Source organism: Citrobacter sp. BIDMC107, from assembly GCF_001037575.1.
Classification (GTDB): Bacteria; Pseudomonadota; Gammaproteobacteria; order Enterobacterales; family Enterobacteriaceae; genus Citrobacter; species Citrobacter freundii.
In genome coordinates this window covers 57672-115003 of sequence record NZ_KQ089850.1, presented here as the reverse complement: position 1 = coordinate 115003, position 57332 = coordinate 57672, and the positions used below count along the sequence as shown (strand labels likewise).

Here is a 57332-nt window from a genome sequence, read left to right as displayed (position 1 = left end):
GTTCGCATCGACGGCGTGCCGGTGGCCGCCGCCCTGCCTGCCGACCGGCAGGGCCGACCGCTGCCATCCTTGCAGCTTTGCCGCCGTCTCGAACCGGGCGAACTGTTCCTCTTGAGCGTGACCAACCCAGCGTCGTTCGACAGCCGCTATTTCGGGCCGGTCAGTGCATCCACCGCGATCGGCGTTGCGCATCCGATCTGGCTGGAGACACGTCCATGATGGCCGCCGATTCGCTGCACTTTGCCGCGCCTCTCATCGTGCCATCGGGCATGTCGTTCTACTGTTCGTCGCCTTGTCATCGCACGTGCAGTGCGGGTGCATTCGCACCGCACTTCGCGCTGCCTTCGGCGCAGCCGTCCAACGTGCAGGCGTCTTGCCTCGAACGCGCCTGGCCTGCGGCCATTGGCGTGTTCGCCGGCGGGCTGGCTGCTGGTGCAGCAGCGCCGCCGGGCCGCCGATGCCCGGAGCGGGAGCGAGGGGCAAAGGCGGAAGGCAAGACAAAAGGACGCGGCACCGGGCCGCGTCGAAGGCCTGTCTGCACATGGGGGTGGCGCGGCACGGAGCGGCTTTGCCGCCGTGCCGCGTGGGGCGCGAGGCCCGCGCCAATGCAGGCATGTCCGCGTGCTTCGCACGCCCGGAGACGCCGGAGCTTGCCAGGGGCGCTGCCATGACCGACCGCCGCGACGACGATTTCCGGGTGCGCCCTGGCGCGCCGAAGAACCGAGGCAAAGGCCAGGGCCAGAGCTTCGTTTCCAAGGTGCTCAAGCGGGCTGGCAAAGCCAGCGGCGGCAAGTCGGCGGTGCGCCGTCCTGTCGCTGGCGGGAGCGGCCAGCACGCGGGCCAGCGGCCCGGCTCACGGCTTGGGCGCGGCCATACGGCAGCGCGCTTCGCAGGTGCAAAGCTGACACCCATGTCACGGCGCGTGACCGTCAAGACGCTGCTGGTCAACCAGCGCAACGCCAGCCCGCAGTCGCTCGCCAAGCACCTGCGCTACATCGAGCGCGACGGTGCCGGCCGGGACGGCGAGCCGGGCCGTGCCTACGGGCCGCAGACCGACCATGCCGACCTCGATGCCTTCAAGGAACGCTGCCAGGACGACCGACACCATTTCCGTTTCATTGTTTCCCCGGAAGACGGAGCCGAGCTGGACGACCTGCGCACCTACACCCGGCACCTGATGAACCGCATGGAGGCCGACCTGGGAACGCGGCTGGATTGGGTGGCGGTCGATCACTGGAACACCGACAACCCGCACACGCACCTGATCGTGCGCGGACGCGACGATACCGGCAGAGACCTCGTCATCGCGGGCGACTACATCGCCCACGGCTTCCGCCATCGCGCCGCCGAGCTGGCGACGGAATGGCTGGGGCCGCGCACCGAACTGGAGATCCAGCAGACCTGGCAGCGCGAGGTGAAGCAAGAGCGGTGGACGAGCCTCGACCGCACGTTGCAGCGCGAGGTCGGCGAGGATGACCGGGTGCGGATCGAACGCTTCAACGAACCGACGTTGCAACGCCAGCGCCTGCTACTGATCGGCCGGCTGCAACGCTTGCAGCGGCTCGGCCTGGCCGACGAGGTGCAGCCCAGCACCTGGGCCATCCATGCCGACGCTGAGAAGACCCTGCGTGCCCTGGGCGAGCGTGGCGACATCATCCGCACCATGCAGCGCGCCATGAGCGGCCAGCCGCGCGAGCTGGCGGTATTCGAGCCGGCCGACGACGGCCGTACCCTCGTCGGCCGCGTGGCCGCCAAGGGGCTGGCCGACGAGCTGCACGACCGCGGCTATCTGGTCATCGACGGCGTGGACGGCAAGGCCCACTACGTCGCTTTGAACGCCCGCGACGAACTGGCGAGCTACCCCACCGGCGCGGTGGTGGAGGTGCGTGGTTCCGCCGAGGTACGGGCGGCGGACAAGAACATCGCCGCACTGGCGAGCGATGGCCTGTACCGTACCGATCATCACCTGGCGATCGAGCAAGGCCGAGCCAAGCCCGGCCGCGACCCGCAGGAAGTCGTCGCGGCCCACGTCCGACGGCTGGAAGCCCTGCGCCGGGCCGGCATCGTGGAGCGCGTGGCGGAAGGGCTATGGAAAGTGCCGGACGACCTATCCGAGCGTGGGCGCCAGTACGATGCGCAGCGACTGGGCGGCGTGGCCGTGGACCTGAAATCTCACCTGCCGATCGAGCGGCAGGCCCGCGTGATCGGCGCCACCTGGCTCGACCAGCAACTGATCGGCGGCGGCCGGGGATTGGGCGACCTGGGCTTTGGTGGCGATGCCAAGCAAGCCTTGCAGCAGCGCGCCGACTTCCTCGAAGAACAGGGGCTGGCCCAGCGGCGTGGGCAGCGGGTGATTCTCTCCCGGAATCTGCTGGAAACGCTGCGCAATCGGGAGCTGGCGCAGGCCGCCCAGCACATTGCCGCCGATAGTGGGTTGGAGCATCGGCACGTCACAGACGGGCAGCGCGTAGCCGGCATCTACCGGCGCTCGGTCATTCTCGCCAGCGGTCGCTATGCGCTGCTCGATGACGGCATGGGGTTCAGTCTGGTGCCTTGGCGGCCGATAATCGAGCCACGACTGGGGCAGCAGATCGCCGCGACTGTACGCGGCGGCGGTGTGTCATGGGAGGTTGGACGGCAACGAGGTCCTGGGATTGGATAGGGGCCGTAGGCTGTCGTACCGAGTTAAGGTGTCGAGCAGCGTTCTGGCCCTAGCTTCTGTGCTCCGTTAAGGCGACTAGTCTGTGCTTATCGCCGACGCTGTGGGTGCATGGTTGCTTGCCGATTCCGGTGCAACTCGCAAACGCGCTGCCCCGACCTGAACTGCCCATTCAACGATCTGCCCGGCCAACACGTCCGTCGCGACACCGAACGCGCTCACCACATCTGCCTCTCGCTTGCTGCCTGTAGCTTGGATTGCTTCGAAGCGTCTACTGGCAATAGCAGTCCGTTTGGCCGGATCGACCAGTTGCACATCGAGCCGAACCCGAACCGCGGCGATCGCTTCAGTGCCGCGGTATTCGAGCTGGAACGCCCGTAGCGTACTGCGCAACTCCATATCGGCGCTCATTGGCGTGCTATCGGTAATCACCGAAGTCGACCGCCCATCGCGCATGAAGGCTTCGACGATTCGGTCGCGTAGCAGCACCGGTGCGGGGTCGGCCCAACGCACTCCTTGCCAAGCCGACAAGCGACCATCGGGCTGCGCAATGAAAAGCCGCTCCGAATCCAGGACGCGACTACTCTCAGGGGCGTAGACGCGCAGCGCCCCAGGTCCAGGAACGGCGCGTGGCGTACTCTCCGCCTGGGCGATGTGATAGTCGGGCAGTTTGTAGGTGACCATTGGAGCTGTTTTGGGAAGCACACTGCACGCGGACAAGCCGAGTACTAGCGTCATAGTCGCGGCAGCGACGGGAATCATCCTGGCGGAAGTGTTCACGGCTTGGTTTCCTCAATGTTCTCTCCACCGAGCAGGTATTGCGCCGGATTGCGATCCAGTCGGCGCAGCACGGTGTTTAGATTGGCCAGCGCCTGCTGGAGTTCGTGCATGGCAGGGCCTGTGGCGGCCATGCCTTGGTTCAGCGATTCCTGATTGTTTTGCAGTAGCGTCTCAACCCTGAAAGCGGCGCGTTCGAGGGATGCCGTTGCATCACGCGTGTTCACCATGATTTGCTTACCATCGTTATTTAGTAGCAGGTTGGCATCGCGAAGAGTGCTATTTGCTTGGCGCACGGCAGCTGTCGATTCTCTGCTTGCTTCGGTCAGATTGCTGATTAACGTCGCGATCTCGGCCCTCTGGTCAGCGACCGCGCCCGTAGTCTGTTCGAGATTCACTAGACTGCGGTGCACAAGAGCCAAATTCTCCTTCGACAGTAACTCCTGCGTGCGCAGCAAGATGCCGTTGAGTGTCGTCATGCTGTTACCCTCGCCGGAGACCAGGGATGCCATCGCCGAACGTGGCGCGAGGATCAACGGTTCCTCGTCCTCTTTCCGATCCAGCAATGGCACGTTTGGCCCACCGTCGCTCAACTCGATCACCGCGTTGCCGGTAATTCCCGTGATGACCAATTCAGCGCGGGTATCCTGCCGGACCGGGATGGTGGCATTGATACGCACGCGCGCTATCGCCCGCCTTGGGTCAGGCGGCGAAAGAGAAAGTGCAACGACTTCGCCAATCGTGATTCCGCTGTACTGAACCTGGCTGCCGGGCGTAAGCCCGGTCACTGGCTCATCGAACATGATCCGGTAATACTGGTAATCGTGGTCGGAACGTGTGTCGCTGAGCCAGAGCGCGAAGCCGATACCAATCGCACCGAGCAGCACGACGAACAGACCAATGAATACATGATGGGCACGTGGCTCCATGATCAGACCACCTCGTTTTCAGAGTGTAAATATTGCGTGCGCCCAGCCCAATGCGTGCGCGACGGAAGAATGATGCAGATGCGGAAGGGTTTCATGGCTGCGTCTCTTGGCTGGAAGCACCAGTGGCCTGTGCGGCCGCACGGCCACGGGGGCCGTGAAAGTATTCCTGTATCCACGGGTGCTTGAATCGCTCGACTGCCTCGATGCCGTCGTTGATGAGTACCTTCTGGTTCGCCAGGACCGCGACACGGTCGCATATGGTGTACAGCGTATCGAGGTCGTGGGTTACCAGAAACACCGTGAGACCCAGTGCATTGCGCAGGGTCAGAATCAATTGGTCGAAAGATGCAGCCCCGATTGGATCCAGTCCTGCGGTGGGTTCGTCAAGAAACAGGATGTTCGCATCAAGCGCCAAGGCTCTCGCCAGTGCTGCTCGTTTCACCATGCCTCCGGACAACGAGGCCGGATATTTGTCTCCCGCTCCGGCAGGCAACCCCACCAAGCCCAGCTTGCTTCTTGCCAAACGCTCGGCAAGAGGCCGCGCCAGACCGACATGCTCGATTAAAGGAAGAGCGACGTTCTCCAAGACGGTCAGCGATGAATACAACGCGCCCTTCTGGAACAGAATGCCGAACCTTCGCTCCATACGCGCGCGTGCAAGCCATTGGGCTCGCAGTAGGTCGCGCCCCCCGATACGGACCACGCCCGAATGCGGCTTCTGCAGCCCGACGATGCTACGCAAGAGCACGGATTTCCCGGTGCCTGATCCTCCCACCACGCCAAGGATTTCCCCGCGTCGCACGTCCAGGTCCAGGTCCTGATGGACCTGCTGGGTTCCAAACCTGTTGTCTAGGCCGCGCACTTCAATAGCGTGTCGCACACCGTTGTCGGTGTCTTCCTTCACCGCGCTCACCAGCCCATCTCCATGAAGAACAGTGCAGCGATGGCATCGATCAGGATCACCATGAAGATTGATTGCACAACACTAGAAGTCGTGTGGTCGCCTACCGACTCAGCGCTACCGGCGACCTTGAACCCTTCATGGCAGCCGATAGCGGCGATCATCACCGCGAAGAGCGGGGACTTGCTCATTCCGACAAGAAAATGGCGCACCTCGATTTTTTCCTGCACGATGGCAAGGAACTGTGCAGGAGGAATCTCCAAGCTCAGTGCGCATACAGTGGCGCCGCCCACAATGCCAGCCAAGATGCCTACTAATGTGAGCAGTGGCAAGGACACAAGAAGCGCCAGCACGCGTGGCAGCACCAGCAACTCGATGGGGTCGAGCGCGTTGGAGCGAAGCGCATCGATCTCTTCATTTGCCTTCATCGAACCGATTTGGGCGGTATACGCGCTTGCGGTACGGCCTGCAATCAATATGGCCGGGAGCAGCACTCCGAACTCGCGCATGAACGAGAAGGCGACCAGATGCACCGAGAAGATGCTCGCACCGAAGTTGGCCAGCACCGTTGCGCCCAGGAACGCCACCACCATTCCTACCATGAAGCTCAGTAGCGCCACGATGGGAATGGCGTCCACCGCTGACCGCTGGATTTGAGCGATCACCGAGGTCGTGCGCCAGCGACGCGGGTGACGAACGGTACGGCTCCATGTTTCGATGATCTGACCCACGAACCCGGCCAGACCAAGACACGCACGACAGCCCTGTTCCACGGTCAGGCCTATGCGTCCCAGACCGCGGAGCAGAGGATTCCCGCTCACCGCTGCTTTGTCCGTCTTCTGCTGAGCGGTAGCAGCGGCGGCAAGCGCTTTCATTAGGGCGAGGCGATCCGGGGACAGATTTGGAGCTGCCTCCGGCCGGTCGAGTATCGAGTCTGGCCCGAGAATTTCCACCAGCAGAGCCGCGCCGGCGGTGTCCAGTCTCTGGACTTGCGTCCAGTCGAGCAAGGGAGTGGCGTACCCCTCGGCATGGCTGATGCGGGCGGCGGACACGGATTTTGCCAGACTGGCGTAGTGCTCTATCGTCCAGTCGCCACCCGCCAGCCATTTGTGATCACCGCCGACCATGGCATCCTGCCGGAGCCAAGCCTGTGAAGCGTTGCTCATGGCTGCGTGTCCCGCCAAGCGCTGTCGATGCGCTCGATGCAGTTCGTGATCGCCGCTTTGGCATGACCCAGCAATGTGTACGAACCGGCGAACTCTTTAATGACGTTGCCGCGCTCGAAGCAACTGGCGGCAGCAACGCGTCGTCCCGTACTTACATCGACTGCTTCGAACTCTAGGCTGGCACCGCCCGTCGTCACGGGTCCAACCAGCAGGGTCGTCATTGCATTGACTGCCCGATTCGGTGTCTGCAGTTCGGTGACCGCTACACGCACCCGAACCTGTCCCGTGCCACCTGGGGTGGCGGGACTTTTGCCTTCCTGGCGTTTCAGTTCGCTCGTCACATGGTCTAGCACTTCACGCTGCTGCGCGTCATCGAGCCCATCGATGCGACCCGAGGCGGTCTTGATCTGCGCATCTTCCACCACGACAGCGGCATAACGCTTGGGCTCGAATCCCGCTGCGCGGTACATCAGTACGTTCTCGTATCGTGTCGGCGATAACTTCTCGTAGTCGCCGAGAAATCCGGAGCGCGTCATGCTGTTGGTCGCGCATCCAGAGAGCGCGGCTGCTACGCAAAAAAAAATGCCGCCGCGGATCAATGCAGTTTTGCTCTTCATAATGGGTCTCCTTGATCAAACGAAACTAAGACAGGCAATGCCTGCTGCGATGAGGGCGGTGCCAGACCAGCGCGTCACTGATGCGAGATCGCCTAGCAAGAGGGCGCCGATACCCAAGTTTCCAAGTAGCCCGATTCCTGCCCAGGCTGCAGAGGCCGCGCTGATCGGAATCCGCTTGAGCGCGAGCCACAAATCTCCGGCAAACCTGCGCTCGTGATTGGCTTGTACCGCGTCGAACGCCCGGATCATCTCGTCGATCAGTGTCACGAACAAATCGCGTTTGGTCTTGAAATGATAGAGAAACGCCCCTTTGCTCAACCCGGCCCGCACGACGACGGCGTCCAGCGTCAGACGACTGGCGCCTTCCTCCAGCACCAGTTCGCGAGCGGCCTGCAGGATGCGCTCGCGAGTTAGCTGGGCTCCTTGCTGGAGAACGGGCTGCGCATCGGTGCTGCTATGGGCGGTGGACGGGGGGGGCAACTTTGTTTTCGCGCGAGGCGGCATGGTCGTGCTCCAAAAAAAGCTTGAGTCATATACAGTCCAGACGGTATAGTAGAAGGCGTAAAACAGTCCGTCAAGACTTTTTCGGAATGCAAGGACCTGCCATGTCTCAAATTCTTGAACGCTATCGCCTCATGGCCATGATTTCGCCGCTAATGCTTCTTGCGGCTTGCAGCCATGCTCCGCACTCTGCCGATCCGCCTCGCCTGGATGTACCGGCCCATTTCTCAAATGAAGAGGGAGGTGAAGGCATCCTGGACAAATCATCCCGCCGTACTCTTCCCGTCGACTGGTGGACGGCCTACGGCGATCCACAGCTCAATGTCCTAGTCCGGGCGGCGCTGGAGCGCAACACCGAACTGTCGATTGCGCGCGCGCGCGTCGACGAGGCCTCGGCCGCCACGCGGCGAGCACGGGCCTCCCTGCTCCCCTCGTTGTCCGCGGGCACGCAGGCAACTCGAGGACGCGACTATTCAGAGAACGTTGCGATCGGCAATGATGGCCGCGCCACGTTGTCTGCATCGTGGGAGGCAGACCTGTCGGGGCGGCTTTCGCAGGCAGCAGAAGGTGCGCGCCTGGATGCGGTGGCAGCCGAACAAGCGTGGGTTGCCACGCGTTGGCAGGTCGCGTTTGAAACAGTGTCGGCGGCTGTGCAGCAGCGCCAAGCCAGTGAACTCGAAGCGCTCGCCACGGCGCGGCTGGCATCCGCCGAGCGACTCGTCTTGCTGACACAACGGAAGTTCGAGGCCGGACAAGCTACCGGCTTCGACATCGAGCGAACCCGCTCCGGCGTCGTCGCACTGCGTGTGGAGCAAGAGCAACTTCGGCGTGCGCGCGGCGAGGCGACGCATGCACTTGATGTACTAGCGGGACAAACGCCCGGAGCGTCTGCAGCTTCTCCGACTCTTGCTTCACTCGCCGCCCCCAATTGGACACCGACACGCATACCTGCGGACCTGCTGAGTGAGCGGCCCGACGTGCGCGCCGCCGAAGCGAAGTTCGCAGCCGAAACCGCGCGCTGGAACGCAGCCGAAGGCGAACGCTTCCCTAAGCTGGTGTTGGACCTGAGCGGCGGACGGCAGCGCGTTGAGAGTGCGGGGACGCGCATTACCGGCAACATTTTTTCACTTGGGGCCGGGGTTTCGTTGCCGATCTTCGATGGTGGCGCGATCCGTGCCGGCATCGAGACCGGAGAGGCGCGCAGCCGAGCTGCGCGCGCGGAGTTCGAGCGCACTTTGTTGAGTGCATTGCAGGACGTAGAGAACGCATACCTCGGTTGGCATACGCAGCACGCCGCACTGGAGCATCAGACCGAGGGGGTCGCAGTCGCGGAGCGTCAGCTCGATCGCAGCCGCCGTCTGTTTGAGGCGGGACAAGTGGACGCCACGGTGGTGGCCGAGGCTGAGGCGGGGGTGATGTCAGCGCAGGCTTCGCTGATCCGCACGCGGGCCGAGACAGCCGTGCAATGGGGTGTGCTGGCAAAAGCACTATCCGGCCCACCTGTTTGATCGGGGAAGCTTGCTGGAGCAGCTTGCGAAGGCTAGATAGCGTGGCGCAAGGCGAAGGTGGTGAGGCCTAAGTGAGGAGGAATGCGAACATGGAAATTCGGCATCTGCGCTACTTTCTAGCGGTGGCAGAGGAACTGCACTTTGCCCGAGCCGCAGAGCGCCTCCACATCGAGACATCGCCGCTGTCGCGCGCCATCAAAGAGCTTGAAGAGGAGTTGGGCGTAGCGCTATTTGCGAGAACCACTCGGAGCACCCGCTTGACTCGTGCAGGCAGACTCTTCTTTGAGAGCGTACCCCGTGTCTTCGCAGCTTTGCAGCAGGCGCGCGACAGTGTGAACGCCGCAGCCAATGGCTTTCATTGCCAGCTCCGTATTGCATTGTCTGATGGAATCACGCCATCGCGCCTGCCTGCGTTGTTGGCGCTCTGCCGGCAGGAAGAGCCGGAAGTGGAAGTTCGCTTCTTCGAAGTGCCTTTGTCACAGCAAATCAAGGGATTGTGTGGCGAACTGTACGATCTCGGCTTCGCTCAATCGGATGAAGTCGGCGAAGGCATCATCGCCGTGCCGGTGTGGAGTGACCCTCTGATGGTAGCTGTGCCCGCACGGCACCCCTTGCTATCCCACAAACAGATTCCCCTGGAAGAGCTGTTGCGGTATCCGCTGGTGCTCTGCGACGCGGTGGCGTGTGAGGGCCATGCTCGGCAAGTTGAACGGGTGCTACGTCGCGTGGACATTGAGCCTCTAATTGCCGAACGCGTGACTTCCAGCGATCTAATGATGGTCCTGGTTTCGGCGGGACTTGCACTAGGCCTCACAGGAGGTGCGCATATTACTGCCAGCAGGGAACAGGGTGTGGTCGCACGGCCGCTGACTGGAGGTTCGCCCATGCTCACGACCTATCTGCTACGACCGGCCAGCGAGCCGTCAGAAATACTGACTCGCTTCATGGAACGCGTTCATTCGATCAAATCTCCAGACGCCAAAAGTCGGCGGTAAACCATCACACAATCTCCCAAGGAAACTTAACCATGAAGAAGATTGCTCTCATATTGCTTTCCTCGACACTGGCAGCCTGCAGCCCATCCGGGAAACCAGATAAAGGCAACCTTCCGACGGTCGATGAATTAGCGCTCAATCCTGAGCGGCTGAAAAAGTTGCGCCAGCAATGCAAGTTGGATCGTCCTATGCTGGGCGACCAACTATGTAACCGGGTTGCCGAGGCTACGCGAAAGCGCTTTTACGAAGATGGCGATGTGCCCTACACCACACCTAAAGAGCCGCCGAAGTTCTAAGCTGGTGGTCACGCTGGAGTATGTATGCCGGATATGAAAAACTTGAAGGAGAATTGCAATGGGCTGGATCTATCTTGTTTTGGCTGGATTGTTTGAAATCGGATGGCCGGTCGGGCTGAAAATGGCGCAAGAGCCAACATCGCGTTGGAGTGGGGTCGCAGTAGCCGTCTCTTTCATGACAATTAGCGGCGCCTTCCTATGGCTTGCTCAGCGTCAGATACCGATTGGGACTGCTTATGCGGTGTGGACGGGTATCGGAGCGGCGGGAACGTTCTTAGTCGGAATTCATTTCTATGGCGACCCAACCTCCCTGATGCGATACCTTGGCGTGGCGCTGATCATCCTGGGCGTTATCACGCTCAAGTTATCGAGTTGAGTACTAGCTCCTTTGATAGCGTAGTCACTGGGACACCCTGCGACACAGACTGGATCGGGTTCTGGGAACTCGCACGGTCACCTCCTCCTAGTCGTTATATGTGGTGAGCTTGCCGCAGCCTCGGGAGAGTTCGAGCCAGTGCGCGTAAGGCGGTGGAGCAGCCATTCCGGGTGCTCCACCTTCAGCTCCTGCAAAGGTGGAGAAAGAGTGTGGGTTGGCTAGCATGGCGCGGCCAAGAATCACCAAACCCATCTACCTGCCAGCGATCACGTGCTCGGCCATTCGCGGATCGTCGATGCCCCAACTCACTGCCACAGGTAGCCCAGTCTCGCGGCTCATGCGTTTGGCAAAGGGGCTGACGCGACGGCCGGCAACCAGCGGCTGGCCATTCGCTTCCTTGACATTAACCAGTCCGGCTCGGCCGTGGCAGGCCGCCGCGACCACCCTGCCGTCAGCCCAAGCGCCCGACAGCAGATTGACGAGCGCCCCGCTCCGGGTAAGTCCCACATGGTGCCATGGCCGCCGGGCAGGAACATCACCGCACCCCCTTCCGGGGCGATGCTGTCGATCTTCAGCGAGCCTTCGAGCTTGTCCATCGACACCTTGTCATCGAGGAAGCATTCCACGCTCGGCGGGTTCATGCCTTCGCTCGCTATGGAATGAGGATCCACCGGAATCTCGCCGCCGGCGATTGACGCAATATCCACATTGGCACCTGCATCGACCAAGGCGTAGTACGGGGTGGACTGTTCCTCGAACCACACGCCGGTCAGGCGCGGGTCGTCGCCCATCGTTGCCTGCGAAGTCAAAACCAGCAGAATCTCGAGGGGAGTTCCCATCATGGTTTTCTCAGTTCAGACGCTTGGGATCAAGCGGCCAGCGACCATTACGCCTGCTTGGCTTTGCGCGCTGTCTCGACCAAGCTGTCGAGCCAGTCCTGATGGCCGTTGATCATCGGGTTGGGTTTGGCGTTGTGCAGCTCCTCGGCCGGCTTGCCCTTCTGCGTTTCCTGCGTGAGGATGCGCACGCGCCCGCCGTCCAGGTTCTCGACCAGCCAGGCGTGATGCACATCCAGGCGCGTATCTGTGCCTTCCTCGCCGGACCAGCCGTGCCAGGCCACGCGGCCGGGTTGCCCATCCGCAGGTGCCACGTACTCGTTGCACTGCCCCTCTACCGGGAAGCCGAAGGTCTCGAAATAAAATCGATCGCCGTCGGCCAGTACCGGGCCTTTGCCGCCATGAAAGCGCACGTTAGCCGAGTTGGCGTAGTAGCTTGGCCACAGCGATGGTGTGACGAGTAGCGGCCATACGTCGGCCGCGCTCAAGCCGGCGGCGATGATCTCATTAGAGGCGAAATTCTCAGTAAAGCCCGGCGTGTAGCCTTCGGGCCAGAGGATGGCGTTCTGTTGCTTGCTCATATCGAAGCTCCTTCACAAAATGTCAATGACGCAACAGGGGTGGCTGCGTCATTCAAGTGGTCATAGAGCAATCATGAGCCTCCCTGTGAAATAAGTGAAATCCTAATTTTTTATTTTTGAAATCATATAATTTGATATCAGCGTCTAGGTTCTGCCATCCGCCGACAAGGCTATCTCGCAGCGGTGCTACGAAAGGGTCCGTCTCCAATTGAGCCGGCTGATTGCATATTTGTAGTGCGAGGCAGAGTTGTGCTGAGCATGACGATGAGAGCCATCTTGCCTACTTGTTGTTAGCACAGGAAGTGAACAGCAGTGCTCGTATCCAGCGATGTGCTGGATCGTGATGGGTGCGTTCGTGCCAAGCAGCCGTCTTGGTGAACCCCGGTATCTTCATCGGCGGCAGGGAGATAGCCAGCTTGTCCATACCGGCGACCAAGCGGCTCGGCAAGATCGCGACCATGTCACTGGCACGCAGGATGTCTGGCAAGATCAGAAAGCTCTTGACCGACAGTGTGACGCTTCGTTGTTTGCCCAACTGTTCTAGCGCATCGTCGGTGACGCCGCGGAAACCTCCACCATCGTAGGAAACAAGCGCATGGTCGAGAGCACAGAACTGCTTAACTGTCAGCTTGCGCCCCATAGCCGCTGGATGGTCTTCCCGCAGGACACACACGTAGTGCTCCTTGAATAGCTCTCGGGCATGCAGATTTGGCGGAGTGATCTCTGGCGTCAGGAGGGCTAGATCGATTTGACCGCGCTCAAGCTGGTTCTGTAGCAGTCCGCTCTCGACTGGCACTAATGAGACTCGAACGCGCGGTGCGTGCTGTTTGAGTGCCGATAGAAATGGGACAGCAATGGCACGCAGCGCATAGTCCGTCGCGGCGATGGAGAAGGTCAGTTGTGCGGTGGCCGGGTCGAAAGAAGGTGGCTGGAGCAGCGCGTCGATTTCCGCTAGCACCTGTTTGACAGATATCCCTATGTCTAGCGCCCGCTGCGTCGGAACGATGCCCCGCTGCGCACGCGCGAACAGCGGGTCGCCGAAGCTTTCACGCAGCCGCGCAAGCATGCCGCTCAAGGCCGGTTGGGTTAGTCCAAGACGTGCTGCCGCCCGTGTCACGTTGCGTTCGTCCAACAATACGTCCAGCGCCTTGAGTAAGTTGAGATCCATGCTCTTGATATCTTTCATTCTTATCCAGATTTCAATAAATAATTCTTTCCCATGATATCTAGATTCTGCTCATGAGGGGAGCGAGACCCAGCGAGAATTTTTTTCTGGGCAACCTCTTGGAAACTCCAAATGCGCCATAGGGTGCTTTAGTTTGCGGCGTTTGTCTTCGACTCGCCCCGCCGCTCATTCTTTCTTTTCCCTCGACCGTTGTGCTCAAAACGGTCTTTGACGGGCACCCACGCGGCACCGATCCTCGCTCTATGCGGCACGTTCCTGTGCCGCTTTTGAACGAGGAATCAGTGCAGGGAAATCGGAGGCCAGTCAATGCAAGCTCAGGGCGTACTGTTCGGGCAGATCGCCGCCGTATTCGGCATCGTGATCGCCGGCGTGTGGGGTGCAACGCAATGGACAGCCGCCGCCCTGGGCTATCAACTACGCCTTGGCTCGCCATGGTTCGACTTCTTTGGAACCCCGGTCTATCACCCTTGGCGGCTGTTCGAGTGGTGGTTCTTCTTTGATGCCTACGCGCCGCACGTCTTCGATATCGGCGGGGCCATCGCGGGTGGAAGTGGTCTGGTGGCCGTGGTGGTCGCCATCGCCATGTCGGTGTGGCGCTCGCGGCAAGCGCGCCTTGTCACCACCTACGGTTCGGCACGCTGGGCCGATGCGGAAGACATACGCAAAGCTGGGCTGATCCAGCCCGACGGGGTTTTCCTCGGGCTGCATCGCGGCCAGTACCTCCGCCATGAAGGCCCGGAACACGTCCTGACCTTCGCACCAACGCGCTCGGGCAAGGGTGTGGGCCTGGTCGTTCCCACCTTGTTGAGTTGGCCCGCATCCGTCGTCGTTCACGACATCAAAGGCGAGAACTGGACGCTCACCGCAGGCTGGCGTTCGCGGTTTAGCCACTGCCTCCTGTTCAACCCCACGGATGCGCAGTCGGCAGCCTACAACCCGCTGCTGGAAGTGAGGCGCGGCGCGCACGAAGTGCGCGACGTGCAGAACGTGGCCGACATTCTTGTCGATCCCGATGGCGCACTCGAACGCCGGAACCATTGGGAAAAGACCAGTCACGCGCTGTTGGTCGGCGCCATCCTGCATGTGCTGTACGCAGGCGAGGACAAGACGCTGCGCGGCGTCGCCAACTTCCTCAGCGACCCGGCGTGTCCGTTCGAGCTGACGCTGCACCGGATGATGACGACGAAGCACCTGGGCGATGCGCCTCACCCGGTTGTCGCATCCGCTGCCCGCGAAGTGCTTAACAAGTCGGACAACGAGCGATCGGGCGTGCTCTCCACCGCCATGTCGTTTCTCGGCCTGTACCGCGACCCGACCGTGGCCGAAGTCACATCGCGCTGCGATTGGCGCATCGCCGACCTGATTTCCGCCGAGCACCCGGTATCGCTCTATCTGGTGGTGCCGCCCTCCGACATAAGCCGCACCAAGCCGCTGATCCGGCTCATCTTGAACCAGATCGGGCGGCGGCTGACCGAATCGCTCGACGGCAGCGATGGCATCGCGCGCCGGCACAAGCTGCTGCTGATGCTGGACGAGTTTCCGGCGCTGGGCCGCCTCGATTTTTTCGAGTCCGCGCTTGCCTTCATGGCCGGGTACGGCATCCGCAGCTTTCTCATCGCTCAAAGCCTGAACCAGATCGACAAGGCGTATGGGCAGAACCATTCCATCCTCGACAACTGCCATGTCCGGGTGACTTTCGCCACCAACGACGAAAGGACGGCGAAAAGGATTTCAGAAACCCTCGGCACCGCCACCGAGCTTCGCGCGCAGCGCAACTACGCCGGCCACCGGCTCGCTCCGTGGCTGGGGCACCTGATGGTGTCGCGTCAGGAAACTGCACGGCCGCTGTTGACGCCCGGCGAGGTGATGCAGCTTCCACCTGATGACGCCGTGGTCATGGTGTCCAGCGTCGCCCCGATCCGCGCGAAGAAGCTGCGCTACTACGCCGACGCCAATTTCAAGAATCGCGTCCTGCCACCGCCCGCGCTCGTAGCCGGGAGGTACGCCGACGCGCCGCCAGCCCGCCCCGACGACTGGAGCGGCTTGGCGATCCCGGCCGTACCTGCGGCGCCGGCCTCGGCATCCGCCGATGGCCTGGGCGGCACCGATGACGGCGGCCCACGCCGCCAGCCCGAACTCTCCGAAACCGTCGCCTACGACCCCGAGCCGGACGCACATGCGAACGACCTGGCGCTGCTCGATGACGACGACCTGGCGCTGCCGCTTCCCGGCCAGCTCGACCCGGCCATGCAGCGCACGGCCCGGCTGGCTTCCCTCGACCCCAACGACGGAATCGACCTATGAGCCAATACCGCCTCAATCTTTTCATCCAGCCCGAGCACGCCCAGCGCCTGGACGAACTGGCCGCCAAGAAAGGCGTGTCCAAGTCGTCCATCGTCGCAGCGGCCTTGGCGTCCTGGCTGTCGCCCGATGCTGGCGACCAGCGCGAGGCCGCCATTGCCAAGCGGTTGGATCGACTGTCGCGGCAGACCGAACGCCTGGAGCGCGACCAGAACATCCAGATCGAAACGCTGGCGCTGTTCATCCGCTACTTCCTGACCGTCAGCACGCCGGTGCCCGAAGCCCATCAGGATGCGGCACGCGCCCAGGGCAAGGTGCGCTTCGAGCAGTTCGTCGAACAGTTGGGTCGCCACCTTCTGCGTGGCCGCAGTCTGGTGCGCGACGTGGTGGAGGAACTGCACCCCGATCCGATGCAGATGGATGACGCAGCAGCGATGGCCTCCGCCCATGAACGAACTGCGGAGCGTGCGTCATGAGTGCCGTTCCACAGATCCAGCCCGAACCTCGCTCATCCGCAGCAGCGTCCCAGGATCGCCGCATCCAGATGCTGCGCACTGCAATGGGGCCGCTGATCGCCGCTGCGCTCGAAGACCCGGATGTGGTGGAAATCATGCTCAACCCCGATCGCACCCTGTGGGTGGATCGGCTGTCGTCGGGTCGCTCGCCGCTGGGCGTGGAGATGCCCGAGGCCGATGGTGAACGCATCATCCGCCTGGTCGCCGCGCATGTCGGCGCGGAGGTGCATCGCGGCCAGCCGCTCTTGACCGCCGAGTTGCCGGAAACCGGCGAGCGTTTCGAGGGCATCCTGCCTCCGGCCGCCCCGGGGCCAGCCTTCGCGCTACGCAAGCGGGCCGTGAGCATCATCGGCCTGGATCGCTACGTGGCCGACGGCATCCTGACCGCCGGGCAGGCCGAGTTCCTGCGCCGCGCCGTGCGCGAGCGGCAGAACATCCTAATCGCCGGCGGCACCAGCACCGGCAAGACCACGCTGGCGAACGCGCTGCTGGCCGAGATCGCCGCCACAGGCGACCGCGTGCTGGTGCTCGAAGACACCATCGAGCTGCAATGCGCGGCCCGCGACCATGTGCCGCTGCGCACCCGCGCCGGCGTCGTCACCATGACCGAGCTGGTGCGGGCCACGATGCGCCTGCGGCCTGACCGCGTGATCGTCGGCGAGGTGCGCGGCGGCGAAGCCCTCGACCTCATCAAAGTGTGGGGCACCGGCCACCCCGGCGGCATTGCGACCATCCATGCCGGCTCCGCGCTGGGCGCGTTGCTGCGCCTCGAACAGTTGATTCTCGAAGTCGCTGTGAATCCGCCGCGGGCGCTGATCGCCGAGGCGGTCAACGTCGTCATCAACATCGCCGGACGCGGCCGCAAGCGCCACGTCGAAACCATCGCCCGTGTCGTCGGCTTCGACGGCACCGGCTATCGCCTGGCGGACGCACTGGAAACGCCGTTTCCCGAGCTGACGCCGGTTCCTCTCGCAGCCGACGCCGCTGCACATTCCCGTCCCCCAACCAACTTGGAGAACTGCCATGACGCACGTTGATTCTTTCCGCTTTTCCGTAAATCCGCTTCCTCGCCTGTCCGGCCTGGCGCGGCTGCGCAGCCTCACCCGCCCTGCGAGGCAGGGGCTGCTGCTGGCCGCGCTGCTGCTGTTGCTGGCCGGAACGGCGCAAGCCGCCGGTTCCTCGATGCCGTGGGAGGGGCCCTTGCAGTCGATTCTGGAGTCGATCCAGGGGCCGGTGGCACGCATCGTCGCGGTCATCATCATCATCGCCACGGGCCTGGCGCTGGCCTTCGGCGACACCAGCGGCGGCTTTCGCAAGCTGATCCAGATCGTGTTCGGGTTGAGCATCGCGTTCGCCGCTTCCTCGTTCTTCCTGTCGTTCTTCTCGTTCTCCGGCGGGGCCGTCGTATGAGTACGGCCAGCGACCTTCCAGGCTTCGAGGTGCCGCTGCATCGCTCGCTGACCGAGCCAATCCTGCTGGGCGGCGCGCCGCGCACCGTGGCAATTGCCAACGGCACGCTGGCCGCCGCCGTCGGGCTGGGCCTGCAACTGTGGATTCCCGGCGTGGTGCTCTGGATCGTCGGCCACTCGCTGGCCGTATGGGGTGCGCGCGTCGATCCGCAGTTCATGCAGGTCTTCGCGCGGCATATCAAACACCGCCCGCTTCTGGACGTGTGAGGGGAGGACGCCATGCTGAACCTTGCCGAATATCGTCAGCGCCCGGCCTTGCTTGCCGACTGGCTGCCCTGGGCCGGGCTGGTCGCGCCGGGCGTTGTGCTGAACAAAGATGGTTCGTTTCAACGCACGTTCCAGTTTCGCGGCCCCGACTTGGACAGTGCGACACAGGGCGAGCTGATTGCCACGTCGGCGCGGCAGAACAACGCGCTTCGCCGTACCGGGTCTGGCTGGGCCTTCTATATCGAGGCCGAGCGGATGCGGGCATCGAGCTATCCGCAATCCTCCTTTCCCGAACCACTGTCCTGGCTGGTGGATGAGGAGCGACGCGCGGCGTTCGAGGAGTCGGATGGCCATTTCGAGAGCGTCTATCACTTCACGTTGCAACACCTACCGCCGCAAGAGTCTCGCGCCCGTGCGGCTGGGATGCTGTACGAGAACCGGCCCACTGAGGGTGTGGACTGGCGTGGTCGGCTTGATTCCTTCGTGGCAGAGACCGATCGCGTGTTCGACCTGCTCGATGGTGTGATGCCGGAGATTGCCTGGCTGGACGATAGCCAGACGCTGACCTACCTGCATGCCACAGTCTCCACCCGGCGCTATCGCGTCGGCGTGCCCGACGTGCCGTTCCATATCGACGCACTGCTTGCCGATGCCGCGCTGGTCGGCGGCCTGGCGCCCATGCTGGGCGATCAGCACCTGCGCGTGGTGTCGGTACGAGGCTTCCCGACCTCGACCTGGCCGGGGATCTTGGACGACCTCAACCGCCTGGGCTTTGCGTATCGCTGGAGTACGCGCTTCCTGTGCCTGGACAAAGCCGAGGCGGAACGGGAATTGGGGCGCTTGCGGCGCCAATGGTTCGCCAAGCGCAAGAACGTCATCGCGCTGCTGCGCGAAACGATCTTTCAGCAGGAAAGCCCGCTGGTCGATACCGATGCCAGCAACAAGGCCGCCGACGCCGATGCCGCCTTGCAGGAGCTGGGCAGCGATCAAGTCGCCTTCGGCTACCTCACCGCCACGGTGACGGTGCTCGACGCCGACCCGGCCGTGGCCGACGAGAAGCTGCGCATGGTGGAGCGCGTCATCCAGGGCCGGGGTTTCGTGACCATCCCCGAAACCCTCAACGCAGTCGATGCCTGGCTGTCGTCCGTCCCCGGCAACGCATACGCGAACGTGCGTCAGCCCATCGTTTCGACGCTGAACCTGGCGCACATGATGCCGATGTCAGCGGTATGGGCTGGGCCGGAGAAGAACGAACACCTCGATGGCCCGCCGCTGATCGTCACCCGCACCGATGGCGCGACGCCGTTCCGGCTGGTGACGCACATCGGCGACGTGGGGCACACCCTTGTCGCCGGGCCGACCGGCATGGGCAAGTCGGTGCTGCTCGCCATCTTGGCCATGCAGTTCCGGCGCTACTTCGGCTCGCGGATCTTCGCCTTCGACATGGGCCGCTCGATGCGCGCCACCATCTTCGGCCTTGGCGGTGAGCACTATGACCTCGGCGCCGATGGCGGCATCGCCTTCCAGCCACTCGCGCGAATTGCCCACGAGGGCTACCGCACCTGGGCCGCCGAATGGGTGGAGGGCCGGCTGCTGCACGAAGGCGTGACGGTCGGCCCGGACGAGAAGGCTGCCATCTGGTCGGCGCTGAGAAGCCTTGCCGGTGCGCCGGTGGAGCAGCGCACCATGACCGGCTTGTCGGTGTTATTGCAGTTTAACGCGCTGCGCCAAGCGCTCGCGCCCTATGTGCTGGGCGGCGCACACGGCAAGCTGCTGGACGCTGACCACGACCGGCTGGGCATGGCCGACGTGCAGGGCTTCGAGATGGAAGAACTGATGCACAGCCCGGCCGCCGTGCAAGCGGTGCTGCGCTACCTGTTCGCCCGCTTCGACGAACGTTTCGACGGCGCGCCCACGCTGTTGATCCTCGATGAAGCGTGGCTGTTCCTCAATGAGCCGTCCTTCGCGGCCCGCATCCGGCAATGGCTCAAGACGCTCAGAAAAAAGAACGTCAGCGTCATCTTCGCCACGCAGTCGCTGGCCGACATCAAGGACTCGACCATCGCGCCAGCCATCATCGAAAGCTGCGCGAGCAGGATCTTCTTACCTAACCCGCAGGCCACCGAGCCGCAGATTCGCACGATCTACGAAGGCTTCGGCTTGAGCAGCCGCCAGATTGAGATCGTGGCGACCGCCCAGCCCAAGCGCGATTACTACTACCAGTCGCGCCTCGGCAATCGCCTGTTCGACCTCGACCTGGGGCCTGTCGCGCTCGCATTCGCGAGCGCATCCACCCCTCAAGACCAACGCGACATTGACCGCGTGCTGACGCAGGCCGGCGCTCCCGGCTTCGCCGGCGCGTGGCTGCGCCATCGCGGCCTCGGCTGGGCCGCCGACCTGCTGCCGTCCGCTCCGGCGGCAGCTTCCTTTCTCGCTTCTCAACCGCTGGAGGTTTCGCCATGATGACCAAGCCCCGTTTGCTCTCTGTCTCACTCGCTGCTGTGCTGTCGGTATCGCTGTTGGCCGTGCAGCCCGCATCCGCGCTGACGGTGTTCGACCCGTCCAACTTCGTGCAGAACACGCTGACCGCCGTGCGCACGCTGGAACAGATCAACAACCAGATCAACCAGCTCCAGAACGAGGCGCAGATGTTGATGAACCAGGCCAGGAACCTGGCAAATCTCGACTTCAACATCGTCAACCGCCTGCGCTCGACGCTCGCCACCACCGAGCGCCTGATCGCCGAGGCGCGCGGCTTGGCCTACGACGTGCAGAGCATGGATGCCACGTTCGCCCGCCTGTACCCGGAACAGTACGCCTCCACCATCAGCGGCGACCGCATGGCACAGGATGCCCGCGAACGCTGGCAGAACACCTTGAACGGCCTGCACACCGCGATGCGGATGCAGGCGCAGGTGTCGCAGAACCTCGCCCAAGACGAAAGCGCGCTGGCCGACCTCGTGAGCCAGAGCCAGTCGGCCACCGGCGCGCTGCAAGCGATGCAGGCGACGAACCAGCTCCTGGCTTTGCAGGCCAAGCAGTCGATCCAGGCGCAGCAGCTCCAGATCACGCAAGACCGGGCCGCTTCGCTGGAACTGGCGCGGCAAGCGGCGGCTATGGAGCGCGCCCGCGAAGTGCGGCGGCGCTTCCTCGGCACCGGCACGCCGTACACGCCGCAGTCCGTCAACTTCTACAACAACTGACCGGAGGCGGCCATGCGATGCGCTTCCGTCCTGCTGGCCGTGCTGCTGACCGCGTGCGGCCAGCAGCCGGCCGAGAACCTGGCCGACGCCCTGGCCGCAGATCCGGTGCGGCTCAAGGCGTTGCGCGGGCAATGCGCGGTCGACCGGCAGGCCATGGGCGAGGATGCCTGCCGCGCCGCCGCCGAAGCCTTCCGGCGGCGCTTCTTCGCCGGCCATACCGGGCCGGATGAATACAACTCGCTGGCTGAACTCCCGCCGATTCCGCCGAGCTTCGATACGCCCGCAGATGAATTGCCAGAGGGCGCCGTTCCGCTCACTCCGCCCGAGGATTCGCCATGAACGACGTGACCATCATCGACCGTTTCCTCGATACGTTCTCGCGCTACATCGACTCGGGCTTCGGCTTATTGCAGGGCGAAGTGGCATTTCTCACCGCCACGCTCATCGTCATCGACATGACGATCGCTGGCCTGTATTGGGCCATGAGCCACGCCACCGGCCAGGGCGACGACGTGATCGCCAAGCTGCTGCGCAAGGTGCTCTATGTCGGCGCGTTCGCCTACATCATCGGCAACTTCAACTGGCTGGCGAGCATCGTGTTCCGCTCGTTCGCCGGCTTGGGAATCACCGCTACCGGCTCGGCCATCACGATGGAGAACTTTCTTCAGCCGGGCCGGCTGGCGAAGACCGGCATCGACGCAGCCGCGCCGATTCTGGAACAGATCGGGGACATGGCTGGGTTCCCCGAGGTGTTCGTGAACATCGACCCTATCGTGGTTCTGTTCATCGCCTGGCTGGTGGTGATCCTCTGCTTCTTCGTGCTGGCCGTACAGCTTTTCATCACGCTGATCGAGTTCAAACTGACTACGCTCGCCGGCTTCGTCTTGATCCCGTTTGCACTCTGGAACAAGACCTCGTTCCTCGCGGAAAAGGTGCTAGGCAACGTGGTGTCGTCAGGCATCAAGGTCTTGGTGCTGGCCGTCATCGTCGGCATTGGTTCCGGGCTGTTTGCCGAGTTCCAGGTACATCCCGACGAACCATCAATCGACCACGCGCTGGTCGTGATGCTGGCCTCGCTCGCGCTGCTGGCGCTGGGCATTTTCGGCCCCGGTATCGCCACCGGCCTGGTGTCCGGTGCGCCACAGCTTGGTGCGGGCGCGATGGCTGGTGCTGCGGTCGGGGCTGTCGGCACCGGCGTTGCCATCGGAGCCGCCGCAACGGGAGTGGGCGGCGCCGTCATGGCTGGGGCACGAATGGCCCCGGCGGCCGCAAAGCTGGCCGGTGCCGGCGCGCGTGCCGCGACTTCGGCGGCCGGCAGTGCCCGATCGGCGTTCCAGGCCGGTTCCGCTGCGGCCGGCGGCGGTGCCAAGGGCGCGGCGGCTGGCCTCGGCAATGTCGCCAAGACCGGCGCACAAGCCGCAGGCCGCAGCGTCACCTCTGGTGCTTCCGCTGTTGGGCAGAAGGTGGCCGACTCCTTCCGCGCTGGCTGGAACGGCACAGAAGCCGGCAGCGACGGTGCTGGCCGCGGCCAGACCGCAGACGGCACCGCAGGCTCGCAGAAGCAAGAGCAACCGGCCTGGGCCAAGCGGATGCACCGCCGCCAGCAGGCTACCCATGCCGCGACCACTGCCGCCCACACGCTGCGCGGGGGCGACGGCGGCGGCTCCGGGCAAGGCCCGAGCCTGCGGGATTCCGATACCTAACCTTCAAGGAGAACACCCATGCGATTCAAACGACCGCAGGTGCGCTACGCCGATACGCCGCAGCCTGCCACCCCGTATCAAGCCGCCGCCCAGGTGTGGGACGACCGTATCGGCTCCGCCCGCGTGCAGGCGAAGAATTGGCGCCTGATGGCCTTCGGCTGTCTAGTGCTCGCGCTGTTGATGGCCGGCGGCCTGGTGTGGCGCTCGGCGCAGTCCATCGTGACGCCCTATGTCATCGAGGTCGATCAGGCCGGGCAGGTGCGCGCTGTAGGTAAGGCCGCTACGCCGTATCGGCCCGGCGACGCGCAGATCGCGCACCACCTGGCGCGCTTCGTGACGCTGGTTCGCTCGCTGTCCATCGACCCCATCGTGGTGCGGCAGAACTGGCTCGATGCCTACGACTACACCACCGACAAGGGCGCGGCGGTGCTCAACGACTACGCCCGCACCAATGACCCATTCGCCCGCATCGGCAAGGAATCGGTAACGGTGCAAATCACCAGCGTGGTTCGCGCCAGCGACACGTCTTTCAACGTGCGCTGGACAGAGCAGCGCTATGTCAACGGTGCGCCCGCCGGCACCGAACGCTGGAACGCCGTGCTTTCGACCGTCCTGCAAACCCCGCGTACTGAACAGCGCTTGCGCAAGAACCCATTGGGTATCTACGTCAACGGCCTGTCATGGAGCCGCGAACTGGATTCTTCCGAAGGAGCCAAACCATGAAACTTCGTTTCTGCCTTTACGTTTTTCCTTTGACGCTGCTGGCCCTCGCGGGCTGCGCCTCGCAGGGCAAGCCGCCGCCGTCCATCTCGCTCGACGAGCCGGTGCTGGCCCAGCCATTGCCCGAACCGCCCAAGCCCGTCGAAGTCGTCGCCGTCCCTGAACCGCTGGCGCTGCCGGCGCAGTTGAAGCCGCTGCCGGAACTCGATGAGGCCCCCGTTGCGCCGGAGCCGGCCGACGAAAAGGTGCGCGTTTCCCGTGCCAATGCAGAAGCGCGTATCGCGCCTACCCGTGAGGGCTACGTCAACGCGATTCAGGTGTGGCCGTTCACCGATGGCGCGCTTTATCAGGTCTATGCGTCGCCGGGGCGCGTGACGGTGGTTTCGCTTCAACCGGGCGAGGAACTGGTGACGGTCGCCGCCGGCGATACCGTGCGCTGGATCGTGGGCGACACGTCCAGCGGCGGCGGGGCCGATCTGCGCGTCAATGTGCTGGTCAAGCCCATCCGTTCCGGCCTGAAAACCAATCTCGTCATCACCACCAGTCGGCGCACCTACCTGCTGGAGCTGACCTCGACCGAGAAGGCATGGATGGCGTCGGTATCCTGGGACTACCCGAAAGACCGGATGCTCGCGTTGCAGCGCCAGGCGCAGGCTGCGCAGGCGACAACGCCTGTCGATACGGGCCTGTCGCTGGACAAGATCCGCTTCCGCTACGCGGTATCGGGCAGCAACCCGCCGTGGAAGCCGCTACGCGCCTTCGATGATGGAGAGAAGGTCTATATCCAGTTTCCGGCGGGCATCGCCCAGGGCGAGTTGCCGCCGCTGTTTGTCATCGGCGCGCAGGGCGACGGGCAATTGGTGAACTACCGTTTCCGCGCGCCGTACTACGTCGTGGATCGCCTGTTCGGCGCGGCCGAACTGCGGCTGGGCGGCGACGGCGGCGACGTGGTGCGGATCGAGCGCACCGATGGCGTTGCGCGGAGGAACTGACCATGAGCCAGGATGACACTCCCGACCTTGCCGCGCCGCAGGCGGCGGGCAAGATCGCTCCCGAGGCGGTCGCGCTTCGCGCCCAGCCGCGCCCGGTCACGCGCCTGAATCGGCGCACGCTGGCCATCCTCGCCGGCGTCCTGGCGGTGGCCGTGCTCGGCGCGGTGATGTGGTCGCTGCAACCTCAGCGGCGCGGTGCGGGCGAGCAGACCGAGCTTTACAACGTCGATCGTGTCTCGAAGTCTGAAGGACTGGATGCGCTGCCGACGGACTACTCCAAGCTGCCGCCGGCGTTGCCGCCTGCCGTTCCCGAACTGGGGCCGCCGCTGCCGGGCGATCTTGGCCCGGCCATCGTGAAGTCGCAGCAGCCGGCGACGGCCGCCTACGCGGCCCCCGGCCACGACCCGAACGATGCTCTGCGCAAAGAAGCCGAAGCGGCCGCGGCCTCGTCCGTGTTCTTCCGCTCGGGAGGGCAGAATGCGGCGCCGGTGGCGCAGACACAGGTGGCCGCTGCGCCGGGCTTCGCCGCCAATGCGGTGTTTGACCCGCTGGCGGCCGGGCCGGTCTCCACGGCGGCCCAGCCTGCTGACCCGACAGCGGTGCAAAACCGGCAAGACCATAAAGAGGCTTTCTTGAAAGGTGGCTCCACTGAAACCCGTAATTCCGGCAATCTGACCCTGCCAACTTCGCCGTATCAGGTCATGGCCGGAACGGTGGTCGCAGGTGCCTTGGTGACGGGGATTAAGTCGGACTTGCCCGGCGACGTGATCGCCACGGTGACGGAGCCGGTCTATGACACAGCCTCCGGGCGCTTCCTGCTGATTCCGCAGGGTTCGCGCATCCTGGGCAAATACAACAGCCAGGTCAGCTACGGGCAGAGCCGCGTTCAAGTCGTCTGGAACCGGATCATCCTGCCGGACACGTCTTCGCTCACGCTCGACAACCTGGCCGGCACCGACCCAGCCGGCTATGCCGGGCTGGAGGACGATGTGGACTACCACTGGGGCCGCATCTTTGCCGGTGCGGCACTCACCACGCTGCTGGGCGTCGGTGCCGAGCTGGCCGCGCCGGAGAACCGGCAGGATGGTGATCGCGTCATCATCGCTGGGCGCGACAGCGCGCAGGACAGCATCAATCAGGTCGGCCAGGAGATGACCCGGCGCAACCTCAACATCCAGCCGACCTTAACGCAACGGCCGGGCCTGCCGGTTCGCATCATCGTCAACCGGGATCTGGTGCTGCGGCGGTACCAGCCGCTGTTCTTCAACCGGGGGACTTCACGATGAGCACGACCAAGAAGCTGCGGCTCGGCCCGCTGCCGAAGACCGAGAGCACCAAGCTGACTTTCGTTTGCCCGACCAGCTTGAAAGCCGACCTCGACCGCTACGCCGCGCTACACGCGCAGGCGTATGGCGAGGCCGTTGATGCGGCGACGCTGATCCCGCATATGCTGGAAGCGTTCATGGCGGGGGATCGAGGATTCAGGAAGGGCACGGCGACCCGCAGCACACCACCGAAGCCGCCATGATTGCACCGCATGCTATTCAACGGCATCCATCGAACGCGCAGCCCAGGCTGCGCGTTCTTCATTCTGGATGCCGCCGAGCCTGTTGGGCTATGATGATGCGACAGGCCCGCCGTTCCTCGGCAATCCAGCACTACACAGTGCGATGCGGCTTTCTCTCCCAACGCTCCTATGTCGCTCCTAGCCGACAACGCCGCTCTTCTTCTAAGCGGCCCCGAAAGGAGCTAACCTACTGTCCCATATACGGTTTCAAGTCCTTCTTGATTTGCGCGAAAGACTTGACACCGGCACTTTTTTGTTGCCCGGAACCTGTTCATAAGCAGGTACCGCAATGCTAAAATGGCTGTAAATAAAAACAGTGTATTCAGGTGGACACAATGAATAGCCAGCCAGTAACCAGACGGTTTGCAGACAACGATCTCCATCAACAATTGTCTACGGTTAAAGTTAATGACAAGCAACTGATGCGCCTCATCCGCTATTTTTCTCACCTGAAATACCATACGGCTAAGACGTATCTCCATTGGCTGCGTTCCTGGAATGAGTGGTATCAGGCAAATGCAGGAAAGGAGGTGAACGAAGATTGGCCCGCCAGCTCTCTCCCGGTGACTGAAACTCCACTGCTGGCCTATTTAGACCATCTTCAGAAGTCACTGTCACGAAGCAGTATTAAAGGGTGCCTGCATGCCCTGAACAGTATCCAAAGGAAAGCACTCGATCAGCCTGGGATCATCACATCTGAAGTGGGTTATATTCTTGCGGCCCTCGAACAGGCTGAAGCCCGAAAGCAGAAAGTTACCCGCCAGGCTACGCCATTCATGGTGACGGATCTAAAGGCATTGATTAAAGCACACAGTACGACGCAGTCGGTGCGCAAACTCCGCGACCTTTGCCTAATTTGGACAGGGTTTGAAACACTGCTTCGCTCAGCGGAGATCAGGCGAATTCGGATGGAAGACCTTGTGCTGGATGAAAAGACCGGCAGCTTTACCTTGACGGTATACCGGACAAAATCCACTGTCAGTACCCTGCTCACCTATCATCTGACCCCTAACCTCACAGCCACACTGAGAAGGCTGATGGGTATGGTCGGAAGGGATCAATACAGCCATCCGAAGGACTATCTCTTTCAGGCCGTTAACTTTCAGGATAACGGATATATGCCACCTGAATGGGGTTTACGAAGCCAGGGTAACGAAATCAATGCGCTGCTGAGAAACCATAACATGCCCTATCTGCCTACCCGAACCCCGCTCGGGGGAAATGGCGAACCCATTCCCGTCGAGGATGAGGGTATGCTTAGTAAGAACACGCTACTCCGGGCCTTTGAAGCGCTTTGGGAAGAGCTTCATCCGCAGGAAACGGGCACCCGATGCTGGACCGGTCACAGCGTCCGCGTAGGCGGTGCCATCGAACTTGCTCATGCCGGGTATACGCTCTTGCAGATCATGGAGATGGGTAACTGGAGCAACGCGGAGATGGTTTCACGCTATATCCGTAACATTGAAGCTGGTAAAAAAGCGATGACGCAATTCATGCGCGGAGCGCTGGATGAGTAGCGCCCATGCGGGCGCTGCTGAGGGTTATTTCTTACGGAAAGGATTAAACCGGTTCAGATCCTGAAGGGCGTCTTTCGGCGGCAGCATACCTGTGCGTTTCATTTTATAAACGCCGTTAAGCTTCATAGTTTGCACACCCAAGTTTAACAGTGCCACCAGCTTAAGCGTATACAGAAACGTGAATGCCGGGGCCATCTGGATAAAAATAAACAACAAACCGGCACACATCACCCTCAGCCACGCCGCATATTCCATGCTCAGCGGTCGCTTAAAATAATGGATTTCCAGTAATCCCACCGCCTTGTTACTGATCCACACCGCTGCCAGTGAGAGTAACAACACGATGCACACCATAATGCCCAGTTCCATGATCCTCACTCCCCGTCGTTTTTATATTTTGTGTTTCTGATTTGCCTGCTTTGGTTTTGTTTTTCGCCTTCTTTTTGGGTTTGATATGGTGGAACAGGAAACAATCCACCAGCACCCAGCCATTGGCATACCGGGCCAACAGCAATTTCTGCCCCGGATAATGAGCATGAAAAAGCATTTTCACATCGGCGGTATTCATGATCTGTTGCTTACGCTTCAGCTCCTCCTCAGGCATCTCATATTCCTGAATAAATGGTGATGACAACCGCTGGCGAAGCATACGAATAGCGCTGGCATTTTCATCGTGTTTAGCCAGACGGCCAAAACGCACAAGCGCCTTATGAGACACCTGGACAGGTCCCAGATGGGAATCAACCAGTTCATACTGCCAGAAATATCGCAGATCCACTTTCACCCAGCTGATACTGTCTTCCTGTGCAGCTTTCATTATGGTTCCCGACATCGGGACCATTGTCAGTTTGGTCAGACGTATGTGAATATAATCAGCCAGGGTCCTGAGGGACTCCGGTACATTATTGTTCAGCAGAAGCTGCTGAAGCCCCGGGGTCGACGTCTGCCAACTCAGGTTGCGGCCGTCAGGTAAAAATTCAAAGTTTTGATCCGCTGGCGCCGATTTCGCATTGTTTTCCTTCCTCATGAGAAAGTAATGGCCACACAGTAACTCGGACCGTACCTTATCCTCTCCCGGGTCATGTCGGGCTTTACTGAGATCCACCGTCAATACAACACGGTTAATAGCGTCCTCGTGGTATTTTTTCACCCAGACACAGACACGATAAAGTCTCTCATCGAGCTTCTGGCTGGTAGTGGAGATCCATTGCATGCTTTTCTCCTCAGACCTTACTCATAATGAAAATGCCAAGATCCGCACCGGGTACAAGCTCCGTGTAGCTATGGTTGATCCTTCGTGCATTTGACGGTGCGTCATCCGACGCAGGCACCCAGTTCTGAAGACCTTTAAATGCTGGCTTTTGTCCAACAGCGAAAATGGGCAGTGAGGCTTTCACCACCTTGTAATCCGTCTCGGCGTATTTGCTACTTCCACGCTCCGTGCCTTCAGGACGGTATGAGAACAGATGCGCGATCGGAACCGGGAAGGTATTGGTCCGACAAAGACGTAACGCATCCCCGTCTTGTAGGACCTTTCTTTCAAGTAATGCCTTCGCCCTATCGATGTTCGCAACCACTGTCAGGTCAGTGGTCGCTGGCGATTTGACCGCTGCCGTACGACGCTTATCCAGCATCGCGATGAGCTCACTGGCGTTGGTTTTTACCTGGTTCCGGTTTAGTCGCCAGCAAAAAGTAACTTTTTTAAGCCGTGCCTCCACAAACATAATTTTGCGAGTAGACGCCACTGTCACAAGGCCGGGAAGTTTACGGTGAACTTCCTCAAAGCGGATGTGTTTCTGATCATTTACCCTTTTCATAGCTGAGGCAAAGTCAGTTTTGGCGTCGTTGATATCGCGAATAATTCTGCTCAGCAGTTCGGCACCCTCAGGAACAATAATCAGCCCCGGATATTTGGTCGTTACTTTCGTTGAATTCCTGCTGAGTACATCGATGTCATCGATACAAAAATCCTGAAATACACGGATAATGTCATCTACAGAGGCATCAGAAATAGTACTCACCTCAATTGGGGTAACCTCTTTCAGCCGCTCTTCGTGGCGCGTGACGGCCCCCACAGTCATCAGTTCCGCCATCACCGGCTGATGGTTATTCAGAAAGGCTCTGAGCTGTTCAATTCGCTCCAGAATCCGATCACGGTAGAAAGGTAAATTTTCACTGGACATTCATCACTCCGGTTTCAATAAAACAGCGCAACACCGTTACATCCTCAACCACTTCTGAAGATGCGATACGCAGCCGGTAGCTGTACTTTTCCAACACCTTCCGCAGTTCATCGGAATTGCCTGTTGTATAAAGGGGCAGAGGTTCAGCCTGCTGGCCGTCATGCCTGAAACAACGATTAAGGTCGGACAAAAGGCCAAAACTGACAGGCCTGTGTTGCAGATTGATACGCTGCCAGTCCAGCGGTACACCGAACTTCACCCACCAGCCCAGTCCAATAAGTTCATTTCGTATACTCTGCACATTACCCAAATCCGATACTGTAACATCCGGGATAACGCCATTACCTTCCACCAGCAAATGCATCACGCTCTTAAAATCAGGCTGACGACACTTTCTGGCTTGCTTCAGAATGGTTCGGATCGAACGCAAACACTGACGAGAATGCAAATTACGACGTTCAGCCGAACTAAGCCATCTGTTGATGAGTTCATTCGAATACGCCACCGGGCATTCCCCGAGGCCTGACCTTCCGTTTTCACGGACATACAACAGACAGGAGGTAGCTGCACTCACTACAGCGTCATATTTTTCATTCATGTTTACCCCCGTTAATATCAGAAATCTGGTTATCCGGAGTCAGGAACAAAGGCTGATAATGCAAGCGCCACGGATAATGTACCGTTAGGCCATCCGTGCCAATACGGTTCAGCCTGTAGCGGCCGTTCATTCGATCAACAGACCAAATGCCGGGAACTACAGGACGGCTCCACCGACAAACCGGTAAACCTCCGAGCTGAAGGGTATTCACCAGCCCTTTATCAATCTCGGTCACGCGTACCTTCAACAAGAAGCATAACCAGGGAGAGCACCAGATAAACAGCCAGACGGGCGCTAGGACAAACTTGTTTAGCAAATGCCCTGTCATCAACATCGCAGATAACAGCATAAAACTGATGATCAACCAAAAAACCATCCATCCTAACCAGGCTCGTGTCTCACAAAGTTTCCATTCCAACAGGTAAAGTCGCTTTTTCATCCAGAGCCCCCGGAACTCAGTGAATGACTGAGGTGTGCTGCATCAAAATAGGTGTGCGTGGCAAGATCTCGTTTCGCCACAGCTCTTGCGCTGACGTCCATCCATGGAGAATTCCGTTGCCACAGTGTGAATTGAACGCCATTACCTCATCATTTAGCTGATAGACAAGCCTGTCTGGCATCTCAAGGTACTCAGGCAGAGAAAGCAGTACGCCGTGGATCATTTCGCCAGTCAGCCTGGATAACGTCTCTTCTTCGTCGAGATTTACTGTTGGCATTGCAGATAGTGGGATAGAGAAACAGCAGAGATCCATACCCACAGCGTCATAACCAACATCAAAACCATCATCATTAAGCACAAATCGAAAGATAGCCTCAGGTGCCTGACCCAACTCGGGCATCGGTGCTTCAGGCACCTCTGTGCCGGTAAAATATTTTTCGGTCCAGTTGCTAAAGGGACTGGTAAACATCCAACAGAGCAGCGACAACGCAATGTCCGTTTTGAGTACTCGTTTCGTGCCAGACGCTCCAAAAGGATGAAGATTGCTTTTCATGATTTACCTGTAGATTGCTTTATTTACAGCTATTTAAACACATTCCGGATTTTCCCCAATAGGTTGCAAAACGCTAAAATTCGCAGATGCTGGTCCCCTTCTGTTTTAGTCGATGCTCAAGATAGATGCTGGCCAGATCGAGAGGATGATTTTCTTCGAGGCATGCCCGAACGAGATCTTCAGTTGATACAGATTCCAGTCCCCGGGTTTCAAGAATTTCTTTCGCCGTCGTCAGCGCCCGGGAGGCACTTCGACTTAACTGAATTTTCACCTGAGAACTGCTTTCACACAGGGTGTCAGCTGGTACGGTCTGTGAATCGGTATTGTACATAGGGGTATCACTCCATATCAGGGATCGAATGAAAATTGACTGCAAGAGACGTCTCTGGTTCACCGTTTTCCACAGTGCTTAGCCAGGTTCGGGCAGGAAGTTGTTGCTCACAGAGAAGCAGGTAACCTTCGCCCATAAGATGCTTTTGTCCCAATGCATGCAGTAGATCCCCTGAATATGGACCCAGAGCAGTTTGGGTATAAAACAACGCGCCTGCGGGTATTTTTTTAGACAACATGCTCATTAATACGATCTTCTCGTCCTCATTTTCGGGTAAAACGAGGATTATCCTGAACCCCTTGTTAACGTGTGATTGCAGACCTGCAACCAGCGACCGAAACCTGAGCGCATAAATGACCATCCTGAATCGGGTCATTAACAGTGTTGTAGCAGCAAAAATAACGACGACTGAGCCGAATTTTGACCGGTAAAACCACCAGTTCAGGCCACCGGCCACAATCAAAACAACCAGAAGCACAATGCTTCCGTAAAAAAATGCAGCCGGGAAACGGGTTCTTTTTCCTTCGAGGAGCGCCGACGCCATTATTACGCCCGTGATGCAGTACACAACCCAGTCATAGAACGATTCAGTCATCATTAGGTGCTTGTGTCTCGTATTGTTATAAAATCGGACGCCTGCCTTTATAAAGCCCTCAGCAATCGTGTCCCATACAGCCATAGACTTCGCTAAAATTGTCGCAACTGTCTGTTGTCACAAAGAGTTCCCCACGGCCTAAACGACGCTGTAGATCGGCCTTTACTTCAGCTGCCGGTTTGAGAAAAAGATACTCCAGCTGTGAGTCACTTCCCGAAGAAAGCAGCAACTCAATACTGAAATCAACATGCCGATAAGAGAACTGGCTTTGGTCGTGGGAAAAGACCGAGTTCACAGGGATATTGCTCAGACTTATGGTGGCAGGCATAGTCACTCCTTTGTTTTAAACAGTATACAAATCTCTATCGTTCCATTTTTCGGATAAGAGACCTATTTTCGCGAAACTAAAACAAAGTAAGTAAATTTTATTTATGCAGTCTCCAGCATGTAGACTGATTGCGGCCGGAAACGGAAACACGTGTCAAAAAATTGAAACTAACCGGAGCAGGAAAGGAAGCAGCAGAAAGAGTGTCATTTTGGATTGGAGTTGATGCGGAAGGTAACGGATGGTTTATGAAGAGCTGTGACCGGAGAGCAATGCAGTTAATCATATCGGTCAATGAGTACGTTGAAATATAGCGGATTAAAGAACAGATTTGAGGAATAAAAAAAGGCACGGATAACCGTGCCTTCTTGGGAGTATAAAAAACTGAAGATATAAAACTATCTTCAGCACTCATGCCGCAACGGAGACTTTAACCTCTGTAGCGGGGATGAGTTTACGTAATGTGGAGAATACTTCATAAATTAGATCCTGACGGTCATGGATTTTAACCCGGCCACCAGTCAATTCAGATACATTCACCCCTTGGTAAAGTTCATTAACGACTTCACCATCTTGATCAAGGACTCGAACATGAGCAACCATATGAAAGTAAGATTTTGCAGCATAACTTTCATAAATATCAATAATCGATTCATTATTACGACGTAAAACTACTTTGCCGGACGGCAGCGTTGTTTCATCCATATAACAATCGGTTAATTGATCGTCGAAATCGTCCTCTTGAAGTGAAATATGCAGACTCAGTTCGTCGGTAATTCGACGTGAATATGAATACTCACTAAATGTATAAGCGGCCATGCTTATATCACTGAAAGTGCGATAAGCATCATGAAGACCGGATGTTATTTCATCTGATACATAGTTGATAAGCCCAATAAAATGCGTATTCCAGAATTGTTCCAGTGCAAAACGGGCGATTAAAACCTGTCCATCAACTTCCATCAGTTTTTTGTATTCTTCACGATCATAGCCACCAGGTTGTGTGCTATCCGCAGAAAGACTTAGGATATCACAACAGACATCATCGTATTCAAAGCGGCTAGTCGCGTAGTGTTTACCAGAGATATCCAGATACTGACCGGAAACTTGGTCGAAGACCTCAAGGAAGTAAACCAGGCGCTTCTTGAGGGTATTAGCATCCAGTCCATCCAGTTGAGTAGCATTAAGCGTTTCCGCATAATGGTCCACAGACTGTCTTAATTCACTGGCTGATATACTGCAAGAAAAAGAAACCTCGTCGCCCTGGCAGTGAGAGACATTGATATGAATCTCTGTCTCATCAAAATCAATGCCAATGTCTGCCAGTACTGCACGAACGTAGTTTTGATTATCAGTATAATTAGTCATTTTCACTTCCTCAGGAAAATTGAAAGGAAGTGCCCCATAGGGGAGCAACTTCCCCAGTGGGTGGATAAAAATATGTTTTTCTAAATCATTCTATCCTGCCAGTTAAACAGGAAAGTGAACGCAATCATTTAGTCGAACAAAGTTACTTTTTACGATGAGGTGAGAATGAGGACCGGTTAAACACCGTCCCGAAACTCTTCAATCGCTTCATGGATCAACGCTGCTCTGTCACAGATTTGTACTCGGCCACAAGGTCCCACAGAAGAGAAGGTTCCGTGCGAGGATTCACACTTAACACTCCCATCACTGCCAGTGAAACGAACGTTCATCATAACCGGCACATCGTGTCCGGAACTTACGCAGGTATAAAGACGAATGAGTTTTTCATCATCGCAATACGCCCCCGTCGTGCCTTCAGACTCATTGAAACCAATGTAAAGATCAGGCATGCAAGCCGGGTATTCATCAGTGTTCAGCTCAAGATGCAACATCAGTTCATGATTTACACGACGGTGATATTGATATTGACCTAAACTATGAAATGAATTTTTAACAGACTTGATAACCTGAAGAGAATTAAATAGACACTCTGTTATTTTTTTCTCAAACTCATAGATAAAGTCGCCAAAATCAGAATGGAAAAATTGCTTCAGTGCATACCGGGCAATAAGAACTTTCCCGTCAACACTCATTCTATTCTGATAAATTTCCTTTCTGAGACCTTTCTGAAATTCATCATATTCAGGCAACGATTCTGAGGCCGCCAATATTGATGTTGCTATATCGAAAAATTTCATAGTGCTATGCGCATTATGATAACCACGAATTGTTATTTTCTGAAACCCAGACTTTTCATATACTTTAAAAAGGTATTTGATTTTATTCCGGAGAACTTCGGTTTCAGAATACGGCGCTTTATGTTTTATCAACTCTTCGATATATGAATCAAGATAGAATAACAAATCATCAGTCGCCACTTCTGCTTTGAATGAGAGTTGTTCAAAGAAATTAGACTTATCAAACAGTTTAATATCCTGTTGAATTACTGTCAGACCAAGTTGTTTTTTAAGCATGGCGCTAACAAAATTTATATCATCGTTTTCATTAAACATATCTACTTCCTCTTGAAAGAATAAAGGAAGCATCCCCTAAAGGGATTGAGCTTCCCTTAGGGTTATTTATTAATTACATGTAAAGCAGATCATCCGAATGCTCTGGAGCATACGAATTGATTTGCTTAAGCGAGTTATTTATAGCCTTTCTGTACAGCGATGAAGAATGCGATTGAACCATTTTGTACTCAGTGACGAGAAGAGGTGAAGTAAAGCAACCTAGATTCGCGTCGAGAGTTAAAGGGCCATCGTTGCAAGATTCAATAACAGCGTAAATGCGCCGCTTCATCACCCTACCCGACAGGTAACGATTAACATGGTTCAGGAACTTGTCAGCCCCAGAAATACTACTCACATCCCAGTTGGCAGAAATTATCTGGTCTGCAACTGAAACGGGTACCGGTTCAACTACTATCTGAGTATTGATTTGATGGTCAACACTGAAGAACCTGGTTAACACTTGTGGAACTGAACTTTCCGCAACCTTTTCTGTAACTGCGAAAATAAGCGGAAGAACCTGAGATAAGCGTGACCGTAACTGGCCATGAAGATGGCTGATGAAATTGTGACCGTTTTCAACCATACCAAGGATTAAATCCTTGTCTGCATTGCTGGAACGATAATAGACATAGTCCAGTTTTTCACGGTTCACACCTTCATTCAGCCAGTCTGGCTCAACATCAACAAGACGCAGGTGAGCTGCTGACACTGAAACCTCAAACTGCAAGGTTTCAAGAGTGACCGGCCCAGCCTTCAACAACGCAGCTCCTGAGCAATATTGTGCAACAGGATGGTTATCCACGTCAGGGCCCCATAAAGGCTCCCAGTCGCGCAGATAACGCATTAAATGCGGTTTTAAAGTCCGGACTGGAATATCAACCTTCACAACAAGACTCTGAATGACTCCGGTTTCCAGATTGACACTTTGGATCGCAGCACCTTCAAAACCCATCTTCACCAGCATCGCTTCAATTAATTTATAAATAGCTTTCATTTTATTGCCCTCGGTTAAGAGGGAATTCTCCCCAAGGGAAGAGTTCCCTCAGGGATTAGATAAGTTGAAAATAAGTTTTAATACCCGTAACGAATAGCGTGTTGTCTTTCTTGAAGGTAGGCTTCGTATTCATCTTTTCCGGATGCGAAGCACTCTTTAACAAAGACACCGCAAAACATTTTAAGATCATCTCTGGCATGCATTTCTTTATCTGACATGACTTTAGCATAATCAGACGTGTCGATATCCGCTAAGCGCCAACCGTACTTCATGTAAACACGATTACTGTGGGCAAAGCCTTTAAGATAGCGGCGTGCATTTTTGATGATCTGACGACTACCAGACATGTCGGATGACAAAAAGTCAGGTGCGATCATCGTTTCCAGAATATCAACTGGCAACCCCTTACAAAATATTTGAACATTATAACTATTGTAACAGTCATGATATTTAGGGTCCTTTATAAGACGGTCAGGTTGGTCAGTTGTTATCTTATTTAAAACATCAAGTGCTAAACGAATACCTTCCTTCATAGTTTCATGTAATTCTACATTCACAAATGAAAAGAAGGGACTCAGTCCTTCTTTGTACGTGAGATAGTCTTCACCAAAACGTCCATGTCGAGTTAAATGCAGCAATCGTTGCTTGTTATATTCACTATCAGTCACGTCGTAACTACCACCGCGCTGTAGAGTGAATCCTTCCTTGACAGTAACCGGGAATCTAATATGGTCAATAAAGAAAGACCGATTCTGCTTATTTTTCACTACATCTAAGGAAGGTGCGAATAAGCAGGTCATGTCTTCCCAAGCTGACTCGTTGATTAAAATTTCGCGGATCTGGGCCGATTTTTTTCCCGCAAACACATCGAATCAGCCTATTTAGGCTATTTTTTCCACCATTTCTGGCGTTATTTCCGGTTTTTACTGAGATCTCTCCCACTGACGTATCATTTGGTCCACCCGAAACAGGTTGGCCAGGGTGAATAACATCGCCAGTTGGTTATCGTTTTTCAGCAGCCCCTTGTATCTGGCTTTCACGAAGCCGAACTGCCGCTTGATGATGCGAAACGGGTGCTCCACCCTGGCACGGATGCTGGCTTTCATGTATTCGATGTTGATGGCCGTTTTGTTCTTGCGCGGATGCTGCTTCAAGGTTTTTACCCTGCCGGGACGCTCGGCGATCAGCCAGTCCACATCCACCTCGGCCAGCTCCTCGCGCTGTGGCGCTCCTTGGTAGCCGGCATCGGCTGAGACAAATTGCTCCTCTCCATGAAGCAGATTACCCAGCTGATTGAGGTCATGCTCGTTGGCCGCGGTGGTGACCAGGCTGTGGGTCAGGCCACTCTTGGCATCGACACCAATGTGGGCCTTCATGCCAAAGTGCCACTGATTGCCTTTCTTGGTCTGATGCATCTCCGGATCGCGTTGCTGCTCTTTGTTCTTGGTAGAGCTGGGTGCCTCAATGATGGTGGCATCCACCAAAGTGCCTTGGGTCATCATGACGCCTGCTTCGGCCAGCCAGCGATTGATGGTCTTGAACAATTGACGGGCCAGTTGATGCTGCTCGAGCAGGTGGCGGAAATTCATGATGGTGGTGCGATCCGGCAGGGCGCTATCCAGGGATAATCGGGCAAACAGGCGCATGGAGGCGATTTCGTACAGGGCATCTTCCATGGCACCGTCGCTCAGGTTGTACCAATGCTGCATGCAGTGAATACGCAGCATGGTCTCCAGCGGATAGGGCCGTCGGCCATTGCCCGCCTTGGGATAAAACGGCTCGATGACAGCGGTCATATTCTGCCATGGCAGAATCTGCTCCATGCGGGAGAGGAAAATCTCTTTTCGGGTCTGACGGCGCTTAGTGCTGAATTCACTATCGGCGAAGGTGAGTTGATGGCTCATGATGTCCCTCTGGGATGCGCTCCGGATGAATATGATGATCTCATATCAGGAACTTGTTCGCACCTTCCCTAACTGACGTTTAACACAATCCGTAATGTTCTGGTCTTCGAACCCAGGGAACGGGATATCTAAAAATATTGAACTGTATGCGTTAGCATACGAATGAAGAAAATCAAATGAAACATCGGCGTCACAGCGTATACCAGTAAATTTACCGTCACAACCAGTTAAGCAGATAACATTGCTGACCTTCACAGCGTGATTGCGTGACATCAGAAATGCATTAATGATTTTCTCGATAATTTTCATGTAATCCTCTCGTTATAAAAAGGGATTACGCCCATCAGGGGAGTAATCCCCAGATGGGTAGTGTTAATCAGAAATCAGAAAGACCTAAATCTTTATTTCGCCCTGATATCGTGGAAGATATAAGACGATTTACTCGTTTCTGTATACTGTATTCAGACGTCTCACTTATAAAAAGTGGTAATGACTTACCAAGAGACTGTCCATTTCGATAATAGTGACAGACTATATAACCATGTCTCCACCCTGTACTGATATAAGACTTAACACATTTGATAAAACCCGAAGCTGCCGCTTCTGTTCGTAAAGAGGTAAATGATTTCAGATACCGGTCCATTGAACATAGTGCAATAGCTTTAAGAGTTACCTCCAGCATTTCATTCCCGTACTTCACTCTCTTAATTAACTGATCTTCATTACGGTGCAAGAATGCATTCCGCAGTCCGGCAATCAGTATTAAAACTTCTCTGAGTAAAGTACAGAGTCTATTACGCACATATCTCATGAAGTCATCAAAATATAAAAGCCAGAAACAAGCAGCCTGGCTAATCAAGAGATCATGGGAACAAGCTAGCATCTTAGCCAGCTCGATATCTTCGGAACGAAGAGAAAAGTTACTTTCCTCAAACCGTTGTTGCTTTGAATTACACGTATAGAGTTCTATCCATACAGAGATAAATTCAAGCGATTCCATGTCTTCGCAGAGCAATTCAGCACTGCTGATACACTGCTGAAGTTCAAGGCCGATATCATACGATACCGGACAATCTTTCAGAGTCTCGACATAGTCAGGGACGAACCGCGATAAATGCGTTGTTTTCAGGTACAGGCTGAGATGCACTTGTGTCAAAGGATTTACAAGAGACTGTACAGGCATCTCAGTAATGGAAACCGGTACAACACCATCCTTTATCAGAACTGCATTGACAAGATCTGTAGCTAATTTCATAAGGCCTCCAGGTTAAATGCTGAGGGCCCCCCCGATGGGATTGGCCATCAGGGATGTAGTTAAAATATGTGATATGTTTATGCGCAAAGAGCTATGACATTGTCGATATAACTGACAAGAGATGGTCGCTCATCCTTTACTGCAAAATGACGAAGTCCATCCAGATTATATGCCGGTAGAAAATCGGCATAACCACGGGTACGAAGATCATCAACCACAAGTTTTAAATAATCAAATCTTCCAAGAGAACCTCTCAATGGGGGCCTTCCCGGTTTGGACAAAACTTCTAAAGCTTGTTGCCACGTGATATCTTCCGCTTTTCCTGTAGCAAGATTAAAATGCACATAAATGAATGCTTTATAATCTCCACGACAGGTAAGATAGTAATTCGGAAAAAAATATTTATCACAGCGTAACAAACATGTACCTGAAGGGCGAATTACATACAACAGGTTTTTGTCCTTATCTATTATGCTGTGTTTTAAAATCGTAAGGTCAACTTCACTATCATGAAGATAATAGCATGATGATGGTTGCTCAACGATACGAGATGAAATCACAGCAGCAAACTTATTAAATAAGTCTTGATTTTCAGTTTTCATAACAATGCTCTCTTATATTAAACGATGAGCATCACCCTAACGGTAATACTCCCGTCAGGGGTTTTGAGTTATATGGATATACCACGTCATACAACCGACCGTAGCCAGATGTACCGCACATTTATTTAACTGAGCAAGCATCTCAGCCGTAAAAAAAACCTGAATAACAGGTGATTTTCACGAAGGAAATCTAATTATCTGTTTAGTATTTATGAAATTAAACACTAAAGAGATAACCCCCCCCGACCTAAAAAGGCGGGGGAGTTATCGGGTTTAAAGCTGAGCAAGACATTCAGGAGCCCATTTTACTGGGAAGCCATCAGGTCCTGTTAATTTCAATACTTCGTTCCAGTCGATTCCTTTCGTCCCTTCAGGAATATCGAAATCTGGTTCAAAGACTTTAATTGTCAGCTCTGAAGTGGGATATCGCTTTGCAAAAAACTCTTCCATTCGGGCCTGAAGTCGTATTGCTGACTCCATACCCGGGCAAGCGCTTCTTGAATTCACAACATCCTTATCCGCCCAGACGTAAAACTGTATTTCTTTCACATCCGGAGGAGGCAGTAGACTATCCGGCACTTCAACGTTTTCAAGACACCAGGCAGAGCTCGCAGCCCAACACGGTGTTGAAGTCGCTTCAGTTACTGACAGCGCGTTTTCTATGCCTTCAGCCACACCTAACGTCCAGGTACGGGTACCTGAGTTGTAGTGTGGGTCGTACAGCTGAATTGAGCCGCCGGTCATATCGGCAGGCGGTTTCATCATCAGTTTCGGATTCTCTACCCGAGCCTTATCACCATTTTTCTCTACGAACGTTCTATGGATTGTCAGAGGACGTCCCCGTGTATCACGATAAATTGCGATCATTCCCGGGTAAGTTGACGGTTTCTCTAGTGACTTATCCATATAGTAAAGTCGGTTGTTCAGACCAAGATCCTTAGGCAGATTACTCAGAATTCGTTTAAGACCACGATTTCGGAGATACATGCCCACAGGACTCCCTGGCTTGATTTCACCTGTATAGTGATATAACACTTCAAGTTTACGCAGCCGTTTTTCAACTTCATCGCTATCAAGCGTTTCGGTTGCACGAACTGTTGATTTATAACGCCGTTCACTTTCGAGATCCGCATCAGTTAACGGAGCGTACAGATCCATACCAAAGAAATCAGTCAAGATCTTCTTACAAGTCTGGGTTTTGCTCAACTTGTAATACTCTGCCAGCACATCAATACCGTCACAAAATGCATTCACAGGGAAATCATTGTGAATAGCACAACCGGTATAGAGGTCTTTTTTTCGGAAACGGAACTTTGATTTCCCGTCCCCGGTGAAGGGGCAAGGAACCTGGCTAGGTGCTTTATCACAAGCATCTTTAAATGCCGGTATTCTATCGAATACATAGCGCCAGCCAGAGGCTTCCGCAACACGAGCGTGAACCATTTTAATAAAGTGCTCAGATACTTCATGTGGTGTACGCTTAACAGCCGGTGATGCATAAGTCATTTTGTTCTCTCTTATCTGGCATTGTGGGTTTCTCAATGCCCTCTGCGATGCAGAAAACAGGGAGAAACCCACAACGCAGAATCTAAGAATAAGGGCCATAATGGCCCTTAACAATTACGCTTCAGACTTGAAGCCATTATTTTCAAGACGCTGGATAAAACCATCAACCATTGATGTTGCCATTTTTACATTACCCTCCGGTATAGATACATCCCGGAGAATTACTTCTTTTGGCAATTCACTTTTGACAACTTCACCCATGCGACCAAAAATACGGACACGATGCATCATCCCGACTTTTTCATACTCGACACGGTAAGTCTTTATCTGAGTCATATATTGCTCCTTAATCCTTCAGGGAGCAAAACGACCCAACCGGGCGTCATTTTGCCCCGATTGGGTAGAGTTAATTAGATAGAATTTGATGTACTAATTTACTGACCACATTCGGCAGTAAAGAAATATCATCAACATTTACGAAGGTGCCCTCATCAAAACCAATTAACTCATCAGTTTTAATGCCTACACCAGCGATTTCAATACCGTTACTTTCAGCTACCGTAAGAACATCACTAATGGTGTAATCAGACTCTGTCGGATAACCATCAGTAATAAGGAAAACAATTTTCCTGTCAAACTGGCTTTCAAGTAACAATTCTACAGCAGCCATTAAGGCGGAACCCGTTGGGGTATTATTCCCTTTACAGCCGAGTGAAAATTTTGAAAGCGTCTCTTCCGCGTTTTCATCAAACGTTTTGATAACTTCAAAGTCTTTGTCGACAAACGGATAAATCACATTAGCAACGTGCATTTTTGAATTAGCTTCAATCGCCAAAGTTAATGCAAGGTCAGTCTTAATTGCGTGGATATAACGGTGATCCAGAATCATAGAACCTGAAATATCACGAACAATAACCAAGCCGACGTGGCCCCGGTTTTTAGATTCGCTTTGCGACCGGAATACATCCCTCACACCCATCGGAGACTGGATCAATCGATTAATGTCGAATGACAAGCCTCTATCACGGGTTTTAAATTGACCACGCATTTTTACCTGCTGTAAAACAGATAAGTCTGCCCCAAGAGTCTGACTGATATTTAATGCTTCATTGTAGACATTCAGATCAATAAGCAAATCTGGAAGATCCCACTCATTTGCACCAAATTCAGCTTTAACCTCATCCGACACACTGGCAGCAATTACGGAGATTTCATTTGCAAGAGCCTCATGAAAATCTTCACTTTCCTCATCGCTGTTAAGAAAATCATCCAGCAATTTGGCAAGGATACTCCACTGCTCAGGAGAAAAGTTACTTTCCCCATCGGAAGGATTTCCATTGGAACTGTCGATTTGGGAAGGAGTTCCGTCAGCATCATACGAGTCAGGGTTAGCCGATTCATCGGTTTCGGGCTCTCCATCAGGTTCACCGTTACCGCTCTCAGCACTTTCTTCATCCCCTTTAGATTGCTCTGACGGCTCATTATCTTCCATAGGTGCTTTACCATTACCAGCATCATCGTCTTGCTCTTCGGAATCTCCATCCCCTTCACCCTGGTTGTCACCATTGGTTTCGGAATCAGGTTCATTCTCAGAGCCAGATGAATTGTCTGTGTCGTTTTGCGGGTCTTTATTCTGATCCTCTTCTTGCTGTTTCTCTTTGGCTTCATCCCGTAAACGCTCTAAAAGAGCCAAGGTTTTACGCGCCAGAGAATCGCAATTTTGCGTACTTTTGCAACTTAGAGCCTGATGAATAATCTCATCAACTTCTAAAATTACAGGCTCAAGGATTTTCTTTGCATAATCGAAAAATGGATCAAGCGTTTCTTTATGCCCTTCTTGCTGGAGAACGTTAACCCGCAATGTATTAAGCAGGAACATTTCAATAAACTGAACAGGGTTTTGAGGGCTTGAAGAAACATCAACCGTCATTCGCCCAGCTTCAACCATCAAGGCATAACTTACCGCGAGGCGCTTTTTTGCCTCCTGATAGTTAATACCCGTTTTCTCTTCCATCTGGACATCATCAAAGAGATTAATAAGTCCATGTAGACGGTAAGCCCGGGCATATGCGATTTTCTTTTGTTTAAGGGTTTGAAATTCAGCGTTCAGCTTATCATCTATACTGATGAAGCCATCTGCATTAATCAGTTCCCCAACAAAAGCTTCACGGTATACTTCATGTTCTGTATAGCGACCGTGTCCAGCTTCATGACATATAAACCCTTCAATTAGCTTGACGAATTTCTCATCGCTATAATCACCATTAGGTAATACACAAACGTTCTTTTCGCTGTTGAAATAAGGTGTATGTACCTTATTGTCTATTACAACATTAAGACCACTTATACCGCTTATCACGCTGGCTATATTCGTCAGGCGTTGAATATGGCGGGGTGAAGATTTCAAATCAAATTTCATTTGAGTACCTTTAATTAATAAAGGGTACTCACCCAGATGGTGAAGTACCCATCTGGGGTTATTTTTACAAGACTAAATCACCAGCCGTTCAGTTCGAGTTCGCTGTTAAAAGCACTATTACTACCACTGGCCTGAAGGGAAACATCTTCTTCAGGGACAACAGCAGACAAAGGTGCAGTTACTGCGTTTTTCTCAACTTCTTCAAGCGGATCTTCTCTGAACACATTTGCTGAAGAAAAAACATCATCCTCAAAAGCATTCTGAGAGTTAGCCGTATTATCCTGTGAATCAATATTGAATGACCGGGTAATGGAATCCAGCCAATCTGTTACTTTCTGCTCACCAGAAATAATACGTTTCAGCATTGACGCATCACTCATGAAATAGAACCATTGCTTTAACACCGCAACATCACGGGGAGAAGAAATGGCGCCTTTGGGTAAATTATTCATGACGTGCTTGATAGCTTCTGCAAGAACAACCGCCTCTTTATGAATGAACATAAAGCTAATGATTTTATCTTGCATCTGTTTTAATCGGTCAATCGTGCTGGAACGCAAATTATCATTTTTACTGATTTTTGCATAAACCTTCATAGCTTCATCGGCCAAATCGATTATCAGTTGTTCCTGATAAAAGTCCTGTGTTTCATCCCCCTCCACACTAATCGGTGAAAACGGAATGAAATGCGCCAGATTAAACCGGAATGATTTAATAAAATCATCTTTCGTTAATTTCAACTGGTCGATTAAATCTGACATCAACGGACTGCGATCTTTCTCAGCCTGAATATGAGTGTCATAGTTATCAACCACATTCTGGATACCGGCTTGAAATTCACGTTCAATTTCTTGTGCCTCTTCCAGAAACTCCTCCATTCTTTCGACAGGCAAAATCCACATATTGCTATAGCGGATACACAACCGTGAACAGAGTGTTGAAATTCGACTAGTGATAGTGCTTTTGAAACTCAGTGCCTTTATGTCTATCCAGCGAACTTCACTTTTAGACACGCTCTTCTGGTCCGTTATATCATCGCCGCCATAGGACAGTTCGATTTTATCGGTACGCCGAGAGCCCTGACAACCACTGATTTCGATTTTTGTTATAACAGCACCTTCCAACAAATCAGGATGTGCTTTTACAAAGTTATCACAGATTTGCTTAGCGGAAACTTTATTAAGTTTAGAAGTATTGAAAGTCATAGGTTTTCTCCAGATTAAAAAAATGGGAAAACCTCCCTGTCGGGAAAGATTTCCCGATAGGGTTAAGATTATTACTTCTCAAGTGTTGTTAAAAGAATTCCAGGAAATTCACTCTCGACAGACGTCGATTGAATACTTCCTTGATACATGAATCCTTTTGATTCAAGGCCCTTAATCATGGCTTCCATATCTTTGTCACAATCTTGATAACAAATAAATGAATAGTCATTATTGTGCTGCTTAAGACCTATATATTGATTTCCTTCCTGTGCAATCGCGAAAGTTTCATCCCCGTCTGCACTCAAAAAACCGTAAAACGAAAGATGAGCAAAGTCTGTCACAAGGCATTCAGCCTTCTGATAACTCGTCCCATCTATAACTACTTTTTTGCAGTGTAATACTCCATTGTACGGTTCTTATCGTCACCGAGTTTTAAATCGATGGCTTCCAGCACCATACCACTGGCATGTGCAGGCAGAGCCGACGCAAAAGCAATTTTAAACGTATCCAGTAAGGACATGGTCTTTAACGTCATCGACGTTCCAACCCATGCCACAAGCTGACGAATATCCATTACACTGTCTTCAGTTCCTATGTTGTTTACTGCAACGGCTACCGAAACGAATTTTTCAATTACCAGCATAGGCAGGCTATTGTAGCGTTTAAGCAAAACGTTGGTTAATGCAACCTCTGAAGGCCTTTCCATCTCCACAATCAGGAAGCGTTTAATAAACGCTGCATCCTGCCGCTGTGATGAAACGAACTTACGAGATCCCCCACTCATGTTTGTGTTTGCTGTACCCATAAACCGCGTAAACTTATTGGCATTAACCACTTCGCCACCGTTGGCGGCTAGTGACCAGGGCTTACGCTCTATAGGCATATGCAGCTTCGCGGCGGTATCAGGGTCAATCTTGTCCACTTCATCCAGAAGAATGAGGTGGCCTTCCTGAAACGCCGTTACAAGCTCGCTGGGCACAAAACTGGTGTTTCCGTTAATGAGACTACGCTCACCTTCAAGTTCATCAGCACGAATATTACTGTTGATTTGCTTTATGGTTAGCGGCCAATTCAGCATATGGCTAATGTACATTGCCATTTCAGTCTTACCAGAACCAGACTCCCCTTTCAGGCATACACTTAAATCTATATCGTTACTTACGAGCAATTGTACTACTTGCTCAAGTATACGAGCATTCGGTATATAATCCTTATTCAGGTTTGCACGATGTGGAGATAAACGTTTAAATACTGGAACTATCATATCCTCGGACATTTCAGGAATACCAAACAAATCTTTGGCCTTAACCAGGTAATATTGTTCCTTATTCGCATATGCTTTTGTAGATATAACATTTGCGGGTAACAGATTACCAATATTTTCTTCCAGTAATGAATTTTCGGTTTCTAATATAGTTGCGGCGTTAGTCATTTTTAAAACTCCGGTAAAATGCAAACACCGCCCGCTGGCAGATGTTTGCCAGTGGCATATTAGTTGAAGGTCATCTTACACGCTGTAACCATCTGTTTTCTGATAGCATCAACGTTGTAACCAAGATGAGTCCCTACAATTTCGAATACTTCAGATTCAATCCATTCGAACTGGCGCTCAAATGTAGGGTTTACGATAACCCAACCTGATGTATCCCTTAATGTTAACTTGTTATTTACGACAAGTTTTTCAAACAAATTAATTGTTGATTTAAATGCTTTAGAATAGACATCCATTATATCCCGATCAGTCCATTTTACTGCCAGTTTATTTTCTGCCAATAAATAGTCACGGTCGAAAAAGATATCCCATCCCATATCTTCCTTACAATCATGCAAAATAATCTCTTTATCCTGATGATATTGAGATAATTTAACATTTTCACTTTCAAAACTGTGCGTGTATTCATACAAGCTTTTTTTAAGCTCTGACCTAAACTCAATAGCATCTATACCATGAGTGGCACATGTAAGCTCAAATGACTGCGACATATACCAACGTGTTTCTGCTTCAAGAAGCGGATTCACTTTGATATTTCCGAATTCATCAGTTGTATAGAGTGATTTTGTAAAGACAAGATATTTAACGTTTTCCAACGACTCTTCCATTGCGACGACGTATAACTGATATACATCTTCAGGAGCCCAGTCGATAACCAGACCACCTAATTCTGCATTGTATTCTTCTAAAGTGAAGAGATAATCAGTTTCAGAAGCAAAACTAATTCCATGCAGAATTTGATTGTTGAGTAATTTGGAACAATGACCTAGCAATGCAACATCATCCGACACATGAGGCACCAGTTCCGGGCCAGAATGTTTTTCTTCTGATTGCATGCTTTGCTTTTGGGCTATTGCATTATTTATATATTCAAGCGGAGACTCAACTATGGGTATTATTTCATTTTCCTCTTCTTCAAAATCGAATATAGAGAAAAAATCCATTTGTTTACCAATAAATGATGTCGAGCTAATTTTTTGTTTCATGGGGCCTCCAAAGGGAGATCTCCCATGAAGGGATTTCTCCCCTTTAGGGTGGTTTAAATGTCAGATCTGTCTAAAGCTACTTTGCCCAAAACCCTTGGGGGGTTTAGGTATGTGAGCTAACTTACTTGTTGCAACGACTCTCATGTAGTCAAGAGGGTGCTCTCTCCCTTCCAACGTGACAATATCCACAACAAGATAACCGGAGACCATTAACTCATCACCTTGATTTATACCAGTGAAACAGCCTGAATACATTTCTGGTGACACTTTGATTTGAATAGAAAATTCTCTCTCAGCGATTTCACCATTAATTTCAGTCTTCATTCTGTTTTTGAGCTTTATTAATAACCCAACGTTACCGTCAGTCATTTCTTTCTCCATTGCACTGATAACTATCCCGGACACTTTAACTTCATTAACATATTCAAGATGTGACATTTCTTCTCTCCTCATTTTAATCAAAGAGAAGCCCTGTCAGGGTTCCCCCTTAACAGGATTAAATAAATTTATTTACAATGAACATCAATGACATCATGCCAAGAACAGCAAAACAAAACGTCTGACCAAAAGGTCTTGGTTCTTTAGCTGTTTTAGCGCTATTGACTTGAGTCAAAAGTTCATCAATTGTTAACTGCCGTTTTTCTGCCTTCATTTTGTCATCTAAATATTGCGCTTCTCGTTTTGTGAGAAATTCAATTTTAGATTTGATAGCATGGTCCCAGCCTTTGGAATCGAAAACGCTCAATTCACTAAAGGTATGTAGCATGAGTTCATCAGGAAAACCTAATTCTTTCATTAAGGGACGGACGGCTGCATACAATGCATCTACAGTTTCATAATGTGCCTTTGTCACTTCATTAAAGCGATTACGCAATGCTAATTTATCGCGCTTCACAATAATTTCAGAAACCCAGGCAATCAACTGATCATTTTTTAACTCTCTGGATTTATCGAGTGAATAATCTAGGTCATCCACATCAAGGAATGTGTTCAACCCATACTTTTCAAACTCTTCATTTAAAAACTTATCCAGTTCAGCTAAAGTTTTAAACATGGGAATTGCAGGTGCTTCTTTGAGTAGCTTATAAGCCTTCTCAAAGTCAATTGGATTGACATGAATTTGCTGCATTTCTACATGATAATAAGTTGAAAAAGCTGAAAGCTTTTGGGCCAGCATAGAAACCGATTTTAAAGAGTTCAGTTCAATTATAGTTGGTCCGTCTTCATTCAAAATAACAATAAGGTCATTATCATGCCCTGAGTAAATAATCAGAGATTCCAATAACTTCTTGTTAACTGCCTTGTCCATATCCGGAATCAGATCGGCGAAGGCCAGAAGAAGGGCTTTACTGCGTGCTTTGCTTTTAGACATTTGGGGTCACCTATATATAGTAAGAAGGAAGGAATAATGGAATATTCCAACACAAAGGCAAAGCCTGTCATTCATCTCCCGTAAGCTATGAACCGCCTGATTTATACTTTCTGGCATTAGAAGTACGCAACGAAAATAGCTCAATCAAGAGCTAAATTAGTTACGATTTGGTAAATTCGGTTTGCCTTTTTACGGGCATAGGAAAGGCACCAGCGACAAAGGTGACATTTTGCCGGTGGTGCCTTGCAGCTTAAGTAAGCTGGCCGCTTTTCACGGCTGAATCCGCGCTTAATGCGCAAAGTAACTTTTGTCAGTTACTTGAAATGTGGGAGCGATAATACAAAGCTCAATATTCTTATACAACATAGAGTCATTATTGTAAATACTGATTGGAAAATTCTTCTGTTAAATTTGATTCTATTCTCATATTCGCTGCCTCTTTCAATTTTTCTTCGGCGCATTCGCTTAAAAAGAAGGACGGATCACCGTACCACATTACATGCAGCTGTTGTTCTGCTCGTGTAAATCCTACAAATAGAAGTCTTCTCTCTTCTTCAATCGCTTCCTGCCCCACTGATCTCTTGCTTGGGATCTGGTCAGCATTGCAACTCATAATAATGACTTTTTTCCATTCTAGCCCCTTCGAACCATGCAATGTCGATAAAACTACTTTATCCGGCGTATATTCCTCATCCTTCTTTTTAGGCCCCAAACACATCGCCGCAGCTCGATTTATCATGTTTTGCCAGCCATTTTTCTCAGCCCATTGCTTACAGGTATCTAACGCAATTCGTGTCAGTGAAGGTGAACCTTTCTGAGTCCTCATTTTTATTGATGACAATTCCATCCATTTAATCAGATTTGCGAAGCGCTTTTCGATTTCAACTTTATCCCGAGTCTCCTGTGTAAACCGGGTGAAGTTTGAGTGAAGTGTTCTTGTTTCCAGGGAACTTGCATCTGGGATGCTCAGTTCACCAAAAGTTACTTTTCTCCCTTTCATGCTAAATGCTGTTTGATCCAAAACTTCTTCATTTTCACCGAAAAGCGCCAGCACCCTCTTCATTAATCGAACATCGTTGGACTGCCGAAAGAAAGCCATCAGATGCAGTACGTCGCTCGTCTCTTTCTCATCCCAAAAGGACTTGCCTCCATAACGAAGAACCGGCTGCTCTATGAGGCTTTCAAGCTGATCAAGATGTGCATTACCTCTGCTAAGGATTGCCCAGCCATTTGGGTCTTGGTTAATTAGATTGAGGATGCCTTGAATCTGTTCATCCATATCAACATATGAGCGGAAATTAACTTTTCCACCACCACTTTTAGCTGAACGCAGATCCTTAACGTATCTGTAAACATTTTTTTCAATCAATGCCCCTGCAACCTTAAGAATTTCTGGTTCACACCTGAAACAGGTATTTAGATAAAATATGTTTGGCCTGAATTGTTTTTCAAATTGCTGGAATATTTTTACCCCGCCGGAGGCCCTGAAAGAATAGATTGCCTGATCATCATCCCCTACGATGCTCGTGTTAACACCACCCCTTGTATGTAGTGCGATCCAGGCATACTGAATCGAGTCGGTGTCTTGCACCTCATCTACAACTAAATGCGTCAAATTTAGTGGCTGCATTTTTCCTGAGTGCATCTGGCCCACGACAAAACGTGAGAGTGCATTTAAGTCAGCTACGTGGTCTTTCTGACATATTGCCTGGTATGTGTTGAACAAGTGGATTTGTTGACGCGTATGGCGAACTGAAATGATGTCTGTATCCATTTCCCTTCCAATCGCATCAATAGCAAATTCAGCTTCCGGGTAACGGAAAGGCGCGCCTGACTCCTTTAACGCACGATGAATTACAGAACGCTGTGCCGAGCTAATCAGCATCTTGCCCTTCCAGTTGACCATGTCCAGTTGCATCCGGATAAAGCCGTGGAAAGTATTTACCAGCACCCTATCCTGGTCTTTTTTACTTAACCGACTTTTCAGCTTTTCAGCCAATGAATTTGTTGCAGCGCGAGTAAATGTGACCATTCCAACCTTGGCATATGGGAACTGCCTGAGGATTGAGATCACAGCCTCGATCATCGTAAATGACTTCCCAGACCCTGGTGCTGCAATAACCATATTATTTGCGTTTGCATTTTCAATGATGACCCTTTGCTCATCTGTTGGTTTACCCATAAAAGCCTCTGAATATTTAGTCCCACTGATTATACGATTTAATTTAGAGGGATTTTTCTTTACAAGGCTGGTTTTTGTTCGCTTCACATTTTTTCATTTTTTCTGCATTTTGGTTGTTTGAGAAACTGACGAGTATGAAATAATGCTTCTAGACAAAAAAATCATTCAAAGAAGGGTCTCAAATGAAAACTAAACGTTTTGTATCTCTGGTTTCTGCTTTTGTTGCCAGTGCATCGCTGGTTGGTTGTGCCCGGGATGCTGGTAAAACCCCGAATTCTGCACAGCACAGCGACACTCATGGGCTCTACTGGCATGCTAATTCTAAAGACTCGGTAGCCAAAAATGCTTACTCTTTGGCCGGTTTTGACGTTACTTTTAATGAAGAAACAGTCCAGCCGGGTGGCGATGCAGATAACTTGCTTTCCAAACTGCTAATTAGTGGCTCTATGGGCTATGTTACAGGAGGGCTCAGTGGATTAAGTATTATGAGTTTGGGATCAATGTACAGCTCCTCTGACGCTGAATATATCCAGGTTAACCAATACGTCGTCTTTGTCCCGAACCCTAAAAAACTTCCTTATAACGATGAAAGCTTAGTACGTGCCGGTGCTGCATATGTTTATAATCACACCAAAGAGTCACAGGTGGCACTCGGGTTCAATCCTTCGAAGCAAAGTGCGGCTCTGGCTTCATGCAAGATTGATATGGCAGTGATGAATAAATGGAGTACCTGCGACCTCCCTTCAAAGCCAGCTGCCGACGTAATGCCGACTAAGTCCATGTACAGCTTCCAGGTTATTCGCCCAGCGTCTGGATCTGAAATCCCTCAACTTAATCTACCTGCCGGTGATTATTCAGTAGTTCGTTACGTATTCATTCCATTTAAAGGCAATGAATCTAGTACTAACTTCTCAGGTATTATTTTCCGTTCTGACAGTCCAAAATTCACTACCCCAGGTGGCGTTGCTGCATCTATTAACGGTAAAGATTATTATCTTTTCGCAGGAGAATATGGTCAGAAGGGTTTCCCTGAAAAAACTCTTAAAGCAAAATAAAAATAAAGGGGCTTTACAGCCCCTACATTTAGTATTTTGGTAATTCCTTCCCAGTAATTGGGTCTACATAAGTTGACCCAACTTCACAAATCGCGGGCCGTGGTAGATAGCTACAGTCCACATTCTCCTCTTTAATTGCCTGATTATTTTCCTGTCTAGCTTTTATCATATTATCCTCACCACCCATTGATTCTTTCGTTCTTTGGGATGGAAGTTGGTAATTTTCATTTTTAAATGGCAAATTTTCTGTTATCGATGACTCGGAGAATGTAGCGTACTGATCAGGAACTTCTCCGACCTGGACGGCATCGTTAATCCATTCAGTTAAATCGATCTTATCAAAATCTAATCTCTGTATTTGACTAATTGATAATCCAACGCAACTCGAAGCAACCGGATCTATTCCAAGTTGAGGATACGCCTGCTGCATAATCACGCGAGATAACATTGAATTGTAGCAGCACATGTCTGTTGCTTTTTTAACACACTTCTTTGTAAATCCCATATTGAGATATTTAACACAGCGTTCAGTATCCAGTGTGAAACAGGATTTCTGATTTTTATGAATAGACGCTTCCATTTCTTTTTGATCACAGGCCACAAGCATTTCAAGCAACATTTTTGTTATTTGATATGCGGTATAAATCCAGCCAATGACATTTAATGCAAGCATAAAGTTTTGAATTGCTGCTGAAAAGACTACTTCGCCACCCGTTGTCGCTACATTTTTAAAAACGAAGTCCCTTACTGTATCGGGAAGCAAGTCATATGCTTTTTCCATGGCCATCTTCTTAAGGGTACCAAGCCCGAAAGAGCTCATTGTCTCCTTAGCAAGTTGACCACTTCCACCAGCAGTGGATGAACCTACTGTTCGCCCAAGGTTACCGGCCACATTTTCGTAGACGCTGGTTAGCGAACTGGTGACATTGTTCCACATCTGACCAACAGTTTTACCTGCCGATGCTGTCCATTCACCAACCGAGTTAGCCATTGAAGCCCAGGTTCCACTCTCCCCACCGGTCCAGCTTACCAGCTGAGCATTCACTCGTGTCCAGTTCGTGTTTCGGATCATCGACCCAGCCAGCATAATCGCCTCTAGTGAGCCAGCGGTACCCTGTGGCTGTTCGCAGCAATCTGTTTTGGCCAGCCCGTTCACAAAACCAACGGACCTGCCGCACCATTCTGCTTTCCCCTCAAAGACGGAGCAGGAATTAGGGTCGTTGGGATCTTCGCATTTTGCCTCACCCTGCATGTACTGAACCATGTTTGAGTACGCGGCCACTTTCCCAAAATCATTGTTTTCCTCTTTTGGGCCGGTTTCGCATGTTCCACCAGAACATGGGATCATACCTACACAGGCGTTAGTCTGTGACTCTACCTCTCTGACGACGTCCTTACCTCTGTCACACGTATATTTCTGCTCATACATGTAGCATGTATTTGTGCCTTCATCGAACCAACCTTCTGCACAAGTCTGTGTATCGAGCACACACGCAGCATCATTTTTATATGTGCCGCAAGCGTCAGGCATATTTTTAATGTCGTCGTAGTTGTAGCAGAGGTCTTTTCCTGCGGCGTCTTTCATGATGTTTCCCTTCGCATCATATGAGCACAGCTTTTCCTTCGCCAGGGGATCACAGAAGTAACCTTCAAGGTTTGTTTTCCAGGTTAAGAACCCGGTATCGCCTTTATAAAGCGGTGTGGCCATTTTAAGCACAGTTTCCGGGAGCCGCTTTGTACCGACATCCATGTTCACAAACCGGTCAAACCGACAGAATGAATTCGGCGTTTGTACTGCATCAAAACAACCTGCGGGTTCCTGTATATGTTTATCCTCCAGCTTCATATTTTCAAAAGTCAGCTCAACTTCAAAATAGCCTTCCCCACCGCCACCTACCCAAACGCGTGACGCCATTGTCACTTCACGGTCCACCTCCTGATATACAGAGTTTCTTACCTGGTCGGTAATATCGTAGACTTTGTCAAGCTTCCATGATTTTTTCAGCTCCCATGGCCCTTGTGGTGATGGATAATTGCTACTTCTATATTCTCCATCTATGTGAGCAAAAATCTGCGTTCCATCAAGCGTGACCCTCATATGATCATCCCACTCTGCATTAATTATTTTCGCAGTTGCAAGCTTTGCATCAGGATGAAATTTTAAGGTTAATGAGTTGTCATATACTCCATCGTTCCAATAGTTGTCGTCTCTTCTGCCGAACCAGACCCTCACACAATTATCCCCGCACATAGACATATCACCATTACCACCTGAGATATAAACAGGTACGGAAAAATCACGAGTTATTGTGCAACTATTAAAGTTATCTTTCTTGGGTGAGTTGCAGTAAAACTCTTTATAATCTGGATAGTGTGTAGTAATAGTTTGTTTTTTTGTTTCCGTATTGCAACTCTGTAGCCAGTTGCCTGTACCGGCTACAGCATTACCAATTTCATTTCGGCCAGCATTGAACATAGGGTCGTTAGGTTTAATATTAGATGCTGGGTTGTCTTTATTTGCATTCACCAGTGTACGGTAGGCAACCCCATCGTAACTCTGCGCTTCAAACAGCTGACTTTTTCGATTTTTGATGTCATTGATGAATCCATCCTCATCTCCATACCGGCCACCGGAATTAAACTGAATATCACTGTGCTTCTGCTCTGAGCTGAATAGCTCTCCTGTACTGGTTTTGGTTCCTGCCGTTGTATTCGTGTTGTTACTTATACCAATGTTACCGCTACTGTCTCTGGAAAGTAACTTTGCCCCCTCTTTCGTATAATTAGAGTTGATCGTACCGCCCGTCATGCTCGGTAACTGTACGGTCTTACCGATCGACTTGCCGTCAGATGCAGCATTACTCATAACACTTTCGTTTGAGTTCAGCGCCCCGTACTTCCCAACGTCTAAGTTTATTGAATCTGCTTTACCTACATATTTATCTGATATTTTTCCGCTCAGGTTTTCCCCGGAATCAGCATTCTTGTACTTCTCTACAATATCCTGAGCACTTGTTGTTGCATTTCGATTTGCGTTGGGGTTCGCAAGGTCAAAATTGTTTTCCAACTGATCAAATATCGCATCAGCTGCGTATATTTTTGGTGTCATAACCATGTTAATGAGCGAAACGTAAAATGCCCAACTCATAGTATTTGCGAGCATAGACGCAATAATTGTTGAAGCAATTAATTTCCTAGTTTTCATATTAAAAGCCTCCTGCAATTAAGCGCCGGGATTAAAACGCACGCAACAGTCATTATATCTCCATAGCATATAGACATAATTATCTATGCCTATTTTCTTTCGTCCACCTTTCAGCGTTGACCAATCATGTACGGAGTCACCAAGCCTATGGCAGCAATCAGGCCCTTTAGCTTCTGGCGTTGGGTAAAGCATTGAAAGTCTATATTGTGAACGAGGAGTGAAGTATTCCCATGTTTTCTCACATATTGCATCTGCTCCCATTGTTCTCATTAGCATTCCTTGCCGATGTAACTTAGTTAGTAGTCGTTGTGTAATAAGGGAACTGGTTCTGACGGCATCATCATTCGCATAGACGTGCCCTGTAAGCGGGTACAAGTTACCATCACAACCGGCACAAAAATAGGCAGCCAAATTATCCTTTCCGGCAGTCACTGCCACGCAGTCAGCAGCACATACCATTGAGGCAATAGGGTTTGCAAATACCACAGCTTCGGGGTTCAGCACGAGCGTCAACAGATCACTTTCCCACATTGGATCAACTTCGCTGATATACGTCAGACTGGCATCAATATAAGGTTCTGCTGTACATTCACCGATTATCAGCAATTTCAACATTGTCATGATCGGGAATTCCCAGAGATGTACGTCGTAGAATCCGGCTTCTGTAGCAGTCATAGGCTGGTTAGTATTGCTCTTGCCAATATCGAACTGTGATTTTTGCAACATGGTTCCCTCCAAAAATGGGCTGCACCATGGGCTTTTCACTACTTCTACGATTTTAACTGGCTGGAAAAAACTTAACTGCCATCCGATTTCTGGTATCCCATTTTGGTCTGTGCAATAGCAGCCGGGGCGTGAGGGTGCGGCACCTTCAGGTGCCGCACCAATTCCCATGATCCGCATCGGGAAGATGCAACTCCAGCAGATATTTTTGATTAGTCCCTGCCACACACCAGCTGACTGGCACATTGCTCCCGGGACGCCGGTATCTGCGGCCATGGTCATTGCAGGCAGGGAAAATGACAGCATGACAGCAACCAAAATTTCCAAAAGTAACTTTTTTAGCTTCTTCACCGGCACGCTCACTATTTAGTAATGAATGTTGTCACGCTTTCCATATACGTAACCACTTTGTTGAAATACTCTCTCATCAGGTCCGGGTAATTCAGAGTCAGCCATGTGGCCAGCAGCGCCCCTAAAATAAATCCGATCTTCATATCAGTTCTCCTCTGCCGAGATTTTTTCTCCAACACCACGTATTTCAGCTTCACTGAATTGCGTTATCCGGAATTTATCTTTTTCAGTTGAAATCAACACTGGAGTGTTTTTAATCTGGAAGCGGGAAATAATTTGCTCATTGACTTTGAATACTTTCCCGTTAAATTTCTCGCGCAGATCATTCAGATGGTCCCAACCATTTTCCTGTTTAATTCGCGTAAACATCGGCATAACCTGTCCGCTGCCAAGAAGTTGGCGATATTGCTTCTCAGCCCAATCAAGCTGCCCCGGATTCAATGGGTCAAAAATTATCATGGTGAGGTTCTGCGGGAACCTGCTCAGCGGGTTAATCAGCTCGCCCGCAGAAGCAATGACGCGGCCCTGCTTATCTTTCACGTCCTGAGTGACCCTGATAGTCGGGTCAATTAACCATTCCTTGTGCTCCTGAGCCGGAGGCAGATTAACCATGAATTGGTTCTTCCATGTGTCTGCAACAGCTCGCTTCTTGGCGCCCTCCCAGTCATACTTTTGTGCTCGCTCTTCGAGCTCTTTAATAATGCTTTTCTCTTCGACCGGATAGGTCGTACCAGCATTAGGTAAAATATCCTGATCGGGATTTCTGGCCAGTTCTCGCTGGAAGAAATCAACGTTAAACGAACCGACCATTTTAGCGAATCGGGATTCCTCACGGGAGATAATTGTCGGGACCTGCGTGACCTGGTACTGGTCAAACGCATCAGGGTCAATCGTAATCAGTGGAGAGTCAAACTTCCCCTTCACCACCAACTGATTGATTGCAGCCTGAGTCTCCGGAAGACGCGTCGTGCCTTTCTTCAGACCATTAAAAACCACTCTCGCCTTATTTTGTGACGCGGTACGGAGTAGATCTTCTAGGACGTAATCAGGCAGGC

The 57332-nt window shown here is 52.8% G+C and carries 61 protein-coding genes (2 of these 61 cut by a window edge); 21 read left to right on the top strand and 40 right to left on the bottom strand.

Going from position 1 to position 57332, the window contains the following annotated elements:
* Positions 1-219: the end of a S26 family signal peptidase gene (locus SK39_RS23520; RefSeq protein ID WP_006379345.1), read on the top strand. 369 nt of this gene lie to the left of the window's left edge; the window shows 219 of its 588 coding nt (coding positions 370-588); its start codon lies off the left edge, out of view; the stop codon is at positions 217-219.
* A gap of 448 nt (positions 220-667) precedes the next feature.
* Positions 668-2662 (top strand): relaxase/mobilization nuclease and DUF3363 domain-containing protein, encoded by a 1995-nt coding sequence (locus SK39_RS23515; RefSeq protein ID WP_016487835.1) that lies wholly within the window; start codon positions 668-670, stop codon positions 2660-2662.
* A gap of 75 nt (positions 2663-2737) precedes the next feature.
* On the opposite strand, the gene SK39_RS23510 is transcribed toward SK39_RS23515, so the two are convergent.
* The 6 genes from SK39_RS23510 to SK39_RS27665 form a co-directional block, all read right to left on the bottom strand.
* Complete coding sequence (locus SK39_RS23510; protein WP_223231737.1) at positions 2738-3343, bottom strand: ABC-type transport auxiliary lipoprotein family protein; 606 nt, start codon at positions 3341-3343, stop codon at positions 2738-2740.
* Positions 3344-3435: 92 nt separating this feature from the next.
* Positions 3436-4365 (bottom strand): MlaD family protein, encoded by a 930-nt coding sequence (locus SK39_RS23505; RefSeq protein ID WP_016487833.1) that lies wholly within the window; start codon positions 4363-4365, stop codon positions 3436-3438.
* A gap of 91 nt (positions 4366-4456) precedes the next feature.
* The gene (locus SK39_RS23500) at positions 4457-5278 is read right to left on the bottom strand and encodes an ABC transporter ATP-binding protein (protein ID WP_016487832.1); all 822 of its coding nucleotides are present in this window, start codon (positions 5276-5278) and stop codon (positions 4457-4459) included.
* On the bottom strand, positions 5275-6432 hold the full coding sequence (locus SK39_RS23495; protein WP_016487831.1) for an MlaE family ABC transporter permease: 1158 nt from the start codon (positions 6430-6432) through the stop codon (positions 5275-5277). The genes SK39_RS23500 and SK39_RS23495 overlap by 4 nt, the downstream gene beginning before the upstream one ends.
* Positions 6429-7049 carry a DUF3313 family protein gene (locus SK39_RS23490; RefSeq protein WP_016487830.1) on the bottom strand — a complete coding sequence of 207 codons (621 nt, stop codon included), beginning with the start codon at positions 7047-7049 and terminating at the stop codon, positions 6429-6431. Before SK39_RS23490 ends, SK39_RS23495 begins: the two co-directional genes overlap by 4 nt.
* A 15-nt stretch (positions 7050-7064) precedes the next feature.
* Positions 7065-7553 carry a TetR family transcriptional regulator gene (locus tag SK39_RS27665; RefSeq protein WP_022652185.1) on the bottom strand — a complete coding sequence of 163 codons (489 nt, stop codon included), beginning with the start codon at positions 7551-7553 and terminating at the stop codon, positions 7065-7067.
* A gap of 101 nt (positions 7554-7654) precedes the next feature.
* On the opposite strand from SK39_RS27665, the gene SK39_RS23480 reads away from it, so the two are divergent.
* The 4 genes from SK39_RS23480 (at position 7655) to SK39_RS23465 (ending at position 10725) form a co-directional block, all read left to right on the top strand.
* Positions 7655-9058, top strand: a complete 1404-nt coding sequence (locus SK39_RS23480) for an efflux transporter outer membrane subunit (RefSeq protein WP_016487825.1) — start codon at positions 7655-7657, stop codon at positions 9056-9058.
* A gap of 89 nt (positions 9059-9147) precedes the next feature.
* Positions 9148-10053, top strand: coding sequence for a LysR family transcriptional regulator (locus tag SK39_RS23475; protein WP_006378999.1), 906 nt, complete (start codon positions 9148-9150; stop codon positions 10051-10053).
* 32 nt (positions 10054-10085) lie between these two features.
* Positions 10086-10349, top strand: a complete 264-nt coding sequence (locus tag SK39_RS23470; RefSeq protein WP_016487824.1) for an EexN family lipoprotein — start codon at positions 10086-10088, stop codon at positions 10347-10349.
* A gap of 58 nt (positions 10350-10407) precedes the next feature.
* On the top strand, positions 10408-10725 hold the full coding sequence (locus tag SK39_RS23465) for a DMT family transporter (RefSeq protein WP_000539741.1): 318 nt from the start codon (positions 10408-10410) through the stop codon (positions 10723-10725).
* Positions 10726-11060: 335 nt separating this feature from the next.
* On the opposite strand, the gene SK39_RS23460 is transcribed toward SK39_RS23465, so the two are convergent.
* The 3 genes from SK39_RS23460 to SK39_RS23450 form a co-directional block, all read right to left on the bottom strand.
* Positions 11061-11567 carry a type 1 glutamine amidotransferase family protein gene (locus SK39_RS23460; RefSeq protein ID WP_006378996.1) on the bottom strand — a complete coding sequence of 169 codons (507 nt, stop codon included), beginning with the start codon at positions 11565-11567 and terminating at the stop codon, positions 11061-11063.
* Positions 11568-11611: 44 nt separating this feature from the next.
* Entirely contained in the window at positions 11612-12142 is a 531-nt protein-coding gene (locus tag SK39_RS23455) for an SRPBCC family protein (protein ID WP_016487823.1), read from the bottom strand.
* Positions 12143-12422: 280 nt separating this feature from the next.
* On the bottom strand, positions 12423-13328 hold the full coding sequence (locus SK39_RS23450; RefSeq protein ID WP_006378991.1) for a LysR family transcriptional regulator: 906 nt from the start codon (positions 13326-13328) through the stop codon (positions 12423-12425).
* A 306-nt stretch (positions 13329-13634) separates the two neighbouring features.
* Between SK39_RS23450 and SK39_RS23445 the strand changes: the two genes are divergently transcribed.
* The 14 genes from SK39_RS23445 (at position 13635) to SK39_RS23380 (ending at position 27522) form a co-directional block, all read left to right on the top strand.
* Entirely contained in the window at positions 13635-15632 is a 1998-nt protein-coding gene (locus SK39_RS23445; RefSeq protein ID WP_016487822.1) for a conjugal transfer protein TraG, read from the top strand.
* Positions 15629-16105 carry a CopG family transcriptional regulator gene (locus tag SK39_RS23440; protein WP_006378865.1) on the top strand — a complete coding sequence of 159 codons (477 nt, stop codon included), beginning with the start codon at positions 15629-15631 and terminating at the stop codon, positions 16103-16105. Before SK39_RS23445 ends, SK39_RS23440 begins: the two co-directional genes overlap by 4 nt.
* A complete protein-coding gene (gene trbB, locus SK39_RS23435; protein WP_022652184.1) occupies positions 16102-17181 on the top strand; it encodes a P-type conjugative transfer ATPase TrbB in 1080 nt (359 codons plus the stop codon). Before SK39_RS23440 ends, trbB begins: the two co-directional genes overlap by 4 nt.
* Positions 17168-17554 carry a TrbC/VirB2 family type IV secretion system protein gene (locus SK39_RS23430; protein WP_006378803.1) on the top strand — a complete coding sequence of 129 codons (387 nt, stop codon included), beginning with the start codon at positions 17168-17170 and terminating at the stop codon, positions 17552-17554. Before trbB ends, SK39_RS23430 begins: the two co-directional genes overlap by 14 nt.
* Positions 17551-17820, top strand: coding sequence for a VirB3 family type IV secretion system protein (locus tag SK39_RS23425; protein ID WP_006378802.1), 270 nt, complete (start codon positions 17551-17553; stop codon positions 17818-17820). The genes SK39_RS23430 and SK39_RS23425 overlap by 4 nt, the downstream gene beginning before the upstream one ends.
* Positions 17821-17832: 12 nt before the next feature.
* A complete protein-coding gene (gene trbE, locus SK39_RS23420; protein WP_006378801.1) occupies positions 17833-20283 on the top strand; it encodes a conjugal transfer protein TrbE in 2451 nt (816 codons plus the stop codon).
* A complete protein-coding gene (gene trbJ / locus SK39_RS23415; protein ID WP_006378800.1) occupies positions 20280-21023 on the top strand; it encodes a P-type conjugative transfer protein TrbJ in 744 nt (247 codons plus the stop codon). The genes trbE and trbJ overlap by 4 nt, the downstream gene beginning before the upstream one ends.
* A 12-nt stretch (positions 21024-21035) precedes the next feature.
* Entirely contained in the window at positions 21036-21362 is a 327-nt protein-coding gene (locus SK39_RS23410) for a hypothetical protein (protein WP_006378798.1), read from the top strand.
* Complete coding sequence (gene trbL / locus SK39_RS23405; protein WP_006378795.1) at positions 21359-22726, top strand: P-type conjugative transfer protein TrbL; 1368 nt, start codon at positions 21359-21361, stop codon at positions 22724-22726. The genes SK39_RS23410 and trbL overlap by 4 nt, the downstream gene beginning before the upstream one ends.
* 18 nt (positions 22727-22744) lie before the next feature.
* The gene (trbF, locus tag SK39_RS23400; protein ID WP_006378793.1) at positions 22745-23449 is read left to right on the top strand and encodes a conjugal transfer protein TrbF; all 705 of its coding nucleotides are present in this window, start codon (positions 22745-22747) and stop codon (positions 23447-23449) included.
* Complete coding sequence (gene trbG / locus SK39_RS23395; protein ID WP_016487821.1) at positions 23446-24438, top strand: P-type conjugative transfer protein TrbG; 993 nt, start codon at positions 23446-23448, stop codon at positions 24436-24438. The genes trbF and trbG overlap by 4 nt, the downstream gene beginning before the upstream one ends.
* A gap of 2 nt (positions 24439-24440) precedes the next feature.
* The gene (locus tag SK39_RS23390) at positions 24441-25724 is read left to right on the top strand and encodes a TraB/TrbI/VirB10 family type IV secretion system protein (protein ID WP_016487820.1); all 1284 of its coding nucleotides are present in this window, start codon (positions 24441-24443) and stop codon (positions 25722-25724) included.
* Positions 25721-25966: a DUF2274 domain-containing protein gene (locus SK39_RS23385; protein ID WP_006378741.1), complete on the top strand. Its 246-nt coding sequence runs from the start codon at positions 25721-25723 to the stop codon at positions 25964-25966. The genes SK39_RS23390 and SK39_RS23385 overlap by 4 nt, the downstream gene beginning before the upstream one ends.
* A 374-nt stretch (positions 25967-26340) precedes the next feature.
* Entirely contained in the window at positions 26341-27522 is a 1182-nt protein-coding gene (locus SK39_RS23380) for a tyrosine-type recombinase/integrase (RefSeq protein ID WP_015063151.1), read from the top strand.
* Between the two features lie 24 nt (positions 27523-27546).
* On the opposite strand, the gene SK39_RS23375 is transcribed toward SK39_RS23380, so the two are convergent.
* The 27 genes from SK39_RS23375 to trhI all read right to left on the bottom strand — a co-directional run bounded on the left by SK39_RS23375 (position 27547) and on the right by trhI (position 50943).
* Positions 27547-27891, bottom strand: a complete 345-nt coding sequence (locus SK39_RS23375) for a hypothetical protein (RefSeq protein ID WP_015063150.1) — start codon at positions 27889-27891, stop codon at positions 27547-27549.
* Complete coding sequence (locus SK39_RS23370; protein ID WP_022652181.1) at positions 27827-28735, bottom strand: hypothetical protein; 909 nt, start codon at positions 28733-28735, stop codon at positions 27827-27829. Before SK39_RS23370 ends, SK39_RS23375 begins: the two co-directional genes overlap by 65 nt.
* A gap of 10 nt (positions 28736-28745) precedes the next feature.
* Positions 28746-29705 (bottom strand): DNA replication terminus site-binding protein, encoded by a 960-nt coding sequence (locus SK39_RS23365; RefSeq protein ID WP_022652180.1) that lies wholly within the window; start codon positions 29703-29705, stop codon positions 28746-28748.
* Positions 29695-30303, bottom strand: coding sequence for a hypothetical protein (locus tag SK39_RS27660; RefSeq protein WP_015063147.1), 609 nt, complete (start codon positions 30301-30303; stop codon positions 29695-29697). The genes SK39_RS23365 and SK39_RS27660 overlap by 11 nt, the downstream gene beginning before the upstream one ends.
* The gene (locus SK39_RS23350) at positions 30296-30742 is read right to left on the bottom strand and encodes a hypothetical protein (protein WP_015063146.1); all 447 of its coding nucleotides are present in this window, start codon (positions 30740-30742) and stop codon (positions 30296-30298) included. Before SK39_RS23350 ends, SK39_RS27660 begins: the two co-directional genes overlap by 8 nt.
* A gap of 16 nt (positions 30743-30758) precedes the next feature.
* Positions 30759-31295, bottom strand: coding sequence for a hypothetical protein (locus SK39_RS23345; protein WP_015063145.1), 537 nt, complete (start codon positions 31293-31295; stop codon positions 30759-30761).
* A 73-nt stretch (positions 31296-31368) separates the two neighbouring features.
* Entirely contained in the window at positions 31369-31626 is a 258-nt protein-coding gene (locus tag SK39_RS23340) for a hypothetical protein (protein ID WP_015063144.1), read from the bottom strand.
* 7 nt (positions 31627-31633) lie between these two features.
* The gene (locus SK39_RS23335; RefSeq protein WP_223203164.1) at positions 31634-32170 is read right to left on the bottom strand and encodes a hypothetical protein; all 537 of its coding nucleotides are present in this window, start codon (positions 32168-32170) and stop codon (positions 31634-31636) included.
* Between the two features lie 109 nt (positions 32171-32279).
* Positions 32280-32549, bottom strand: coding sequence for a hypothetical protein (locus SK39_RS23330; protein ID WP_015063142.1), 270 nt, complete (start codon positions 32547-32549; stop codon positions 32280-32282).
* Positions 32550-32957: 408 nt separating this feature from the next.
* Positions 32958-33914 (bottom strand): hypothetical protein, encoded by a 957-nt coding sequence (locus tag SK39_RS23325; protein WP_022652178.1) that lies wholly within the window; start codon positions 33912-33914, stop codon positions 32958-32960.
* A 176-nt stretch (positions 33915-34090) separates the two neighbouring features.
* Positions 34091-35026, bottom strand: a complete 936-nt coding sequence (locus SK39_RS23320) for a hypothetical protein (protein WP_022652177.1) — start codon at positions 35024-35026, stop codon at positions 34091-34093.
* A gap of 73 nt (positions 35027-35099) precedes the next feature.
* Positions 35100-36020 (bottom strand): hypothetical protein, encoded by a 921-nt coding sequence (locus SK39_RS23315; RefSeq protein ID WP_022652176.1) that lies wholly within the window; start codon positions 36018-36020, stop codon positions 35100-35102.
* A 77-nt stretch (positions 36021-36097) separates the two neighbouring features.
* Positions 36098-36844 (bottom strand): hypothetical protein, encoded by a 747-nt coding sequence (locus tag SK39_RS23310; protein ID WP_476578686.1) that lies wholly within the window; start codon positions 36842-36844, stop codon positions 36098-36100.
* Positions 36777-36962, bottom strand: coding sequence for a hypothetical protein (locus tag SK39_RS27930; RefSeq protein WP_476578685.1), 186 nt, complete (start codon positions 36960-36962; stop codon positions 36777-36779). Before SK39_RS27930 ends, SK39_RS23310 begins: the two co-directional genes overlap by 68 nt.
* Positions 36944-37924 (bottom strand): IS5-like element ISKpn26 family transposase, encoded by a 981-nt coding sequence (locus tag SK39_RS23305; RefSeq protein WP_000019450.1) that lies wholly within the window; start codon positions 37922-37924, stop codon positions 36944-36946. Before SK39_RS23305 ends, SK39_RS27930 begins: the two co-directional genes overlap by 19 nt.
* A 376-nt stretch (positions 37925-38300) precedes the next feature.
* Entirely contained in the window at positions 38301-39179 is an 879-nt protein-coding gene (locus tag SK39_RS23295; protein WP_015063137.1) for a hypothetical protein, read from the bottom strand.
* Positions 39180-39256: 77 nt separating this feature from the next.
* On the bottom strand, positions 39257-39781 hold the full coding sequence (locus tag SK39_RS26500; RefSeq protein WP_022652175.1) for a hypothetical protein: 525 nt from the start codon (positions 39779-39781) through the stop codon (positions 39257-39259).
* 273 nt (positions 39782-40054) lie between these two features.
* Entirely contained in the window at positions 40055-41287 is a 1233-nt protein-coding gene (locus SK39_RS23290; protein WP_048217573.1) for a DUF7146 domain-containing protein, read from the bottom strand.
* A gap of 114 nt (positions 41288-41401) precedes the next feature.
* Positions 41402-41623: a hypothetical protein gene (locus SK39_RS23285; RefSeq protein ID WP_015063134.1), complete on the bottom strand. Its 222-nt coding sequence runs from the start codon at positions 41621-41623 to the stop codon at positions 41402-41404.
* Between the two features lie 70 nt (positions 41624-41693).
* Positions 41694-43706 (bottom strand): vWA domain-containing protein, encoded by a 2013-nt coding sequence (locus SK39_RS23280; protein ID WP_022652174.1) that lies wholly within the window; start codon positions 43704-43706, stop codon positions 41694-41696.
* Between the two features lie 77 nt (positions 43707-43783).
* On the bottom strand, positions 43784-44911 hold the full coding sequence (locus SK39_RS23275) for a DUF3150 domain-containing protein (RefSeq protein WP_015063132.1): 1128 nt from the start codon (positions 44909-44911) through the stop codon (positions 43784-43786).
* A 71-nt stretch (positions 44912-44982) separates the two neighbouring features.
* Positions 44983-45252 carry a hypothetical protein gene (locus tag SK39_RS23270; protein ID WP_032610391.1) on the bottom strand — a complete coding sequence of 90 codons (270 nt, stop codon included), beginning with the start codon at positions 45250-45252 and terminating at the stop codon, positions 44983-44985.
* 38 nt (positions 45253-45290) lie between these two features.
* Positions 45291-46343, bottom strand: a complete 1053-nt coding sequence (locus SK39_RS23265) for an ATP-binding protein (RefSeq protein ID WP_022652173.1) — start codon at positions 46341-46343, stop codon at positions 45291-45293.
* 59 nt (positions 46344-46402) lie between these two features.
* Positions 46403-47389 (bottom strand): hypothetical protein, encoded by a 987-nt coding sequence (locus SK39_RS23260; RefSeq protein WP_022652172.1) that lies wholly within the window; start codon positions 47387-47389, stop codon positions 46403-46405.
* Between the two features lie 60 nt (positions 47390-47449).
* On the bottom strand, positions 47450-47827 hold the full coding sequence (locus SK39_RS23255; RefSeq protein WP_022652171.1) for a hypothetical protein: 378 nt from the start codon (positions 47825-47827) through the stop codon (positions 47450-47452).
* Between the two features lie 58 nt (positions 47828-47885).
* Complete coding sequence (locus SK39_RS23250; protein WP_015063128.1) at positions 47886-48761, bottom strand: hypothetical protein; 876 nt, start codon at positions 48759-48761, stop codon at positions 47886-47888.
* A gap of 373 nt (positions 48762-49134) precedes the next feature.
* A complete protein-coding gene (trhI, locus tag SK39_RS23245) occupies positions 49135-50943 on the bottom strand; it encodes an IncHI-type conjugal transfer helicase TrhI (protein WP_015063127.1) in 1809 nt (602 codons plus the stop codon).
* A 182-nt stretch (positions 50944-51125) separates the two neighbouring features.
* On the opposite strand from trhI, the gene SK39_RS23240 reads away from it, so the two are divergent.
* Positions 51126-51998, top strand: coding sequence for a hypothetical protein (locus SK39_RS23240; RefSeq protein WP_015063126.1), 873 nt, complete (start codon positions 51126-51128; stop codon positions 51996-51998).
* Between the two features lie 28 nt (positions 51999-52026).
* Here SK39_RS23240 and trhN read toward each other — a convergent pair whose 3' ends face one another.
* The 4 genes in view from trhN to trhW are tightly spaced (at most 18 nt apart) and all read right to left on the bottom strand, a layout consistent with a single transcriptional unit that may run on beyond the window.
* Positions 52027-55203: an IncHI-type conjugal transfer protein TrhN gene (trhN, locus tag SK39_RS23235; protein ID WP_015063125.1), complete on the bottom strand. Its 3177-nt coding sequence runs from the start codon at positions 55201-55203 to the stop codon at positions 52027-52029.
* Positions 55204-55221: 18 nt separating this feature from the next.
* Positions 55222-56277: an IncHI-type conjugal transfer protein TrhU gene (gene trhU / locus SK39_RS23230; protein WP_197090009.1), complete on the bottom strand. Its 1056-nt coding sequence runs from the start codon at positions 56275-56277 to the stop codon at positions 55222-55224.
* Between the two features lie 11 nt (positions 56278-56288).
* Complete coding sequence (locus SK39_RS27925; protein WP_022652169.1) at positions 56289-56420, bottom strand: hypothetical protein; 132 nt, start codon at positions 56418-56420, stop codon at positions 56289-56291.
* A gap of 1 nt (position 56421) precedes the next feature.
* A protein-coding gene (gene trhW, locus SK39_RS23225) for an IncHI-type conjugal transfer protein TrhW (protein WP_015063123.1) crosses the window boundary here: on the bottom strand, positions 56422-57332 show its 3' portion. It continues 598 nt past the right edge of the window; only the last 911 of its 1509 coding nucleotides appear in the window; the start codon falls outside the window, past its right edge; it ends in the stop codon at positions 56422-56424.

Bases quoted from the DNA above. Each gene is read 5' to 3' on its own strand.
- SK39_RS23515 (WP_016487835.1), top strand. From the start codon at position 668: ATGACCGACCGCCGCGACGACGATTTCCGGGTGCGCCCTGGCGCGCCG.
- SK39_RS23510 (WP_223231737.1), bottom strand. From the start codon at position 3,343: ATGGTCACCTACAAACTGCCCGACTATCACATCGCCCAGGCGGAGAGT.
- SK39_RS23505 (WP_016487833.1), bottom strand. From the start codon at position 4,365: ATGGAGCCACGTGCCCATCATGTATTCATTGGTCTGTTCGTCGTGCTG.
- SK39_RS23495 (WP_016487831.1), bottom strand. From the start codon at position 6,432: ATGAGCAACGCTTCACAGGCTTGGCTCCGGCAGGATGCCATGGTCGGC.
- SK39_RS23490 (WP_016487830.1), bottom strand. From the start codon at position 7,049: ATGAAGAGCAAAACTGCATTGATCCGCGGCGGCATTTTTTTTTGCGTA.
- SK39_RS27665 (WP_022652185.1), bottom strand. From the start codon at position 7,553: ATGCCGCCTCGCGCGAAAACAAAGTTGCCCCCCCCGTCCACCGCCCAT.
- SK39_RS23480 (WP_016487825.1), top strand. From the start codon at position 7,655: ATGTCTCAAATTCTTGAACGCTATCGCCTCATGGCCATGATTTCGCCG.
- SK39_RS23475 (WP_006378999.1), top strand. From the start codon at position 9,148: ATGGAAATTCGGCATCTGCGCTACTTTCTAGCGGTGGCAGAGGAACTG.
- SK39_RS23470 (WP_016487824.1), top strand. From the start codon at position 10,086: ATGAAGAAGATTGCTCTCATATTGCTTTCCTCGACACTGGCAGCCTGC.
- SK39_RS23465 (WP_000539741.1), top strand. From the start codon at position 10,408: ATGGGCTGGATCTATCTTGTTTTGGCTGGATTGTTTGAAATCGGATGG.
- SK39_RS23460 (WP_006378996.1), bottom strand. From the start codon at position 11,567: ATGATGGGAACTCCCCTCGAGATTCTGCTGGTTTTGACTTCGCAGGCA.
- SK39_RS23455 (WP_016487823.1), bottom strand. From the start codon at position 12,142: ATGAGCAAGCAACAGAACGCCATCCTCTGGCCCGAAGGCTACACGCCG.
- SK39_RS23450 (WP_006378991.1), bottom strand. From the start codon at position 13,328: ATGAAAGATATCAAGAGCATGGATCTCAACTTACTCAAGGCGCTGGAC.
- SK39_RS23445 (WP_016487822.1), top strand. From the start codon at position 13,635: ATGCAAGCTCAGGGCGTACTGTTCGGGCAGATCGCCGCCGTATTCGGC.
- SK39_RS23440 (WP_006378865.1), top strand. From the start codon at position 15,629: ATGAGCCAATACCGCCTCAATCTTTTCATCCAGCCCGAGCACGCCCAG.
- trbB (WP_022652184.1), top strand. From the start codon at position 16,102: ATGAGTGCCGTTCCACAGATCCAGCCCGAACCTCGCTCATCCGCAGCA.
- SK39_RS23430 (WP_006378803.1), top strand. From the start codon at position 17,168: ATGACGCACGTTGATTCTTTCCGCTTTTCCGTAAATCCGCTTCCTCGC.
- SK39_RS23425 (WP_006378802.1), top strand. From the start codon at position 17,551: ATGAGTACGGCCAGCGACCTTCCAGGCTTCGAGGTGCCGCTGCATCGC.
- trbE (WP_006378801.1), top strand. From the start codon at position 17,833: ATGCTGAACCTTGCCGAATATCGTCAGCGCCCGGCCTTGCTTGCCGAC.
- trbJ (WP_006378800.1), top strand. From the start codon at position 20,280: ATGATGACCAAGCCCCGTTTGCTCTCTGTCTCACTCGCTGCTGTGCTG.
- SK39_RS23410 (WP_006378798.1), top strand. From the start codon at position 21,036: ATGCGATGCGCTTCCGTCCTGCTGGCCGTGCTGCTGACCGCGTGCGGC.
- trbL (WP_006378795.1), top strand. From the start codon at position 21,359: ATGAACGACGTGACCATCATCGACCGTTTCCTCGATACGTTCTCGCGC.
- trbF (WP_006378793.1), top strand. From the start codon at position 22,745: ATGCGATTCAAACGACCGCAGGTGCGCTACGCCGATACGCCGCAGCCT.
- trbG (WP_016487821.1), top strand. From the start codon at position 23,446: ATGAAACTTCGTTTCTGCCTTTACGTTTTTCCTTTGACGCTGCTGGCC.
- SK39_RS23390 (WP_016487820.1), top strand. From the start codon at position 24,441: ATGAGCCAGGATGACACTCCCGACCTTGCCGCGCCGCAGGCGGCGGGC.
- SK39_RS23385 (WP_006378741.1), top strand. From the start codon at position 25,721: ATGAGCACGACCAAGAAGCTGCGGCTCGGCCCGCTGCCGAAGACCGAG.
- SK39_RS23380 (WP_015063151.1), top strand. From the start codon at position 26,341: ATGAATAGCCAGCCAGTAACCAGACGGTTTGCAGACAACGATCTCCAT.
- SK39_RS23375 (WP_015063150.1), bottom strand. From the start codon at position 27,891: ATGGAACTGGGCATTATGGTGTGCATCGTGTTGTTACTCTCACTGGCA.
- SK39_RS23370 (WP_022652181.1), bottom strand. From the start codon at position 28,735: ATGCAATGGATCTCCACTACCAGCCAGAAGCTCGATGAGAGACTTTAT.
- SK39_RS23365 (WP_022652180.1), bottom strand. From the start codon at position 29,705: ATGTCCAGTGAAAATTTACCTTTCTACCGTGATCGGATTCTGGAGCGA.
- SK39_RS27660 (WP_015063147.1), bottom strand. From the start codon at position 30,303: ATGAATGAAAAATATGACGCTGTAGTGAGTGCAGCTACCTCCTGTCTG.
- SK39_RS23350 (WP_015063146.1), bottom strand. From the start codon at position 30,742: ATGAAAAAGCGACTTTACCTGTTGGAATGGAAACTTTGTGAGACACGA.
- SK39_RS23345 (WP_015063145.1), bottom strand. From the start codon at position 31,295: ATGAAAAGCAATCTTCATCCTTTTGGAGCGTCTGGCACGAAACGAGTA.
- SK39_RS23340 (WP_015063144.1), bottom strand. From the start codon at position 31,626: ATGTACAATACCGATTCACAGACCGTACCAGCTGACACCCTGTGTGAA.
- SK39_RS23335 (WP_223203164.1), bottom strand. From the start codon at position 32,170: ATGGCGTCGGCGCTCCTCGAAGGAAAAAGAACCCGTTTCCCGGCTGCA.
- SK39_RS23330 (WP_015063142.1), bottom strand. From the start codon at position 32,549: ATGCCTGCCACCATAAGTCTGAGCAATATCCCTGTGAACTCGGTCTTT.
- SK39_RS23325 (WP_022652178.1), bottom strand. From the start codon at position 33,914: ATGACTAATTATACTGATAATCAAAACTACGTTCGTGCAGTACTGGCA.
- SK39_RS23320 (WP_022652177.1), bottom strand. From the start codon at position 35,026: ATGTTTAATGAAAACGATGATATAAATTTTGTTAGCGCCATGCTTAAA.
- SK39_RS23315 (WP_022652176.1), bottom strand. From the start codon at position 36,020: ATGAAAGCTATTTATAAATTAATTGAAGCGATGCTGGTGAAGATGGGT.
- SK39_RS23305 (WP_000019450.1), bottom strand. From the start codon at position 37,924: ATGAGCCATCAACTCACCTTCGCCGATAGTGAATTCAGCACTAAGCGC.
- SK39_RS23295 (WP_015063137.1), bottom strand. From the start codon at position 39,179: ATGAAATTAGCTACAGATCTTGTCAATGCAGTTCTGATAAAGGATGGT.
- SK39_RS26500 (WP_022652175.1), bottom strand. From the start codon at position 39,781: ATGAAAACTGAAAATCAAGACTTATTTAATAAGTTTGCTGCTGTGATT.
- SK39_RS23290 (WP_048217573.1), bottom strand. From the start codon at position 41,287: ATGACTTATGCATCACCGGCTGTTAAGCGTACACCACATGAAGTATCT.
- SK39_RS23285 (WP_015063134.1), bottom strand. From the start codon at position 41,623: ATGACTCAGATAAAGACTTACCGTGTCGAGTATGAAAAAGTCGGGATG.
- SK39_RS23280 (WP_022652174.1), bottom strand. From the start codon at position 43,706: ATGAAATTTGATTTGAAATCTTCACCCCGCCATATTCAACGCCTGACG.
- SK39_RS23275 (WP_015063132.1), bottom strand. From the start codon at position 44,911: ATGACTTTCAATACTTCTAAACTTAATAAAGTTTCCGCTAAGCAAATC.
- SK39_RS23265 (WP_022652173.1), bottom strand. From the start codon at position 46,343: ATGACTAACGCCGCAACTATATTAGAAACCGAAAATTCATTACTGGAA.
- SK39_RS23260 (WP_022652172.1), bottom strand. From the start codon at position 47,389: ATGAAACAAAAAATTAGCTCGACATCATTTATTGGTAAACAAATGGAT.
- SK39_RS23255 (WP_022652171.1), bottom strand. From the start codon at position 47,827: ATGTCACATCTTGAATATGTTAATGAAGTTAAAGTGTCCGGGATAGTT.
- SK39_RS23250 (WP_015063128.1), bottom strand. From the start codon at position 48,761: ATGTCTAAAAGCAAAGCACGCAGTAAAGCCCTTCTTCTGGCCTTCGCC.
- trhI (WP_015063127.1), bottom strand. From the start codon at position 50,943: ATGGGTAAACCAACAGATGAGCAAAGGGTCATCATTGAAAATGCAAAC.
- SK39_RS23240 (WP_015063126.1), top strand. From the start codon at position 51,126: ATGAAAACTAAACGTTTTGTATCTCTGGTTTCTGCTTTTGTTGCCAGT.
- trhN (WP_015063125.1), bottom strand. From the start codon at position 55,203: ATGAAAACTAGGAAATTAATTGCTTCAACAATTATTGCGTCTATGCTC.
- SK39_RS27925 (WP_022652169.1), bottom strand. From the start codon at position 56,420: ATGAAGATCGGATTTATTTTAGGGGCGCTGCTGGCCACATGGCTGACT.